This is a genomic window from Paenarthrobacter sp. PH39-S1, from assembly GCF_030063245.1.
Taxonomy (GTDB): Bacteria; Actinomycetota; Actinomycetes; order Actinomycetales; family Micrococcaceae; genus Arthrobacter_M.
Map to the genome: position 1 here is coordinate 1 of NZ_JASISR010000023.1, position 56875 is coordinate 56875.

51 protein-coding genes (1 of these 51 cut by a window edge) are annotated in these 56875 nt (G+C 65.6%); 14 read left to right on the forward strand and 37 right to left on the reverse strand.

Annotation, left to right across the window (positions count from 1 at the left end):
- Positions 1 to 559: 559 nt before the first annotated feature.
- The 6 genes from tyrS to QMG52_RS14850 form a co-directional block, all read right to left on the reverse strand.
- Complete coding sequence (gene tyrS, locus QMG52_RS14825; protein ID WP_283561175.1) at positions 560 to 1873, reverse strand: tyrosine--tRNA ligase; 1314 nt, start codon at positions 1871 to 1873, stop codon at positions 560 to 562.
- A gap of 79 nt (positions 1874 to 1952) precedes the next feature.
- Positions 1953 to 2180: a hypothetical protein gene (locus tag QMG52_RS14830; protein ID WP_502920541.1), complete on the reverse strand. Its 228-nt coding sequence runs from the start codon at positions 2178 to 2180 to the stop codon at positions 1953 to 1955.
- Positions 2181 to 2468: 288 nt separating this feature from the next.
- On the reverse strand, positions 2469 to 4709 hold the full coding sequence (locus QMG52_RS14835) for a HelD family protein (RefSeq protein WP_283561176.1): 2241 nt from the start codon (positions 4707 to 4709) through the stop codon (positions 2469 to 2471).
- Positions 4710 to 4859: 150 nt separating this feature from the next.
- Positions 4860 to 5366, reverse strand: coding sequence for an adenine phosphoribosyltransferase (locus QMG52_RS14840; RefSeq protein WP_434621259.1), 507 nt, complete (start codon positions 5364 to 5366; stop codon positions 4860 to 4862).
- 144 nt (positions 5367 to 5510) lie between these two features.
- Positions 5511 to 7016: an HNH endonuclease gene (locus tag QMG52_RS14845; RefSeq protein WP_283561177.1), complete on the reverse strand. Its 1506-nt coding sequence runs from the start codon at positions 7014 to 7016 to the stop codon at positions 5511 to 5513.
- Between the two features lie 345 nt (positions 7017 to 7361).
- The gene (locus tag QMG52_RS14850) at positions 7362 to 8009 is read right to left on the reverse strand and encodes a DNA-3-methyladenine glycosylase (protein WP_283561178.1); all 648 of its coding nucleotides are present in this window, start codon (positions 8007 to 8009) and stop codon (positions 7362 to 7364) included.
- Between the two features lie 131 nt (positions 8010 to 8140).
- Here QMG52_RS14850 and QMG52_RS14855 point away from each other — a divergent pair, with 131 nt between their 5' ends.
- The 3 genes from QMG52_RS14855 (at position 8141) to QMG52_RS14865 (ending at position 10713) form a co-directional block, all read left to right on the forward strand.
- Positions 8141 to 8416 (forward strand): putative quinol monooxygenase, encoded by a 276-nt coding sequence (locus QMG52_RS14855; RefSeq protein WP_283561179.1) that lies wholly within the window; start codon positions 8141 to 8143, stop codon positions 8414 to 8416.
- An 87-nt stretch (positions 8417 to 8503) separates the two neighbouring features.
- A complete protein-coding gene (locus QMG52_RS14860; RefSeq protein ID WP_283561181.1) occupies positions 8504 to 10219 on the forward strand; it encodes a DNA-3-methyladenine glycosylase 2 family protein in 1716 nt (571 codons plus the stop codon).
- The gene (locus QMG52_RS14865; RefSeq protein WP_283561182.1) at positions 10216 to 10713 is read left to right on the forward strand and encodes a methylated-DNA--[protein]-cysteine S-methyltransferase; all 498 of its coding nucleotides are present in this window, start codon (positions 10216 to 10218) and stop codon (positions 10711 to 10713) included. Before QMG52_RS14860 ends, QMG52_RS14865 begins: the two co-directional genes overlap by 4 nt.
- Positions 10714 to 10820: 107 nt before the next feature.
- Here QMG52_RS14865 and QMG52_RS14870 read toward each other — a convergent pair whose 3' ends face one another.
- The 9 genes from QMG52_RS14870 to argC form a co-directional block, all read right to left on the reverse strand.
- On the reverse strand, positions 10821 to 11609 hold the full coding sequence (locus QMG52_RS14870) for a maleylpyruvate isomerase family mycothiol-dependent enzyme (RefSeq protein WP_283561183.1): 789 nt from the start codon (positions 11607 to 11609) through the stop codon (positions 10821 to 10823).
- A gap of 88 nt (positions 11610 to 11697) precedes the next feature.
- Entirely contained in the window at positions 11698 to 13158 is a 1461-nt protein-coding gene (gene argH / locus QMG52_RS14875; RefSeq protein WP_283561184.1) for an argininosuccinate lyase, read from the reverse strand.
- A 2-nt stretch (positions 13159 to 13160) separates the two neighbouring features.
- The gene (locus QMG52_RS14880; protein ID WP_283561185.1) at positions 13161 to 14366 is read right to left on the reverse strand and encodes an argininosuccinate synthase; all 1206 of its coding nucleotides are present in this window, start codon (positions 14364 to 14366) and stop codon (positions 13161 to 13163) included.
- A 64-nt stretch (positions 14367 to 14430) separates the two neighbouring features.
- Positions 14431 to 14961, reverse strand: coding sequence for an arginine repressor (locus tag QMG52_RS14885; protein ID WP_283561186.1), 531 nt, complete (start codon positions 14959 to 14961; stop codon positions 14431 to 14433).
- A complete protein-coding gene (gene argF / locus QMG52_RS14890) occupies positions 14961 to 15962 on the reverse strand; it encodes an ornithine carbamoyltransferase (RefSeq protein WP_283561187.1) in 1002 nt (333 codons plus the stop codon). Before argF ends, QMG52_RS14885 begins: the two co-directional genes overlap by 1 nt.
- Complete coding sequence (locus QMG52_RS14895) at positions 15959 to 17284, reverse strand: acetylornithine transaminase (protein WP_502920544.1); 1326 nt, start codon at positions 17282 to 17284, stop codon at positions 15959 to 15961. Before QMG52_RS14895 ends, argF begins: the two co-directional genes overlap by 4 nt.
- A 47-nt stretch (positions 17285 to 17331) precedes the next feature.
- A complete protein-coding gene (argB, locus tag QMG52_RS14900) occupies positions 17332 to 18231 on the reverse strand; it encodes an acetylglutamate kinase (RefSeq protein ID WP_283561188.1) in 900 nt (299 codons plus the stop codon).
- Positions 18232 to 18319: 88 nt separating this feature from the next.
- A complete protein-coding gene (argJ, locus tag QMG52_RS14905) occupies positions 18320 to 19471 on the reverse strand; it encodes a bifunctional glutamate N-acetyltransferase/amino-acid acetyltransferase ArgJ (protein ID WP_283561189.1) in 1152 nt (383 codons plus the stop codon).
- On the reverse strand, positions 19468 to 20610 hold the full coding sequence (gene argC, locus QMG52_RS22360) for an N-acetyl-gamma-glutamyl-phosphate reductase (RefSeq protein ID WP_283561190.1): 1143 nt from the start codon (positions 20608 to 20610) through the stop codon (positions 19468 to 19470). The genes argJ and argC overlap by 4 nt, the downstream gene beginning before the upstream one ends.
- A gap of 206 nt (positions 20611 to 20816) precedes the next feature.
- On the opposite strand from argC, the gene QMG52_RS14915 reads away from it, so the two are divergent.
- Positions 20817 to 21791 (forward strand): quinone oxidoreductase family protein, encoded by a 975-nt coding sequence (locus QMG52_RS14915; protein ID WP_283561191.1) that lies wholly within the window; start codon positions 20817 to 20819, stop codon positions 21789 to 21791.
- 111 nt (positions 21792 to 21902) lie between these two features.
- Here the strand turns inward: QMG52_RS14915 and pheT are convergent, their stop codons facing one another.
- Both pheT and pheS read right to left on the reverse strand, forming a co-directional pair.
- On the reverse strand, positions 21903 to 24449 hold the full coding sequence (pheT, locus tag QMG52_RS14920; protein WP_283561192.1) for a phenylalanine--tRNA ligase subunit beta: 2547 nt from the start codon (positions 24447 to 24449) through the stop codon (positions 21903 to 21905).
- A 2-nt stretch (positions 24450 to 24451) separates the two neighbouring features.
- A complete protein-coding gene (gene pheS, locus QMG52_RS14925) occupies positions 24452 to 25597 on the reverse strand; it encodes a phenylalanine--tRNA ligase subunit alpha (RefSeq protein WP_283561193.1) in 1146 nt (381 codons plus the stop codon).
- Positions 25598 to 25818: 221 nt separating this feature from the next.
- On the opposite strand from pheS, the gene QMG52_RS14930 reads away from it, so the two are divergent.
- Together QMG52_RS14930 and QMG52_RS14935 are read left to right on the forward strand one after the other, a co-directional pair.
- On the forward strand, positions 25819 to 26286 hold the full coding sequence (locus QMG52_RS14930) for a hypothetical protein (RefSeq protein WP_283561194.1): 468 nt from the start codon (positions 25819 to 25821) through the stop codon (positions 26284 to 26286).
- Positions 26283 to 26972 carry an SIMPL domain-containing protein gene (locus QMG52_RS14935; RefSeq protein WP_283561195.1) on the forward strand — a complete coding sequence of 230 codons (690 nt, stop codon included), beginning with the start codon at positions 26283 to 26285 and terminating at the stop codon, positions 26970 to 26972. The genes QMG52_RS14930 and QMG52_RS14935 overlap by 4 nt, the downstream gene beginning before the upstream one ends.
- Here QMG52_RS14935 and QMG52_RS14940 read toward each other — a convergent pair.
- The 9 genes from QMG52_RS14940 to QMG52_RS14980 form a co-directional block, all read right to left on the reverse strand.
- Positions 26965 to 27957 (reverse strand): alpha/beta fold hydrolase, encoded by a 993-nt coding sequence (locus QMG52_RS14940; protein WP_283561196.1) that lies wholly within the window; start codon positions 27955 to 27957, stop codon positions 26965 to 26967. The genes QMG52_RS14935 and QMG52_RS14940 overlap by 8 nt on opposite strands.
- Before the next feature lie 74 nt (positions 27958 to 28031).
- Positions 28032 to 28799 carry an enoyl-CoA hydratase/isomerase family protein gene (locus QMG52_RS14945; protein WP_283561197.1) on the reverse strand — a complete coding sequence of 256 codons (768 nt, stop codon included), beginning with the start codon at positions 28797 to 28799 and terminating at the stop codon, positions 28032 to 28034.
- Positions 28796 to 29956, reverse strand: coding sequence for an acyl-CoA dehydrogenase family protein (locus QMG52_RS14950; RefSeq protein ID WP_283561198.1), 1161 nt, complete (start codon positions 29954 to 29956; stop codon positions 28796 to 28798). Before QMG52_RS14950 ends, QMG52_RS14945 begins: the two co-directional genes overlap by 4 nt.
- An 89-nt stretch (positions 29957 to 30045) precedes the next feature.
- Complete coding sequence (locus QMG52_RS14955) at positions 30046 to 32127, reverse strand: acetate--CoA ligase family protein (RefSeq protein ID WP_283561199.1); 2082 nt, start codon at positions 32125 to 32127, stop codon at positions 30046 to 30048.
- Positions 32127 to 32948 carry an SDR family oxidoreductase gene (locus QMG52_RS14960; RefSeq protein ID WP_283561200.1) on the reverse strand — a complete coding sequence of 274 codons (822 nt, stop codon included), beginning with the start codon at positions 32946 to 32948 and terminating at the stop codon, positions 32127 to 32129. Before QMG52_RS14960 ends, QMG52_RS14955 begins: the two co-directional genes overlap by 1 nt.
- A gap of 23 nt (positions 32949 to 32971) precedes the next feature.
- Entirely contained in the window at positions 32972 to 34816 is a 1845-nt protein-coding gene (locus QMG52_RS14965; RefSeq protein WP_283561201.1) for an ABC transporter ATP-binding protein, read from the reverse strand.
- A complete protein-coding gene (locus QMG52_RS14970; RefSeq protein ID WP_283561202.1) occupies positions 34813 to 35712 on the reverse strand; it encodes an ABC transporter permease in 900 nt (299 codons plus the stop codon). The genes QMG52_RS14965 and QMG52_RS14970 overlap by 4 nt, the downstream gene beginning before the upstream one ends.
- A complete protein-coding gene (locus QMG52_RS14975; RefSeq protein WP_349361732.1) occupies positions 35709 to 36755 on the reverse strand; it encodes an ABC transporter permease in 1047 nt (348 codons plus the stop codon). Before QMG52_RS14975 ends, QMG52_RS14970 begins: the two co-directional genes overlap by 4 nt.
- Positions 36752 to 38320: an ABC transporter substrate-binding protein gene (locus QMG52_RS14980; RefSeq protein ID WP_283561203.1), complete on the reverse strand. Its 1569-nt coding sequence runs from the start codon at positions 38318 to 38320 to the stop codon at positions 36752 to 36754. Before QMG52_RS14980 ends, QMG52_RS14975 begins: the two co-directional genes overlap by 4 nt.
- 393 nt (positions 38321 to 38713) lie before the next feature.
- Here QMG52_RS14980 and QMG52_RS14985 point away from each other — a divergent pair, with 393 nt between their 5' ends.
- Both QMG52_RS14985 and QMG52_RS14990 read left to right on the forward strand, forming a co-directional pair.
- The gene (locus QMG52_RS14985; RefSeq protein WP_283561204.1) at positions 38714 to 39331 is read left to right on the forward strand and encodes a TetR/AcrR family transcriptional regulator; all 618 of its coding nucleotides are present in this window, start codon (positions 38714 to 38716) and stop codon (positions 39329 to 39331) included.
- Between the two features lie 6 nt (positions 39332 to 39337).
- Positions 39338 to 39973, forward strand: coding sequence for an NUDIX hydrolase (locus tag QMG52_RS14990; protein WP_283561205.1), 636 nt, complete (start codon positions 39338 to 39340; stop codon positions 39971 to 39973).
- Between the two features lie 12 nt (positions 39974 to 39985).
- Here QMG52_RS14990 and QMG52_RS14995 read toward each other — a convergent pair whose 3' ends face one another.
- On the reverse strand, positions 39986 to 41494 hold the full coding sequence (locus tag QMG52_RS14995) for a long-chain-fatty-acid--CoA ligase (RefSeq protein ID WP_283561206.1): 1509 nt from the start codon (positions 41492 to 41494) through the stop codon (positions 39986 to 39988).
- A gap of 177 nt (positions 41495 to 41671) precedes the next feature.
- Here QMG52_RS14995 and QMG52_RS15000 point away from each other — a divergent pair, with 177 nt between their 5' ends.
- From QMG52_RS15000 to QMG52_RS15010, 3 genes are all read left to right on the forward strand, one after another.
- Positions 41672 to 42748 carry an Rv2578c family radical SAM protein gene (locus QMG52_RS15000; protein WP_283561207.1) on the forward strand — a complete coding sequence of 359 codons (1077 nt, stop codon included), beginning with the start codon at positions 41672 to 41674 and terminating at the stop codon, positions 42746 to 42748.
- Between the two features lie 206 nt (positions 42749 to 42954).
- Positions 42955 to 45096: a phosphate acetyltransferase gene (pta, locus tag QMG52_RS15005; RefSeq protein WP_283561208.1), complete on the forward strand. Its 2142-nt coding sequence runs from the start codon at positions 42955 to 42957 to the stop codon at positions 45094 to 45096.
- Between the two features lies 1 nt (position 45097).
- Entirely contained in the window at positions 45098 to 46336 is a 1239-nt protein-coding gene (locus QMG52_RS15010) for an acetate/propionate family kinase (RefSeq protein WP_283561209.1), read from the forward strand.
- A 182-nt stretch (positions 46337 to 46518) separates the two neighbouring features.
- On the opposite strand, the gene QMG52_RS15015 is transcribed toward QMG52_RS15010, so the two are convergent.
- Positions 46519 to 46728 (reverse strand): DUF5302 domain-containing protein, encoded by a 210-nt coding sequence (locus QMG52_RS15015; RefSeq protein WP_283561210.1) that lies wholly within the window; start codon positions 46726 to 46728, stop codon positions 46519 to 46521.
- A gap of 140 nt (positions 46729 to 46868) precedes the next feature.
- Positions 46869 to 47300 (reverse strand): (deoxy)nucleoside triphosphate pyrophosphohydrolase, encoded by a 432-nt coding sequence (locus QMG52_RS15020; RefSeq protein ID WP_283561211.1) that lies wholly within the window; start codon positions 47298 to 47300, stop codon positions 46869 to 46871.
- Positions 47301 to 47394: 94 nt separating this feature from the next.
- Here QMG52_RS15020 and QMG52_RS15025 point away from each other — a divergent pair, with 94 nt between their 5' ends.
- Positions 47395 to 48636, forward strand: a complete 1242-nt coding sequence (locus QMG52_RS15025) for an MFS transporter (RefSeq protein WP_283561212.1) — start codon at positions 47395 to 47397, stop codon at positions 48634 to 48636.
- Here the strand turns inward: QMG52_RS15025 and QMG52_RS15030 are convergent.
- Entirely contained in the window at positions 48594 to 49538 is a 945-nt protein-coding gene (locus tag QMG52_RS15030; RefSeq protein ID WP_283561213.1) for a cation diffusion facilitator family transporter, read from the reverse strand. The genes QMG52_RS15025 and QMG52_RS15030 overlap by 43 nt on opposite strands.
- Before the next feature lie 198 nt (positions 49539 to 49736).
- Here QMG52_RS15030 and QMG52_RS15035 point away from each other — a divergent pair, with 198 nt between their 5' ends.
- The gene (locus tag QMG52_RS15035) at positions 49737 to 50009 is read left to right on the forward strand and encodes a GlsB/YeaQ/YmgE family stress response membrane protein (protein WP_283561214.1); all 273 of its coding nucleotides are present in this window, start codon (positions 49737 to 49739) and stop codon (positions 50007 to 50009) included.
- A 124-nt stretch (positions 50010 to 50133) separates the two neighbouring features.
- Here the strand turns inward: QMG52_RS15035 and QMG52_RS15040 are convergent, their stop codons facing one another.
- The 4 genes from QMG52_RS15040 to infC form a co-directional block, all read right to left on the reverse strand.
- On the reverse strand, positions 50134 to 51051 hold the full coding sequence (locus QMG52_RS15040; RefSeq protein ID WP_283561216.1) for a TrmH family RNA methyltransferase: 918 nt from the start codon (positions 51049 to 51051) through the stop codon (positions 50134 to 50136).
- A gap of 56 nt (positions 51052 to 51107) precedes the next feature.
- Positions 51108 to 51491, reverse strand: coding sequence for a 50S ribosomal protein L20 (rplT, locus tag QMG52_RS15045; RefSeq protein WP_283561217.1), 384 nt, complete (start codon positions 51489 to 51491; stop codon positions 51108 to 51110).
- A gap of 101 nt (positions 51492 to 51592) precedes the next feature.
- Positions 51593 to 51787, reverse strand: coding sequence for a 50S ribosomal protein L35 (rpmI, locus tag QMG52_RS15050; protein ID WP_196396269.1), 195 nt, complete (start codon positions 51785 to 51787; stop codon positions 51593 to 51595).
- 104 nt (positions 51788 to 51891) lie between these two features.
- The gene (gene infC / locus QMG52_RS15055) at positions 51892 to 53067 is read right to left on the reverse strand and encodes a translation initiation factor IF-3 (RefSeq protein ID WP_502920542.1); all 1176 of its coding nucleotides are present in this window, start codon (positions 53065 to 53067) and stop codon (positions 51892 to 51894) included.
- Between the two features lie 397 nt (positions 53068 to 53464).
- On the opposite strand from infC, the gene QMG52_RS15060 reads away from it, so the two are divergent.
- Entirely contained in the window at positions 53465 to 53899 is a 435-nt protein-coding gene (locus tag QMG52_RS15060) for a DUF1844 domain-containing protein (RefSeq protein ID WP_283561218.1), read from the forward strand.
- Positions 53900 to 54011: 112 nt separating this feature from the next.
- Here the strand turns inward: QMG52_RS15060 and QMG52_RS15065 are convergent, their stop codons facing one another.
- The 3 genes from QMG52_RS15065 to priA form a co-directional block, all read right to left on the reverse strand.
- Positions 54012 to 55301 carry an MFS transporter gene (locus tag QMG52_RS15065; RefSeq protein WP_283561219.1) on the reverse strand — a complete coding sequence of 430 codons (1290 nt, stop codon included), beginning with the start codon at positions 55299 to 55301 and terminating at the stop codon, positions 54012 to 54014.
- Between the two features lie 186 nt (positions 55302 to 55487).
- Positions 55488 to 56375, reverse strand: coding sequence for an SseB family protein (locus tag QMG52_RS15070; protein ID WP_283561220.1), 888 nt, complete (start codon positions 56373 to 56375; stop codon positions 55488 to 55490).
- 5 nt (positions 56376 to 56380) lie between these two features.
- Positions 56381 to 56875: the 3' portion of a bifunctional 1-(5-phosphoribosyl)-5-((5-phosphoribosylamino)methylideneamino)imidazole-4-carboxamide isomerase/phosphoribosylanthranilate isomerase PriA gene (gene priA / locus QMG52_RS15075; RefSeq protein ID WP_283561221.1), read on the reverse strand. The gene runs 249 nt beyond the window's last position; 495 of the gene's 744 nt are visible here — the last part of the coding sequence; the start codon falls outside the window, past its right edge; it ends in the stop codon at positions 56381 to 56383.

Sequence of the window (56875 nt, forward strand, 5' to 3'; positions counted from 1 at the left end):
CTAAATTCGAAACCAGCCAAAAAAGCCACCCACCACCACAAACACGGCAGCAGGCAACAGTCTCAACCAATAAATAAATACCGGTATCAACAAAACTTGGCACACTATTGAGTTCTCAAACAACAGATACATACGAATACTTCAGGTTCCAAATTGATACAATCAATTTATAAGTAGAACCGTATTTCACCGCTGCAATATCTAAAGCGTATTTCATTGTCTTTTCCCTTGTCAAATCCGCTTATTCAATCGCATTCGACCCAGGCTTCTCAAACTCACGTCATGAATTGAAGCGCATCCGGCCTCTGCTCAGAGAGCACGCACGGAATCGCAACTAATTTTTTTGGGGGTTTGGTCTCCGCTCCAGCGAGTGAACCGGTCATCTTTCAAACGGTTGACTGCGCTCCTCAGCGGGCGACTTAGAAGACATTACACGCACTGTAGGGAACGCGCAAATCAGCCATGTCAGCGTCCCGGACCACCTGACCGTCGCCGGCGTCGCCGCAGCCGGCGTCGTCAGGGCGTCATCGTCGTCGTCAGGGCGTCATCGTCGTCGTCGTCAGGGCGTGCGGACCTGGACCATCGCCAGGTTCCGCTTCCCGCGCCGCAGCAGCAGGTAGCTGCCATGCAGCAGTTCCGTCTCGGCAATCACCGCGTCCGGGTCCGTGATTTTGGTGTTGTTCACGTAGGCGCCGCCTTCGGACACTATCCGCCGGGCCGCGGAATTGCTGGCGGACAGCCCCGAAGCCACCAGCAGATTAATGATGCCCAGCCCTTCCCCGTTCACGGAGCCGCGCGGCAGTTCTTTCGTGGCCGCCGCAAGGGTGGCCGCATCCAAGCCGGCAAGTTCCCCTTGCCCAAAGAGCGCGGCCGACGCCGCAATGACCTTTTCGGTCGCCTCGGTCCCATGCACCAAGGAGGTGACGTCGTAGGCCAGCTTCCGCTGGGCCTCCCGAAGGTGCGGGCGCTCGGCAACTGCGCCGGCGAGTTCATCGATCTCATTCCTGTCCAGGAAGGTAAAGACCTTCAGCCGCGCCACGACGTCGGCGTCGGCCGTGTTCAGCCAGAACTGGTACATCTCGTAGGGGCTGCACATACCGGCGTCGAGCCAGATGGCGTTGCCCTCACTCTTGCCGAACTTCGTGCCGTCGGAATTGGTGATCAGCGGTGTACCGATGGCGTGGGCGCCCTTGCCCTCCACCTTGCGGATCAGGTCCGTCCCGCTGGTCAGGTTGCCCCACTGGTCCGAGCCGCCCTGCTGCAGAACGCAACCGTAACTGCGGTAGAGCTCCAGGAAATCCAAGCCCTGCAGGATCTGGTAGCTGAATTCGGCGTAGCTGATGCCCTCGTCTGAGTTGAGCCGCGAGGCCACGATGTCTTTTTTGATCATGGTGCCCACGCGGTAGTACTTACCGATGTCGCGCAGGAAATCGATCGCGCTCAGCGGCGCCGTCCAGTCCAGGTTGTTCACCATTCTGGCGGGGTTATCTCCCTCGAAGCTGAGGAAGCGCTGCACCTGCGCTTGCAGGGAGCCGACCCATTCGGCCACCGTCTCCTTGGTGTTCATGGTCCGTTCCGCCGTCGGCCGCGGGTCCCCCACGAGTCCGGTGGACCCCCCCACCAGTCCCAGCGGCCTGTGTCCGGCCAGCTGCAGCCGACGCATGGTGAGCAGCTGCACCAAGTTGCCCAGATGGAGGCTGGGGGCGGTCGGGTCGAAGCCGCAGTAATACGTGATCGGATCGCCGGCGAGCAGCGTCTCCAGCTCTGCCTCGTCTGTGGAGACCTGAACCAGGCCGCGCCACTTGAGCTCCTGCCAAATGTTGGCAAAAGTGGGATCGTTGCGCTGGGCTGCGGTTGCTGTTTGTTCTGACACAGTTCAAAATTACCAGCACGACGGCGGATGCCGCGCCTATTGCCCGACGGCGGCGCGGAGGCGGTCGCCACTGACACCGCTATCGCCGGTTCCGGGACGGGGTGCCGAAGTAACGGCGCAGATGACGGGCGGTCAGAGTGTCTGCGTGAACCAGCAGGTCAGTTGGTGCGGTAAGACAATCCGGCCGCCATCGGTCCCGGGCACCGCGGCCGAGGTCGATATTGCAGTCAACGTGGGCCAGGACGGCCTGCTGATGCTCAATGGCCAGCTTGAGCCGCTGCCGCTCCGCGCCGGACAGAGTGGTCAATGGCTGGCCCAGGCTCAGGTAGCCGAGCCCGACGTCGGCCAGCCGGCTCAGGATCGCGTGCGCGGGCCGGATCCGGAAGACTCCCGGGCCTCGGTCCCCGGTCCTGCAGCCGGGCGCGGTGGTCGAGGCGCCGCCCGGTCAGCCGTTTGGGAATGTCCAAGGGAGACTTTCTTCAGATTGTTTCCCCGCGCACCGCGGACCTGAATGGCAGGGTGCCTGTCGGCCACGGGAGGCTGACGAGCGATCTGTTCGGACGGCACGTCAGAACTCCGGACAGACCGGCAGCAGTTAGCCCTCAATCCCGGCCGGAAGCTCCGACGACGTGATCAACCGCAGCCGCTGGGTGGGACGGGTCATCGAGACGTAAAGGTCGCCGACCCTGCCTGCATTGCCGGCAAGCAGCGCCGCGGGCTCAACGATCACGACGCCGTCGAACTCCAGCCCCTTGGCCTCATGCGGGTCCATCACCACGATGTCCTGCTCAATGGAACCGGCGCCGTGCCCGATCCGGCGCCCGTAGACGGCCCTGAGCGCCTCCGCTGTTGCTTTCACCTGGCTGCGCGGCGTGATGACGGCCAGCAGCCCGCCGTCGATCGCCGCCATTTCCGCCGGCAGCACCTCCACCAGCGTGTCCAGCACCTTACCGGCCGGGACACGGTCGATCACCGGATCCCAGAGCCCCTCCCGCACGGCCTTGGGTGCGGAGACCTGCTGGCCGGCCGCGTTGGCCATCCGCACAGCGGCTTCGGCGATCTGCAGCGGCGTCCGGTAGTTCACCGTGAGCTCCTCCAACTGCCAGCGGTCCCCCATAAACGGCGCGAGAGCCTGCTGCCAGGAACCGGCGCCGGAGGCGGAACTGGTCTGCGCGATGTCACCGACAATGGTGAAGGATTTGACCGGGCAGCGGCGCACCAACAGCCGCCACTGCATGGCCGACAGCTCCTGCGCCTCATCGACCACGATATGGCCGAACGCCCAGGTCCGGTCCGTCAGTGCCCGTTCCGCCGGAGTCAGCCGGCTGTCCTGGACCGCGTTATGGTCCGCCAGATCCTCCGCCGTGAGGATGCCGTCCACGCCCGAATCCGCCATGGCCTGGGTCATGTTGTCGATGGCACGCTCGGCATTGGCGATGTCCCGGCGCCGCTCGGCCTCCTTGGCCCACTGGTGACGACCGCCGGTGGCATCCTGCTCGCCGAGCAGCTCGGCTGCCTCATCCAGCAGGGGAACGTCCGCCTCGGTCCAGAGCGCGTCGGCCCCGCGCAGGAGCGCGTCACGCTCCTGGACGCTGAGCATCGGCGCCGCTGCGTCCAGGATGGCCGGCTTACTGAACAGCTCGGCCACCAGCTTCTGCGGCGTCATCGGCATCCAGGCCAGGTTCAGCGCGATGCGCACGTCCCGGGCCTGCCGGACATCCTCCGCGAGATATGCCCGGTCCGCGGTATTGCCGAACCCGGAGGATTCAATGTGCTCGGTCAGCTGTTCGGTCAGCTCGCGCAGCAGAATCCGCACGAAAGTCAGTCGGGCTTCGTTGTGCGGCTTCCCGGTGGCCCGGGCCTTGTCCCTGGCGCGCCGGACCTGTCGCTGCGTCAGCAGCAGCGTAGTACCTTCGACGTCGAGCTTGCGGTCTTCGGCTGGAATTCGCTGCCGGTTCGCCACGGCATTGCGGATCACCTCCGCCATCAGGATGCGGCCCTTGATCTCCGCGGCTTCGGGGTCTTCCACGGCGGTGGCCGCGATGCCGGGCATCAGCCGCCCGACACTGGCCATGACGACGCCCGTTTCGCCCAGGGACGGCAGGACGCGCTCGATGTATTTCATGAACGACGACGACGGTCCCACCAGCAGGACGCCAGCGGACTTGAGCCGGTCCCGGTGCGTGTAGAGCAAATAGGCGGCGCGGTGCAGCGCAACCGCTGTCTTCCCCGTGCCCGGGCCGCCCTGCACCACGAGGGCGCCGGAAAGCGGAGCGCGGATAATCCTGTCCTGCTCGACCTGGATAGTGCCGACTATGTCCGACATCCGCCCGGTCCGCTTGGAATTGAGCGCCGCCAGCAGCGCACCCTCCCCCTGCAGCGAGGCGCCCTCATGAAGCATTTCCTGATCCAACACATCGTCTTCGATGGCCTTGACATTGCGGCCGTTCAGGATCAGGTGCCGACGTCGGCGCACCCCCTGGCGCTCAAAGGCGGTGGCCTGGTAAAAGGTGCCGGCCTCGGGCGCCCGCCAGTCCACCATCAGTTGGCGGAGATCGTCGGTGGACAGGCCGATGCGGCCGATGTACCGCGTTTCCCCGGAGTCCAGATCCAGCCGGCCGAATGCGAGCTTGTCATCCACGGCATTCAGCTGCGCCAGGCGGTTCTCATAGAGCGAAGCAAAGGCGTCCCGCTCCGAGCGCATCTGGTGCGTTCCCATGGCCGTGGTACGCCGGACCTGCTCCAGCTGTTGTAGTTTCTCCTGTCGGAGCTCATCCAAGCGGGCGTAAAGCCCCGCTACGTACTCCCGCTCATGGGCGAGTTCAGCATCAAGCATTGCGGCGATCCCTTTCGCAAAAGGCAGACCGTCCATTCTACCGGTATTTCCCTGAACGCATATGAAGCACGTCATAGAACCGGTTGCCGGATCATATTGGACGTGACGCGGACGCTGAACAGCGGATAGCCGCTGCTGGCTGCGGCCTCCTTAGAGGCGCATCAGCGAGCGCACCCGGTGACCGGCCAACGCCGCGCGGCCGCGTAGTTCACCGAGTTCAAGCACGACGCCGAAACCGGCCACGTGCACGTTCGCCCGCTCAAAGAGCCGAGCCGCCGCGGAAAGGGTTCCGCCGGTGGCCAGCACGTCGTCCAGGATCAGCACCCGGCTGCCCGCAGGGACGTCCCCTTTATGGAGTTCCAATGCAGCGCGGCCGTACTCCAGGGAATAGTCCTCACGGTAGACCTCGCGAGGCAGCTTGCCGGCCTTGCGCACCGTGATCACGCCGGTCCCGGTGGCATAGGCGGCCGCGGCCGCGAGCAGGAACCCGCGGGCCTCAATCCCGGCGACGGCGTCGAACCGGCCGGCGAAGGGTTCAACCAGAGCGCCGACCACCGCATGCAGCGCCAGTCCGTCGGCGAAGACCGGGGTCAGATCCTTGAAGGAAATCCCCCGCTCCGGATAATCCGGAACCGTCTTGGTCAGCCGGGAGATGATCGCTTCCACGCTTTCGCGGGGTGGTGTCGAGCGCGGGGCGATGCCCGGAGTTGCTCGCGGGGCGGGGAAATCGGAAGCAGCAGAAGTCACGTCTCCACGGTACCCGCATCACCGGTAACCTCGGTCATGGGTGCCGCCGAGCGCTCAGTGCTGATCAGACGGGCGGTACGGTCCAGCACGTCGTACACGAAACATCCTTTTTCGCCGTTCCAACAGGAGACGCCCTAGCTCCGAACGATCCGTCCCGGGGAGCGCTGGGGCGGTGGAGGTGTAGATATTGCCGAGGGGTGTGCTGGTTTGCACGGTGTGCCGGGTGCCGCGAGGGGATCCGTGGGATGCGGCTCTCGGTTTTGTTTTCCTGGCTCCTGATGGTGGCTCGGGGCGGGGTGTGGAGGACCAGCCGGGCGTTTCTTTCCGAAGATTGCAGTGTTGACACAATCCCTGTCCGTTAAGTCCGCTGGTCTGACCTCCGCCCTCGCCTTTGTGTCTATCCCGGTACGGGATGACGTGATCTATGTGTCTGATGGGTGCATCGCACCAAGGGGTCCGGCAGGTCTGATCCCTGGCGATGATGAATCTTCGTAGTCCGGGTGGGAAGAGCCTGCCTTTGGAGTCCATCCCGACGGGTTGCCCGGTGCCGGGAGCGGTGTAGAGCCGGCGGATCCAGACCCGGAACGCCGGATCTCCCATCGCCGTGGCGATACCGGCACCAGTACCAGCACCAGCACCAGCGCTTGGCCCCGTCCCGGGGTTCGCCGTGGCGGCGTGTGCCCCGGTTTCCCCGTGCCGGATGAGGTTTCGGGCCCATTGTGCGGGGACCGTTCCATAGCCGGTGAGGTGGGCCGGTTCGCTGTCTCCTTGGAGCAGGGTGCGGTCAGTCATGACGAGCTGGATCTCCACCCCCGTGATTCCGCCGGGGGTGCCGGTGATGTGCTGGACGAGGGTGTCGGCCATGATTTGTCCCCTGCCGCGGTGGTCGCCGGCGGCGCGGAGGGAATCGGCTTCCCGGGACAGGGCGGCGTAGGCGGAGACGCCTTGGGCGACGGGGAGGAGGGCGGTGAGGTTGACCATGGTGTCCGGGGCCGGCCGGCAACTGACGTGCCGGTCTAGCTCGGCTTTCGCGTTCCGGGCCATGGCGGAGTGCGGATCAAGCCGGTACGCGACCCGTTTGGTTGCTGCGCTGATCTGTCCGTCACCCATGCCGTCCATCGCACCCGTGTCGGGGGCGAGTTCGGTGTCCACGGCACGGCGGTCATCGAGGCTGAGGAATGCGGTCTCCTGCACCATGAGTGTGGCCCGGTACTCGTTCAATTTTCCGGTGGCCAAGGCGGTGAGGGTGTGCGGCATCTCCGCCACGAGTACCTTCGCTATTCCCAGGAGCTGATTCCCCTTGTGCGGGGACTGGCGGCGGGCCAAGGCTATCTGGTCCCCGATATTCTTCCCCAGTTTCTCCGCAGCGATCCCGGCGTTTTCCTGGGCCCGGCGCTGGGAGGCATCAAACGCCGCCGCGTCCCGGGCCTGCGAGGCGCAGAGAGCTGATTTCAGTTCTTCTTTCGCCCGCAGCAGCCCGATCCGTTCCGCGTCATCAGAGTCCTCCGGATTGATTCCAGCCAAAGTGGTGATCCAGCCCCGGATCACCGCCTCATTCACCCGGAGGGCGTTATCATCCGTAGCGGCTGCGGTCGAGGCGGATGGGACCGGCGAAGCGTGATTCGTTTCGCTGCTTCTGTCACCTGTTCCACCATCATCGAACATGTGTTCTAGTCTAGCATGATAAACTAGAAAATAAATAATAAATTTTGAGTTGGAGGTGGCCTTTTGGCGGTGCTTGGTGACGTTGGTCGGGGTCACCGCGCGGCAGCGGGTGGCCACAGCCGGCCACTGAACACCGAAAAATGTGGCCGGCCTTGAACGAGCACCGTATGGTCGGAAGTCGTTGGTCGAGCTGGGAGACCGTGCAACTAGGAAGACCGTGCAACTAGGAAGACCGTGCAACTAGGAAACAGCGGGACGTTTTCGCACTACAGCGGGCTTGTAGCGGGAAACGGTCGGGTCTGCGGCAATCCAGTACCGCCACGGGTAACTGGCCGATCCCCCAGGTCCGCCCAATCCGACGCGTGGACCGGTGAGAATGTCATCCGGTGCCAGCGCCGAAGCCAGTTCCACGCTGAAATCCCCGCCCAGCGCCCAGGCCCCGTTGTGTTCCCTGCCCATGGCCAATGCCGTTGCCAGCCGGGCCGGGCCCTGCGCCAGCTCTTTGTCCCTGCGGGCAGCAGGTCGGCGGGCACGGGCAATGCCGATGCCTTCCACCACTTCCCCCGCCCGCAGCAGGCAACCCGAGGATGTGCCCGCCGGGGAGCAGACGAGGTTGGCGCAGTAATGCATGCCGTAGGTGAAATAGACGTAAAAGTGTCCGGCCGGGCCGAACATAGTGGTGTTGCGCGGCGTTTTCCCGCGGTAGCTGTGCGAGCCGGGATCCGGCGCGGCGGAGTCGGCGGGTCCCATGTACGCCTCCACCTCTGTCAGGCGCACAGCTACCGTGCCATCGGCGCTGCGATGCCGGACGACGGCGCCGAGCAGGCGGGGCGCGACAACGACGGAGGGCTGCTGGAGCAGTTCCAGCAGATCGGATTCGGCAGCCATGGCAAAACCGTAGCAGTCGCCTGCTCGACGGCACGATTCGAATCCGCCGGCCCATACCCGGGTAGGATGCCGACTATCCAAGGAAACATCAGCACAAGGGAGTCGCCACGCCATTTGGTTATATCGGCTCAATGAGGACCAAGCCCGGGCGCCGGAATGAAGTCGTCGGCATTCTGCTCAACGGCACCGACGGTTTACGCGCTGCAGGCTGCCAGGCATACGTCGTCGGGCTCTCCGATAGCGACGAGGACGTGATCTGGGTGAGCGAAGTGTGGGACACCAAGGAGCACCACCACAATTCCCTGCAGCTGGCCGCAGCCAAGGCAGCTATTGGCAGGGCCATGCCGATGCTGACCGGTGAATTCACGTCCCAAGGGATGACTGTGGCCGGCGGCGTGGGCCTGTAACCACAGGAAGGCGCCCCGCAAAAGACGCACCATCGCCATGTCTGATTTCCGCTAGCAGACCCCGCTAATGCCTGCGAACATGGAGTCATGGACTTTTCGCAACGGTACCGGGTGATTGAATCCAAGGACGCCCGCTTCGACGGGCAGTTCTTCACCGCGGTGCGCACCACCGGCATTTATTGCCGCCCGTCGTGCCCCGCCAGGACCCCGAAGCCCGCCAACGTTTCTTTCTTCCAAACGTCGGCCGCGGCCCACGACGCCGGGTACCGCGCCTGCAAACGGTGCCTGCCGGAAGCAGTTCCCGGTAGTCCGGATTGGAACGTCCGTTCCGACGTCGCGGCCCGCGCGATGCGGTTAATCGCCGACGGCGTCATGGACCGCGGCGGCGTGAGGGAACTTTCCGCCCGGCTTGGCTATTCCAGCCGCCAGCTCAACAGGATCGTGACCGCCGAGCTGGGTGCCGGTCCACTGGCTCTGGCACGGGCCAGCCGCGCTCAGACCGCCCGCACTCTTCTGACCGCTTCGGACATCACGTCAGCCGATATCGCATTCGCCGCGGGATTCAACAGCATCCGTCAGTTTAATGAAACCGTGGCCGAGGTATTTTCCATGACTCCAACCGCATTGCGCACACGAGGCCAACGCCGACATCAGCACTCGCATTCCGCGGTCTCGGCTGCCGGATCTCGGGCTGGCAGGACCTCGGATGCCGGATCTCGGGCTGGCAGGACCCTGGCTGCTGGGACGTTGGCTGCCAGCACCTTGGCCGGCGCCACCTCACCTTCCGGCCTAGGGGCAGCCGGGGATTCCGAAGTTGCCGGATCGGCACGGGGCACGCCGGCTGAGCTATCGTTGACGCTGCCTTTCCGGAAGCCCTTCGATCCGGGAATCTTCGCCTTCCTGGCTGCCCGCGCCGTGGCAGGTGTGGAGGAAGGGGACGCCAACCGGTACGCACGCGCCTTAGCTCTCCAGTGCGGGCACGGTTGTTTTGAGCTGCGCTGGACGGGAGCCGCACTGGAGCTCACCGCCCGGTTGGAGGATCTGCGTGACCTTCCGGCCCTGCTCAGCCGGGTGCGCCGGCTCTTCGACCTCGATGCGGACCCCGTCGGCATCGATGCCGTGCTGAGCGCGGACCCCGTCATGGCACGCCGTGTCACGCTGGTTCCCGGCATTCGTCTGCCGGGTGCTTTGGATGCCGGCGAAATTCTCATCCGGGCCATGATCGGCCAGCAGATCACCGTGGCGGCCGCGCGCACCGCGCTCAACCAACTGGCCGCCGTCGGACTTCCCAGCCGGACGCCGTCGGGCACGTTGGTACGGCATTTCCCGACGCCGGCGCTGATTGCCGAACACGGACCTGGAATTCTGCGTGGGCCGCGCAGACGGATCGAATCGGTCTGCGCCGTCGCCGGATTGCTCGCCAGCGGCGAGCTCGTTCTCGGCATCGAAGATGACCTTTCGGCGCTGACCGCGAAGCTGCTGCCGTTGCCGGGAATCGGTCCGTGGACGGTCGGATACGTTGCGATGCGGGTGCTCGGGGCGCCGGACGTTTTTCTGACCAGCGACGCGGCAGTCCGCAACGGCTTCGCCAGGCTCAACGAAAGACCCGAGGGCACTCACCGGTCTGAGGGGAGGGGCGCGGCCAGCTCCTGGACCGGCGCACTGTCCCTCACTCACTATGCCGCCCGGTTCAGTCCGTGGCGCTCCTACGCCACCATGCATCTGTGGCGCACCGCCGCCGCCAAAGCAGCGGCGGCCACCATAGCTCCACAAACCACATCCCATGAGAAAGCATCGCAATGATCGCCGAGACCCTGACCATGAATACGCCGGACGGACCCTTCACTGTCATTTCCGCCGACGGGGCCGTGCTGGCCTCCGGTTGGACCGCCGAGCTGGACGAGCTCACGGGCCAGATCCATCCGACGCTGCGCCCCGCCGGCTACACCGCCGTGCGGTCGCTCGGGTCCATCTCCGACGCCGTCGCCGCCTATTACGACGGACGGCCCGAGGACATCATGGATGTCACGGTGCTGCAGAAATCCGGGCCATTCCGGGCCCACGCCTGGGATGTGCTGCGCACGGTCTCCCCCGGGAAACCCGTCACGTATACCGAATACGCGCTGCTGGCGGGAAACCCAGCCGCGGTGCGGGCCGCGGCAAGCGCCTGCGCCTTCAATGCCGCGGCACTCTTTGTGCCGTGCCACCGGGTGGTCCGGACCGACGGGACGTTGGGCGGCTTCCGCTGGGGGCTGCAGATAAAGGGACGCCTGCTGGCCCGCGAAGCCGTGGCCTGATCGGCCGTCAGGCGGCGCGGCATCTACTGCGCCGGGTGACGTTGACCGCCCCCGCGGATCGATCGGTGGGCCGGATTGGAGGACAAAGTCGGTGACGTTGCGGGCGGCTATTTGGGCGCGACGCCGGACGGCCATGGGAGCAGTTCTGGGAGGTCGACGGCGTCTGCCGCGGCTTCGGCGCGCAGGCTGCCCAGACTCGGTGTCCGGCCGGCGAGCCACGCGGCGAGATCCGTCAACATCCCGCTGACCGACACGGAGCTTCCGCCGCTGTTTTTGTTTTCCAGCGTCAGCGCGGGCAGCCCGAGCGGCTGAAGTTTCAGCCGCAGGCCCGCAGGAACCCGGGGCTGGAGGAAGCCGAATAGGTGGCTGCAGAATTCGCCCGACCAGGTTTCCGGGCCCCGACCCACCTCCAAATCGGACAGGTGGATCACCAGCTCCCGCCAGAGAGCCAGCCCGCCGTCATAAACAACGCCGTTTCGGTAGGTGATCGGCAGCTGCCAGCCCGCCTCATCGAGACCGCGCAGATCCGTCAGGACCCGGTTCAGCGCGCCCTGCAGCGCGGCGAGGTGTTCCGCGGCCGTGTTGCCCGCAGCGACCTCGATCGAGCGTGTTCTGCCCTCAAACCCGCCGTCGTAGAATTCGATACTTTCACCTTGGGCGGCATATTCGCACTGGCGCGCCACGGCATTGGCGACCCCCCTCAAATGGGCCAGCACGTGGCCGCGGGTCCAGCCCGGGAGCGCGGAGGGAGCGCTGATCTCGTTCTCCGTCAGCGCGGTGGTTTTGGCCAGCAGGATCTCTGCAGCGGCGTCGAGATCGGCCAGCAATTCGTCAGTCGAAATTCTGGCGCTGGAAGGCCATCTCGTGAACGGTTCGGTGGAGGAAGGCTCAGTCATGGAGACAGCCTAGCGCAGACAACCCAGCGCCGGTCGGTGGGGTAACGGGGGCACCCGCCAGCAAACCGCAACCACCACCGCCAAACGTTCATCGGTGTAGGAAGGTACGCGCCTGAGCGAGCTGGAGCTGGAGGGCATCGAGCTGGGCAAGGACGGCCGACGGCGCCGTGCCGCCTTGCGCGCTGCGGCTGTTCAGCGACCCTTCCGTGCTCAGGACGGTGCGCACCTCGGGAGTGAGCTGCGCCGAAATCCCGGCGTACTCCCCGTCAGTCAGATCCCACAGCTCGACACCGCGGGCCTCCGCCAGTTTGACCGCCGACCCGGACAGCTCGTGAGCTTCCCGGAACGGCACGCCCTGGCGGACCAGCCATTCCGCGATGTCAGTGGCCAGGGCGAACCCCTGCGGAGCCAAGGACTGCATCCGCTCGGTGTTGAACACCAGGGTGGCGATCATGCCTGAGACGGCCGGCAGCAGCAGTTCGAGGGTATCCGCCGCGTCGAAGACCGGTTCCTTATCCTCCTGCAGGTCCCGGTTGTAGGCCAGCGGCAGGCCCTTGAGCGTGGCGAGCAGCCCGGTCAGATCACCGATCAGCCGGCCGGCCTTGCCCCGGGCCAGCTCGGCGACGTCCGGATTCTTCTTCTGCGGCATGATCGAGGAGCCGGTTGAATAGGAATCGTCGAGGGCGACGAAGGAGAATTCCTTGGTGGCCCAGAGGATGACCTCCTCGCTGATCCGGGACAAATCCACCCCGATCATGGCGGCAATCCAGGAGAATTCGGCGAAGACATCGCGGGAGGCGGTGCCGTCGATCGAATTCCAGGTGGCAGAATCAAAGCCCAGTTCCGCAGCCACGGCATTGGGATCCAGGCCCAACGATGAACCCGCCAGCGCACCTGATCCATAGGGCGACACTGCCGCGCGCTTGTCCCAGTCCTGCAGTCGCTGGACGTCACGCAGCAAGGCCCAGGCATGGGCCAGCAGGTGATGGCCCAGCAGCACCGGCTGGGCGTGCTGCAGGTGGGTGCGGCCGGGCATGGCCACGCCATGGTGCCCCTTCGCCTGGCCGACTAGGGCATCCACCACGGAAAGCACGCCTCCGGCGACGATCCGCGCATGGTCGCGCAGGTACATCCGGCCCAGCGTGGCAATCTGGTCATTGCGCGAGCGACCGGCACGGAGTTTGCCGCCCAGCTGGACCCCTGCGCGTGCAATCAGTCCGCGTTCCAGCGAACCGTGGACATCCTCGTCGGACTCCGCCGCCGTGTAGGCCCCCGATTCCACGTCCGCCCCCAGCTCGGACAGTGCGTCGAGCATGCCGGCCAGCTCGCCGCCGTCGAGCAGTCCGGCCTGGTGCAGCACGCGGGCGTGTGCCTTGGAGCCGGCAATGTCGTACAGTGCCAGCCGCCAGTCAAAGTGCGTGGACTTGCTCAGCGCCGCCAGGGCGTCCGCCGGTGCGCCGGCGAACCGGGCGCCCCAGAGCGCACCCGTGTTGGTCCCCGAGCGCTCCCCACCCCTGCTCTGTCCGGCCGACGGGTTCGGGTCAACCACCGCTACTGCCCGGCCACGCGCTGGTCGCGGGAGGACGCGACCTTGGAGGACATGCCCCAGAGCTCGATGAAGCCCTTGGCCTGGGACTGATCGAAGGTGTCCCCGGTGTCGTAGGTCGCGAGGTTGAAGTCGTACAGCGAGGTCCCGGAACGGCGTCCATCCACCACAGCCGCGCCGCCATGCAGGGTCATTCGGATGTCCCCGGTGACGTACCGCTGGGTGTCCTCGATGAAAGTGTCCAGGGAACGCTTCAGCGGGGAAAACCACTGGCCGTCATAGACAAGTTCGCTCCAGCGCTGGCCCACGGTGGCCTTGAAACGGGCCTGCTCGCGCTCAACGGTGATGTCCTCCAGGTGCTTGTGCGCGGTGATCAGCGCCATGGCGCCGGGGGCTTCGTAGATTTCGCGGCTCTTGATGCCCACCAGCCGGTCTTCGACGACGTCGATCCGGCCCACGCCCTGCGCACCGGCGCGGCGGTTCAGTTCCTGGATGACCGCCAGTGCGGAGAGCTTGACGCCGTCGACCGCCACGGGCACACCGCGCTCGAAGGAAATGATGACCTCGTCCGGTGCCGGCGGGAATTCCGGCGTGGCCGTGTAGTCATAAATATCCTTGGTGGGACCGTTCCAGATGTCTTCCAGGTAGCCGGTTTCCACGGCCCGGCCCCAGACGTTCTGATCGATCGAATACGGGTTCTTCTTGGTCGTCTCGATCGGCAGGCCCTTGTCCTCGGCGAACGCGATCGCCTTGTCACGGGTCAGGGCCAGGTCGCGGACCGGCGCGATGCATTTGAGGTCCGGGCCCAGGGTCTGGATACCCACCTCGAAGCGGACCTGGTCATTGCCCTTGCCCGTGCAGCCATGGGCCACGGTGGTGGCACCGAATTCACGGGCAGCCTTGACCAGGTGCTTGACGATGACGGGACGCGAAATGGCAGACACCAGCGGGTAGTGCCCCTGGTACAAACCGTTGGCCTTCAACGTCGGGACGCAGTAATCGTCGGCAAATTCCTCGCGTGCGTCGGCGACATAGGCCTCAACGGCACCACAGCCGAGGGCGCGCTGGCGGATGGTTTCCAGCGATTCACCGCCCTGCCCGACGTCAACGGCGACGGCGATCACCTCGGCACCGGTGGCTTCGCCGATCCAGCCGATGGCAACGGAAGTATCCAGGCCACCGGAGTAGGCCAAAACAATGCGGTCAGTCACTACATGCTCCTCAATTGGGTGTCATTCATCTTGAAACTACGTTAAAGGCTCCGGCGCTGGCGGGCTACCAGTTCGCCGATGGCTCGGCCGCGAACTGCAGGAAACGCCCGGCAACGTCGGCCCCGCCCTGCGGGTCACGGGTGATCAGCATTACCGTGTCGTCGCCGGCGATGCTGCCCAGTACGGTGGGCATCACCGAATGATCGATCGCCAGGGCCAGAAAATTCGCCGCCCCCGGTGGGGTCCGCAGCACCACAATGTTCGCCGACGCCTCGGCCGTGACGAGAAGTTCGGCGCACAGCCTGGTCAACCGAGCGTCCAGCAGCTCCTGCGAAACGGCCGAATGCGGGGTTCGGTCGCCGCCTTCCCGCGGCAGTGCATACACCAGGGTGCCGCCTTCTCCCCGGACCCGGACGGCCCCGAGCTCCACAAGATCCCGCGACAGCGTTGCCTGCCCCACGACGAGTCCGTCATCGGCCAGCAGCGCCGCGAGCTCCGCCTGTGACCGCACGGGTCGGCTCGTCAGCAGGGCAACGATGCGGCCCTGTCTGGCGGTTTTAGTGGCCGGCATCCCGGCGGCGGGGGCGGCGCTCATCAGGCCGGCGCCCCGCCGGCTGCGGCCTTCTCCGCCCCGGTGACCGGAGCGTCATTGTCCTGACGCGCGGACTGTTCCACGAGCCAGACCATCAGCGCCTTCTGCGCGTGCAGCCGGTTCTCGGCCTCGTCCCAGACCACGGACTGCGGCCCGTCGATGGCATTGGCGGAGATCTCGTAGCCGCGGTACGCGGGCAGGCAGTGCAGGACGACGGCGTCGGGCGCCGCCTTGGCGAGCGCGTCGTCGTCGAGCGCGTAGTCCTTGAACAGCTCCTGCCGCGCGGCTTTCTGGTCTTCCTGCCCCATCGAAACCCAAGTGTCCGTGGCCAGCACGTCGGCGCCGGCACAGGCCGCCGCGGCATCCGTGGTGACCAGCACCGAGCCGCCGGTCTCCGCGGCCCGGGCCTTGGCTGCCGCGACGACGGCGGAATCGGGCAGGTACCCTTCCGGGCCGGCAATGCGCACGTGCATGCCCGCGGTGACGCAAGCCAGCAGGTAGGAATTGGCCATGTTGTTGGCCGCATCCCCCAGGTAGGTTAGGGTCAGGCCGCGCAGTGCTCCTTTGTGCTCCTGGATCGTGAGCAGATCCGCCAGCAGCTGGCACGGATGGTACTCATCGGACAGCGCATTGATCACCGGCACCGAGGAATTGGCTGCCATTTCCTCCAGCCCGGACTGCGCATAAGTGCGCCAGACGATGCCGGCAACCATCCGTTCGAGGACCTTGGCGGTGTCGGCGATGGATTCCTTGTGTCCCAGCTGCGAATCCCCCGCGCCGATGATCAGCGGCACCCCGCCGAGATCCGCAATGCCGGTGGCGAAGGAAACCCGGGTGCGCGTGGAGGTCTTGTCAAAGATCACGGCGACGGTTTTGCGCCCCGCGCCCGAGCCGGCGAAGGTGCTGCGGGAATAGGGTTCCTTTTTCAGCGCGGCGGCCAGGGCCAGGACCTCGCCCTGTTCGGCCGGCGACAGATCCGTGTCGACGAGAAAATGGCGTGTCATGATGGTTCTCCCTTAGTGCTGATGCCGGTGCTGCTGATGCTGCGTGCCGCGGCGGCGAGAATGGCGGGCAGCGCGGTCAGGAACCGCCGGGCCTGGGAATCGGTCAGAATGAGCGGCGGCGCCAGCCGGATGGTCGCGGGGCGGGGCGCGTTGATGATGAAGCCGGCGTCCAGGGCCAACCGAACCACCTCCGCCGCCATCGGGCGGCCGAGATCGAAGCCAATCAGCAGGCCATGCGCCCGGACCTCGGTGACACCCTCGATGGCGGCCAGGCCAGCCGCGAGCGCAGCCCCCACCCGGCGGACATTGCCGAGCACATCACGGGACTCGATCACATGCAAGGTGGCGAGCGCGGCGGCGGTGGCGACGGGATTGCCGCCGAACGTGGTGCCATGTTGGCCGGCGGAAAGCAGCTCCGAGGGCCCGGTGCCGATGGTGATCAGCGCCCCAATCGGGAACCCCCCGCCCAGGCCCTTGGCCAGGGTGACGGCGTCCGGCAGTTCCACCGCGTCGGCGCACGGCCCGCCGTCATTCCCGGCAGCTCCCGGGATCCCCGCGAACCACTCACCGGTACGGCCGATGCCGGTCTGGACCTCATCCAGGATCAGCAGGGCTCCAGCGGCGCGGGTGAGTTCCCGCGCGGCCTGCAGATATTCGGCCGAGAGCGGGCGCACACCCGCCTCCCCCTGGATGGGTTCGAGGATGACCGCGGCCACGGTTTCGTCGACGGCGTCGCGTAGGGCGGCAATGTCGTTGAAGGGAATGTGCAGCACCCCGGCCGGCATCGGCTCAAAGGGTTCGCGGTATGCATGTTTGGCGGTCATGGCAAGTGCACCCATGGTCCGGCCGTGGAAGGCCCCTTCGAGGGCAATAATCACGCTCCGTGCGGGACCCCCCGGCTGACTATGGGTCTTTCCATGGGCGCGCGCCAGCTTGAAGGCCGCCTCGTTGGCCTCCGTCCCGGAGTTGGCAAAGAACACCTTGGACCCCTCCGGTGCACCGCAGATCCCGAGCAGCTTCTCGGCCAGGGCGATCTGCGTTGGGCTGGTGAAGAAGTTGGAGACGTGCCCCAGTGTGGCCAGCTGGCTGGCCACCACGGACGTCACGAACGGGTGGGCGTGACCGAGCGCATTGACGGCGATGCCGCCCAGCAGGTCCAGATATTCATTGCCGTCCACGTCCCAAACCACCGCCCCGTTGCCACGCACCAGGACCCGCTGAGGAGTGCCGAAGACGCCCATCAGGGAGTGCGAATACCGCGCGAGCCAGGCGTCCCCGCCGGCGCCTGTCCCGACTGGGCCTGCCATGCCGGGGCCTGCCATGCCGGGGCCCGCCGTGCCGGCATCGCATGTGGCGTGTGCATCGTCTGTCATGATGGTTCCCCTTCGTCCGGAAAAACCTGGGTGCCGTTACCGGCGGTTGTGATGAGCTCCAGCAGCATGGAATGCGCGCTCCTGCCGTCCACCACGGCGGCACGCTGCACGCCGCCGTCGACCGCCTTCAGGCAGGCGGTCATCTTCGGGATCATGCCCGATTCCAGACCGGGCAGCAAATTGCGCAGCTCGGTGGCGCCAATCGCGGAGATCAGCGACGATTTGTCCGGCCAGCGGGCGTAAAGGCCTTCCACATCGGTCAGAATCACCAGCCTGGAGGCCTGCAGCGCCACCGCCAGCGCGGCCGCGGCGGTATCAGCGTTGACGTTGAGCACCGATTCCGCATGCCCGAGCTCCGGTGCCACGGTGGAAATGACCGGGATCCGGCCGGCATCGAGCAGGTTCAGGATGGACCCCGGGTTCACACCCACCACCTCGCCCACCTGGCCCAGGTCGACGTGCTCGCCGTCGACCGTGGTCCCGGTGCGCTCGGCTTGCAGCAGCGCACCGTCCTCCCCGGACAATCCCACGGCATAGGGCCCGTGGGCGTTGATGAGCCCCACCAGCTCGCGCCCCACTTGTCCCGTGAGCACCATCCGGACCACGTCCATGGCCTCCGGCGTGGTGACCCGCAGCCCGCCCTTGAACTCCGATTCAATGCCCAGCCGGCCCAGCATCGCGTTGATCTGCGGGCCGCCGCCGTGCACCACCACCGGCTTGATGCCCACGTGGTGCAGGAAGACGATGTCCTCGGCGAACGCCCGGCGCAGCTCGTCGTTGATCATGGCGTTTCCGCCGTATTTAACGACGACGACGGTGCCGGCGAAGCGCTGGATCCAAGGCAGCGCTTCGATCAGTGTGGCGGCCTTATCCTGGGCTGCTGCGACCGATGTCATGAACGGATCCTTATGTTTCGGTGGGTCAAATTTCGGTGGCCGAACCGGATGCGGTCGCTACGGGTTGGACCGGTGGCTGCGGCGCGGGTCAGGAGGAGTAAGCGCTGTTTTCTTCAACATACTCATGCGTGAGGTCATTGGTCAGGATGGTGGCGGTGGCCTTTCCGGCCTGCAGATCGATTTCCACGTTCACTTCCCGCGGTGTCAGGTCCACCAGGTCCCGGGACTCCCCGATCATCCCGTTGCGGCAGACCTGCACGCCGTTGATCGCGACATTGAGCTGATCGGGTTCGAAGACCGCATCCGTGGTGCCGACGGCGGACAGTACGCGTCCCCAGTTCGGGTCGTTGCCGAAGATCGCGGTTTTGAACAGGTTGGAGCGTGCCACGGCACGCGCGGCGAGTTCGGCATCGTGCTCGGTGGCGGCGTTGATCGCCGTAATGGCAATGTCGTGGCTGGCACCCTCGGCGTCGCCGATCAGCGCACGGGCCAGCTGCCTGCACAGTCCGGTCAGCCCGGCGGTGAATTCGGCCAGCTCCGGATAAACCCCGGACGCGCCGGAGGCCAGCAGCAGCACCGTGTCATTGGTGGACATGCAGCCGTCCGAATCGGCGCGGTTGAAACTCACCCGGACCGCGTCGCGCAGGGCCGCGTCCAGCCCGTTCGGTTCGACGACGGCGTCGGTGCTGATCACCACCAGCATGGTCGCCAGCCCGGGGGCGAGCATGCCTGCGCCCTTGGCCATGCCGCCGATCGAATAGCCGGCCCCGGCAAAGACAGCCTCCTTGGCCACCGTGTCGGTGGTCATGATCGCCTCGGCCGCCGCCGGGCCGCCGTCGTCCTTCAATGCCGCCGAAGCGGCTTCGATGCCGGGCAGGAGCTTGTCCATCGGCAGCTGCTCGCCGATCAGACCCGTGGAACAGACCGCCACATCAGCGGCGGACAGACCCAGCAGGTCCGCCACTTTCTCCGCCGTTGTGTGCGTATTCTGGAAGCCCTGCGGGCCCGTGCAGGCATTGGCGCCGCCGGAATTGAGCAACACCGCATCCACCCGACCGTCGCCGAGCACCTGACGCGACCAGTGCACGGGGGCTGCGGCCACCCGGTTGGACGTGAAAACGGCGGCGGCGTGCTTTAGCGGCCCGTCGTTGACCACCAGGGCAAGATCGGACCTTCCGGAGACCTTCAGCCCGGCTGTCACACCGGCGGCCCGGAATCCTGCGGCGGTTGTCACGCTCATGGTGCTACTCCTTGGAAGGTCAGGCCTGTCGTTTCGTCCAGGCCGAGGGCAATGTTCATGGACTGCACCGCGCCGCCGGCGGTGCCCTTGGTCAGATTGTCGATGGCGCAGCAGACAATCACGCGGCCGGCATGCGCGTCGAAGGCAATCTGCAGCGCCACGTGGTTGGACCCCTGGACGGACTTGGTCGAGGGCCATTGACCGGGCGGCAGAACGTGGACAAACGGCTCGTCCTCGTAGGCATCCAGCCAGATCTGCCGCAGTTCCGCTTCGGCAGCGTTGCCTGCGCCGGCTATATATGCGGTGTCTTCTTCGGCACCGGTTTCTCCGATGCTGCCTTGACCGACGCTGCCTCGATCGACGCTGTCTTGACCGATGCTGGCGCGCATCCGCGGGACGACCTTGGCCGTGGCCGTGGCCAGGATCCCGCGGCTCATCGGCGCCAGCGTGGGTGTAAAGGACACGGTGACGGCAGTTCCAGCGGCGGCGGAGAGGCCCTGTTCGATCTCCGGCGTGTGCCGGTGTCCGCCGCCCACGCCGTAGGGGCTCATCGAGCCCATGACCTCGGAGCCGATGAGGTTGACCTTAGCGGTCTTGCCGGCACCCGAGGTTCCGGACGCCGAAACGATGACGACGTCGTCGGGCATCAGGGCGCCTGCCGCGAAACCGGGGGCCAGCGCCAGCAGCGCGCTGGTCGGGTAACAGCCCGGGACGGCGATCCGCCGGGCATTCCGCAGCCTTTCCCGGTGCCCGGGCAGCTCGGGCAGCCCGTACGGCCAGGTGCCGGCGTGGGCGGAGCCGTAAAACTTCTCCCAGGCCGCCGGATCCTCGAGCCGATGGTCGGCGCCGGCGTCAATCACCAGGGTGTCCGCAGGCAGCTGGCGGGCGATCTCCGCAGACGCACCATGCGGCAGGGCCAGGAACACCACATCGTGGCCGGCAAGGTTGTCGACAGTGGTCTCCTCCAGCAGCCGGTCCGCCAGAGAATGCAGGTGCGGCTGGAGTTCGCCCAGACGCGCCCCGGCGTTGCTGTGCGCTGTGATGGCGCCGATCGTCACCTCCGGATGGCCCGCCAACAGGCGCAGCACCTCTCCCCCGGCATAACCGCTGGCTCCCGACACCGCTACAGAGATCGTCATGGACCCAGCATACAGCAGATTTATTCATAGCCACCGATATTTATGCATATTTCGCGGCACCTCCTCCAACTGAGTCGCAGATATGGCACCCAAAAGGCGATTTGAGTGCCATAAATGCGACCCAGTTGGGACGGGAGGTTTGCGGCAGGTCCTAGCATGGAGATGAGACCCATCCGCATATCCAGCTGAGCAAATGGAGCCATCTCATGAGCGAGAACATGAAAGCGATTGTCGTCACGGAGACCGGTGGTCCCGATGTCCTGCGGGCAGCCGACGTCCCGATGCCGCTGGCCGGACCCGGTGAACTGCTGATCAAGGTGGCCGCCAGCGGGGTGAATTTCATCGAGACATACCAGCGCAGCGGCCACTACGCCATTGATCTGCCGTATACCCCAGGTTCTGAAGCTGCGGGCAGCATCGTCGCGGTAGGGGACGGCGTGGAGGACTTCGCCGTCGGGCAACGCGTCGCCACCGCGGAGGGCCGGTCAACCTATGCCGAGTTCACCGTCGTCGAAGCCGCGAAGGCGCTTCAGGTTCCCGATGGAGTGTCCGACGACGTAGCTGCCGCACTGCCGCTGCAGGGCATGACGGCGCATTACCTGATCAACTCCTCCTACCATGTGGAGCCAGGGCAGACGGTGCTGACCCATGCCGGTGCCGGCGGCGTCGGGCTGCTGCTCATTCAGCTGCTCAAGGACCGCGGCGCACGGGTGATCAGCACCGTCTCCACCGACGAAAAGGAAGCGCTGGCACGCGGGGCCGGGGCGGACGAGGTGTTGCGCTATGACGGCTTTCCCGAGCGGGTGCGCGCAATCACCGACGGAACCGGTGTTGATGTCGTTTACGACGGCGTCGGAAAGAATACGTTTGACGGCTCGCTTAGAGCGCTGCGGCTGCGCGGAACGCTGGTACTCTACGGAGCCGCGTCCGGTCCGGTGCCGCCGTTTGATCTGCAGCGGCTTAACGCGGGCGGCTCACTGAGCATCACCCGGCCGAAGCTGGGAGACTTCCTGCAGAATCCGCAGGAACGCCGCTGGCGGTCCGAGGAGGTTTTCACGGCCGCCGCCACCGGGAAACTGGAGGTGCGGATCGGTGCACGCTATCCGCTGGCCGAGGCAGCACAGGCACACACCGATCTGCAGGCCCGCAAAACCACCGGCAAAGTTCTGCTCGTGCCTTAGTCTCCGTCACCTTGCGCCCATCGATCCCGATGGGTGCAGCACTTCGCACCCAGGTCCCAGCATTAAAACATGGGCGCGAAGAGCTACACCGATAGGGAAAAGGGCGCGGCGCTAGCCCCTCAGGACTGCTCCGAACCGTTCGGCGGCAACTGCAACGGCCGCTTCCCGGGCCGCGGTGGCTTCGTCCGCTGTCAGCGTCCTGTCATCGGCCCGGAACCGCAGCCCGAAGGCCAAGGACTTCCGGTCCTCGCCGATCCCGGTTCCGCGGTAGTCATCGAACAGCGCTACATCTTCGAGCAGTTCCCCGGCCCCCTCGCGAAGTGCCGCCAGCACGTCTTCGGCCGGAATCCGGGCCGGAACCACGAGGGCAACATCCTGGGTGGCGATCGGAAAGGTGGAGATGTGCTTGGCCACAATGACGTCCGGCGCGGCCTCGAACAGCTGGTCGGCGTCCAGTTCCAGCGCCACCGAGCGGGCAGGCATATCCAGCTCCGCCAACAGCTTCGGATGGAGCTCACCGGCGTAACCGACAACATCCCCGCTGCGCAGTGTCAGCACCGCGGTGCGCCCGGGGTGGAACGCCTGGTGCAAACCCTGGCTGATCACCACCTCGACGCCGAGGACAGCGCCGATGAGGCGGACAAAATCCAGGGCGTCAGCATAGTCCCAGGCCCGCGCGGAGTGGCCCGCGGCCAGCGGGGAATCCTTGCCCGTCAGTACGGCGCCGATGTGCAGCGGCTGCTCCGGCACCCCATCATAGAGCGCGGCCAACACGTCCTCGGAAGGCAGCAGGCCCAGCGGCGGAATGCTTTCGGTGCCCTGCGTTCCGTCCGGGAGGAACACCAACCCGGCCTCAAACAGGGCCACGTCGCGGAAGCCGCGGGAATGGTTGCGCTTGGCCACCTCGATCAGCCCCGGCAGGATCGAGGTCCGCAGGTAGCCGTTTTCCTCGCTCAACGGGTTTGCCAGCTTGATGGCGGAACGCTCAGCCCCGGCGTCGGCCACACCGAACGTGTCGTTGTCTTCCTTGGAAATGAAAGGGTAGGCCAGGACTTCGGTCAGGCCGGCGTCGGCCAAAGCCTGCAGTGCACGACGGCGGAGCTGCTGTGGGCGCGAGAGGCCGCGGCCTGGCGGGGCCACCGGGAGCGTGGCGGGAATCTTGTCGTAGCCGACCAGCCGCGCTATTTCCTCGGTCAGATCTTCCGGCGTTTCCAGGTCGTGGCGCCAGCTAGGGGCGGTGACCCGGTAGCCGCCGTCGATCTTTTCCACCGTGCCGCCCACATCGGTGAGCGCCGTGACGATCTGGCCATCGGTGAAGTCGATGCCGATCAGGGCGGAGGCAAAGCCGGACGGCAGCGTGATAGTGACCGCCGCGGGCTCGGTGCCGACGTCGGTCACGGTGGTCTCCTCGGTGCCGCCGGCCAGTTCCACGAGCAGGTCGATGACACGCTGCGCGGCCTTGTCGGCCATCTGCCAGTCGACGCCGCGTTCGAAGCGCTTGGACGCCTCGGATGGCAGTTTGTGACGGCGGCGGGAGCGCGCGACGCTCACCTCGTCAAAGTGGGCGGCCTCGACCAGGACGTTGACGGTGGCGTCAGAACACTCGGTGGAGGCACCGCCCATGAGACCGGCGATGCCGATCGGGCCCGCACCGTCGGTAATGAGTAGGTCCTCCGGGTCGAGGGTGCGCACCTTGCCGTCGAGGGTCCGCAGGGTCTCCCCCGGGGCTGCGCGCCGAACCACGATGCCGTCGGCCAGTTTGTCGGCGTCGTAGCAATGGGTCGGTTGGCCTAGTTCAAACATCACATAGTTTGAAATGTCGACCGGCAGCGAGATGGACCGCATGCCTGCCAGGCGCAGACGGGCGGACATCCAGGCCGGTGTTGGCGCGGTCGGGTTAATTCCGTGGACCGTCCGTGCTACAAAACGGTCGCAGCCGGGCTTGCCGTAGATGGGGGCCGCATCCTCGAGCCGCACCGGATAACCGGCGCCGCTGGAACGTGTGACAGATATCCGTGCCGCCGGATCGAGGAAGGCGGTGCCGGTGGCGTGCGCGAATTCACGGGCCACGCCGCGGATGCTGAGCACATAGCCGCGGTCCGGCGTCACGTTGATTTCGGCGGCCTCGTCATGGAGGCCGAGCAGTTCGAGGGCGTCCGTGCCGATCTCGGGGTCCAGGCCCAGAGTGCCCAGCACCAGGATACCGTCGTGGTCCTCGCCGATGCCCAGCTCACGCACCGAGGCAATCATGCCGGCAGAGACGTGCCCATAGGTTGTCCGGGGCGCGATTCTGAAGTCTCCGGGCAGCACGGCGCCGGGGAGGGTGACCACCACCTTGTCCCCAACCTCGAAGTTGTGGGCGCCGCAGACGATGCCCTGCACGCCCGACGGATCAACGCCGTCGCCTGTCAGGGTCTGGGTCAGGCCTTCGGGGACAACGCGGACCTCGCACCAGTTGATGGTCTTGCCGTTGGTTTGCGGCTCCGCCTGGAGCGAGAGCACCTGGCCGACGACAATCGGGCCGCTGATATCATCGCCCGGGCGGTGCACACCCTCTTCCTCAAAACCGACTTTGACCAGTTCGGCCATCACATCTTCGGCAGTCGCGTCCGCCGGTACCTGCGCAAACCCGCGCAGCCAGGAAAGTGGGATTCTCATGCCTAGATCTCCATCCCGAAGTGCTCGCTGAAACGTACATCGCCCTCGATCATGTCCCGCATATCGCCGACCTCATTGCGGAACATCAGGGCACGTTCAATGCCCATGCCAAAGGCAAAACCTGAATAAGTCTGTGGATCAATACCGGCCGCGCGGAGCACGTTCGGATTGACCATCCCGCAGCCGCCCCATTCAATCCAACGCGGGCCGCCCTTGGCACCGGGATGCCAGATGTCCAGTTCCGCGGACGGTTCGGTGAACGGAAAGAAGTTTGGACGCAGCCGGACCTTCGCCTCATCGCCGAAGAGCTGGCGGGTGAAATGCTCCAGTGTGCCCACCAGATCCGCCATGGAAAGGTCCTTATCGATCGCCAGGCCCTCGAACTGGTGGAACACCGGGGTGTGCGTCGCATCGAGCTCGTCGGTGCGGAACACTTTACCCGGGCACAACACGTAAATGGGCAGCTCCCGTTCCAGCATGGACCGCACCTGCACCGGGGAGGTGTGTGTGCGCAGCACCAGATGAGCCTCCGGAGGCTCCACGAATAAGGTGTCCTGCATTTCGCGCGCCGGGTGGTCCGGCTTGAAGTTCAGCGCGTCAAAGTTGAACCACTCGCTCTCCAGCTCCGGCCCTTCCGCGATTTCCCAGCCCATGCCCACAAAGATGTCGCTCACGCGCTCCTGCAGCGTGGAAAGCGGGTGCCGTGCGCCGGCACGACGGCGGCGCGCAGCCGCGGTGACGTCGACGGTTTCCTCGACCAGGATCCGCGCGGCGTCTTCGGCCTCCAGCTCGGCGGTCCGGGCCGCGAGCGCCTTACTGACCTGGCCGCGCGACGCGCCCATCAGCTTGCCGGCCGCTGCCTTCTGCTCCTTGGCCAGCGAGCCGATGCCGCGGTTGGCCAGGCTCAGCGGGGACTTTTCCCCCGTGTGCGCCAGCCGCGCGGCCTTGAGCCCGTCCAGCGTGGCGGCGGCGGCGAAGGCGGCAACCGCCTGCCCGACGGCGGCAGTTATGGACGCTTCGTCGGTCGGGTCGGGTGCGGCCTGCGCGCCAAGGACCGCCTCCGGTACCGCCTCCGGGACCAATGCCGGTACCGTTTCGGGTACCGCGGCGTCTGCTGCTGGGGCGGATTTCTCGGTTTTGTCAGACATCTACTGTTGTTACCTAAGCTCGTCAGGACAGGGTGGCGGGTCGGTTTCCCGCCCCGCCCAGTCTAGTTGAACCCGGAGCGGAGCCTTGAACCGGGGCGGAGCCGAATCGCGGCCGGGAGCACCAGCTACGGACAGATCCGCGACCCGGCTACGATGTAACCATGATGGGTGGACTGTAACCATGATGGGTGGCCTGTAACCATAATGGGTGGACTGCAACCATGACCGGCTGGCAGCGGCTGCGGATGGCGGTGAACCTGCTTAACTTGTCTACGCCGCTGGGCATATTGCTGGCCCGGCTCACGCGGACACAGCTGCAGCCCGGACCCGACGGCTTGGTCTTCGCCACCGGTTACCGGCCCCTCTTGCCGACCGCGGGCGCGTTTACCGTCGGCAACGTGGTGTTCTATCGCGCTAACCGCTGCTTCATTGACGCCCAGCCTCGGCTGCTGGGACACGAGGCGCGGCACTGCACCCAATATGCCTGCTGCCTCGGTCTGCCCTTCCTCCCGCTTTACGGTCTCGGCGCCCTCTGGTCGCTCTGGCGCACTGGGGAGCCGGGCAGCCGCAACCCGTTTGAACGCCAGGCTGGGCTGGACGCCGGAGGCTACCAGCGCCACCCCACCATCGCCCGTTTCCGACCCACCATCGACCGTTTCCGCGGCACAGAAACCGAGGTAGTCCGATGATCCCGAACCAACAGCAGTCCCCGCCCGTACCTGCGGACGACGGCGCTCCACAGGTGACCGTGACCGGACGCGGGGCCTGCAGCCAGGTTCCCGACAAGCTGACAATCAGCATCGGCATCGAAACCCGGCGGGACACGGTGCCGGCTGCCTACGCCGGTGCGGCGACCGCTGTGCAGGCCATCCTGCGGCGGCTGCAGACGTTGGGCGTTGCGGCGGACGATACCACCAGCAGCGCCCTGAATGTCCGCGCCGAAACGAACTGGCAGGAGGGCGCAGGGAACGTTGTCAGCGGTTACCTGGTCAGCAGCTCCTTCGCGGTACGGCTCGACTACCGGACAAACGCCCGAGACCAAAGTGCCCAGGACGTCATCGTGGCCACGGTGGAAGCCGGCGGCAATGACGTGCGCCTGAACGGCCTGCAGCCATCCGTGTCCGATCCCGCGCAGGCCGCGGCGCGGGCGCGAGAACTGGCCTGGGCTGATGCCGCATCGAAGGCGGAACATTTTGCCGCCCTGGCCGGCCGCACCATCGGCCCCGTGCTCATCATCACCGAAGGTGAACCGGCCGCCGTCGGGCCGTCCCCTGTGCCCGTTATGGCGCGCGCACTGAACACGGAGGCAATTCCGCTGGAGGCTGGGGAGTCGACCGTCGAGGCAGCCGTCACGGTGAGCTGGGAACTTATCTGAGCGGCGGTGGTCCCGTCTGCGACCACGCTGCCAACCCAACCTCTCCGCCTGCTGCCAGCATGTCCGCGGCGTGTTCCGGTGCAGCCAACAGCGTTTTGCCGGACACGCTGACGACCACCCGGGCGCCGAGAAATGCCACATCGGCCAGGATCTGGTCCCAGTGCCGATACTGCACGTCATGTCCCTCATGCTGATAGATCCGATTCTTCACGACGTTGGGAAGCGCCGCCCGCCAGCGCTCCAGCTGGGCCAATGGAACTGCCGGATCCGCGCTGCCCCAGTAGGTAAAAACGGGCGCGTCCACGCGGCTCAGATCAGGCAGCGGCGTGTTCCCGCACAGCTCAAAGGCCTGGCTCAGACCTTGCGGAGACACATCCCTGCCCCGGGCGAAGACTCCTCGGGTTGCTTCTTCAATCACCGAGTCATCGAAACCTGGAACTCGGTGAACCGGGCTGTTCGCAGGAAAACGCCACCAATCCGCCGGATCCTCCGCGATCTTCTCTGCGTTGAAGGGTACCGCCCCGGCATCGCCATTCTCCGCGTAGGCACAGGCCAGATGGAGCGATCTCACCCGTTCCGGCCATTCGGCAGCAAACCAGGCAGCGTAGGGGCCGCCACCGGAAATGGCGACGACAGAGACCGGACCGATGTCCAGCGAATCCAACAGCGACCAGACGTCCGCCCCATATTCGACGAAGCCGACGGCGGGATCGAAGGGCGTTTGTCCGAGCCCGTTGCGCTCCACGGAAATGATCCGAATCCGCAGCTGCTCCCGGAATGACCGAGCGAACTCCATCAGCCGGAACGCCCGTACTGTAGTTCCCGCTCCGCCTAGAAAAAGCAAGGGCTGCCAGTCTGGCCGTCCCTCATCGATGAAATTGACGGTACGGCCGGAGCCAACGACGGTGCTGCGCACGGTCGGGCCAAGCGGATCAAAGCCCTGCTGCAGCACGGCGGGTGCGACCTCTTCCTGCAGAATCTCCATGCCGTTCCTCTCATTCGTACTCGTAAAAGCCGCGGCCGCTCCTGCGCCCCGACATTCGCTTTCCACCCTGCGCCTCAGCAGCACTCGCCGTCGACGCGGTTAAGCGCGGCATAGGCCAGTTGCTCTATGAGCAGCGATGATGCGGCGGAGGATTCGACGGCGGCGTCGATGGCGGCCTTGGTCCAGGCCAGGGCCATGGCGGGCTGCCCGGCCAGGAAGGCCGCGCGTTCCACCGCCACGGCAAGGGCCTCCCCGGCCGGGACAACCTCACGGACCAATCCGAGCCGGTGTGCCTCTGCGGCCGGGAACCGTTCACCGAAGAGAATGATTTCCCTCGTGATGGCCGGACCAACGGCACGGACCAGCCGGGTCAGGCCACCGGAGCTGGGCAGGATGCCCAGCCCCACCTCAGGCAGGCCGAACCGGGCCGATTCGTCGGCAATCCGGACGTCGCAGGCCAGCGCCAGCTCGAACCCGGCGCCCAGACAGTAGCCGGACACTGCGGCGACGGTGGCCTGCGGCAGCCGGGAGACGACGTCATACAGCGAGCCGCTGCCCCGGTAATAAGCCGCGATCCGCTCCGGCGTCATGTCCGGCAGCTCCGACGTATCGGCTCCGGCGGAGAAGGCCCGCGCGGAACCGGTGAACACGATGGCCCCGGCGGAGGCGACAGCCGGTGTCCGCAGCAGGTCCAACAGCGCCTGCTCCAAGGCGGTGGAGAGGGCATTCATTTTGGCCGGTCGGTTCAGCTGCAGGACCACCACTTTGCCGTGGTCCTGCACCTGGACCAGCGGCTCCGCCGGCTCCTCGCCGTACAGCCCGGTGGGGTGCGGCTGGGTCACTGCGGCACGGCTCCAGCGTACCTGAGCAGGCCCTCGGCTCCGCGCTTGTTGATTTCGTTGCCAATAATGATTGTCTGGATCTCCGAGGTGCCCTCCCAGATCCGGTCCACACGCAATTCCCGCCACAGCCGTTCGACCGGATTTTCCCGCATGTAGCCGCGTCCGCCGAAGATCTGCAGGGCATTGTCCACGCAGCGATTGGATGCTTCCGAGGCACCGAGCTTGATGACGGCGGCCTTTGCGTTGAGCAGCTTGCGGTCCATGCCCTGGTCCGCCTCCCATGCCACCTGGTACGTCAGCACCCGGTTGGTCATGATGTCCACGGTGTTCTTGGCCAGCATGTTCTGGATCAGCTGGAAATCGATGATCGGCTTGCCGAACTGTACGCGCTCCTTGGCCCACTCCGCGGCCAGCAGGGTGGCCCGCTCCGCGGCTCCGATGGTACGGGCCGCGATCATCAGGCGCTCCTCCACAAACCAGTCCCGGGTCAGCTCATAGCCTTGGCCTATCGCGCCGAGGATCTTGTCCGCACCAACGCGCACGTCCTCAAAGATGAATTCGGGGTGCTCATAGACGAAGGTGTGGGTGTAGCGGGGCACCCTCTTGACCGAGACGCCGGGCAGGTTCTTGTCGACCAGGAACATCGTCGGAGCACCGTCCACGCTGGCCAGCAGCAGAATGAAGTCAGCCACATCTCCGATGGTCACGAACAGCTTTTCCCCGTTGATCAGGTACGAATCCCCGTCCTTGACAGCGGTGGTTCGGATGTTCTGTGGATCCGAACCCGCCTCGGGTTCGGTAATCGCCACGGCGTCGCGCCGTTCACCGCGGATTTCCGGGATCAGGTATTCCTCGCGCTGCGCCGGGGTGCAGGCCTTCAAAGCGTTGGCCGGGCGCCACATGGTGTCCCAGAGCGCCCCGGTCAGCTTGCCGACCTCTTCGGAAACTATCGCGTGCTCCAGTACGTTCAGCCCGGCCCCGCCCCATTCCTCGGGCATGTTGATGGCGGCCAGTCCGTGATTGAGGATCAGCTGCTTGACCTTGGCGTGCTGGTCATCGGAGAGCCCGTTATTCATTTCGCAGTCGAGTTCATACTGCATCATTTCGTTGGTCCACGCGGCGGCGCGCTGCTTCAGCTCGATCTGGCGTGGGGTCATCTGGAAGTCCATGGGTCCGCTTTCTCTGAGGGTGGGTACTAATGGGAATAAATGGACGGCGTGCTGCCGGAGGGGGTGTCCGGGTGGAATCAGCCGAGGACGATGCGTGCGTCCAAGGCCAGGGCGCCGCCGGGCATCGCGGCAACGGGATTGCACTCGATTTCGGCGATCTCCGGGTGCGCGGCGGCCAGCTCCGAAAGCCGGGCGACGACGTCCGCCGCGGCGTCCAGATCCACCGGGGCCCGGCCGCGGGCGCCGGTCAGCAGGGCCGCCCCGCGCAGCGAAAGCAGCAGGTCCCGGGCCTGTGGCACTGATACCGGGCCGAGCGCGCACCGGACATCGCGCAGGATTTCCGCGAACACCCCTCCCAAGCCGACCAGCACGATCGGGCCGAAGCGTGGGTCGCGGCGGATGCCGACCAGCAGTTCGACGGCGCCGGACAGATCAGCCATTTGTTCAACGGAGCACGACGGCGGCGCGAGGCGTGCCGTGACGTCACGCCACGCGGTCAGGAGTCCGGGCTCGTCCGCTATATTGAGGATGACGCCGCCGCGGTCGGACTTGTGGTCATCACCCAAAGCCTTGAGCACCAGGGGGTAGCTCAATCCGGCCGCAGCGCCGAGCAACTCCTCCTCGGTGGACACCTCGGCGGCCGGAATAAAAGGAATTCCCGCGCCGGCGAGCAGTGCCCGCGACGGGTAGTAGCCGGTGTCCCGCACCGGTGTGGCTGCGGCCGGCAGCAGCGGAATCCCGGTAGCCGGCTCCGCCTGACGCCGTGCCAGGCGGCCCAGCACCCAAGCGGCTTCCTCAATGCCGCGGTAAACGGGAACCCCGCCTTCCCGCAGCGCGTCGGCACCGGCCGACTGCCAGTTCATCGTCTGCACCACCACGGTGCCGCCGCAGGCCGCCGTCGAAGCGGCCATGGCACGCGCGGCCTCGATCTCCCTGGCCGCAAGTTCCGGGCCGTAGCTGCCGTAGCCGCCAAAATAGCCGCTCATCAGGGTGGCATCCACAGCCGGGCTCGCCGTCAATTGCTCCAGCACGCGGGGGAAACACATGATGTCCTGCTCGCCGCCACCGGCAACATCCACCGGGTTGCTCACGGCCGCCGTTGCGGGCAGCTCGGCGGCCACCGCCGCCTGCAGCTCCGCGGGAAACTCGGCAACTTCCAGGCCCTGCGCCGCGGCGCAGTCACTGGCCACCGAGGCTTGACCGCCGCCGTCGGCGAACACGGCCGTCCGTCCGCCGCGGGGCACCCGGCTGCGCACCAGTGCCTGCAGCAGGTGGGCCATCTGCGCCGGAGATGAAACCTGTTCAATGCCTGCGGCCCGGCAGGCCGCGTCCACCACGATGCCGGAGGACACCATGGCGCCGGTGTGGGACTTGGCATTTCGGACCGAAGCATCGGTAGCACCGACCGTCAACAGCACGACGGGTTTGCCCGCCGCTGCGGCACGGGCCGCGGCGCGGGCGAAGCGCCGCCCGTCATGGAAATCCTCGCAGTAGACCGCTATCGCGGCCGTCCCCTCATGCCCGGCGTAGGCTTCGATCAGATCCGCGGCGTCCAGGTCCGCCTGATTTCCGAGGCTGGCGAAGCGTGAGACACCCAGGCCATGGTCCACCAGTAACGTGGCCAGTTCCAGCGCCATATTGCCGCTCTGCGAAATCACCCCGATGCTGCCCACCGGGAATTCATTGGAGGCCAGGGTCAGTCCGCTGCCATGGTCCAGCACGCCGAGGCAGTTGGGCCCCAGCATCCGGGCTCCGGCCGCCCGCACCTTCGCCGTAATCCGCTCCTCCAGCCGGCGGCCTTCCTCCCCGGCCTCACCGAGTCCCGCGCTGATGCCCACGATGGCACGGGCTCCGGCGGCGAGCGCGTCGTCAACGGCTTCCTCAAAGCCGGCAGCCGGGACGGCGATGACGGCCAGGTCAATCGGACTGCCGACTGAGACAGCGCTGCGCACCGCAGCTCTACCCAGGACGGTCGCCCGGGTGCGGTTTACCAGATGGACGGGTCTGTCGCCCTTCAGCGCCTGAACCGCAATCCAGTTGCCGTACTTGCGCGTGTCGTCACTGGCTCCGATGATGGCAACGGCGTTGGGCGAAAAGAGGGCAGCCAGACTGCCGGCGGCAGGGCCGGACCGGCTGGTTGCGTCCAGGGTAATCGTCATCAGAGCTCCTTTGCTGGGACGGGGCGCCCGGTCCCCCAGGCATCGGCCCCGCCGTCAATGGTTATGGTGGTACCGGTGATATAGCGTGCGGCGTCGGTGGACAGGAAGGTAATGACGTCCGCGACGTCCTCCGGCTGGCCAAGCCGGCCGAGCGGGACGCCTTGTTCCCACTCGCGCCGCGCCTCGGCGGCATATTGGTCAAGGCCTTCGCTGACGATGCTGCCCGGAGCCACTGCCACGGAGCGGATGCCGTAGCGGCTCCATTCCAGAGCCAGCCCGGACGCCAGATTTTCGACGGCGGCGCGGGCCGCGGTCGCGTGCACCATGCCGGGAATGCCCCGGCGCGGCGAGAAGGCCATAAAAACCACCAGACCGCTCCGGTTCGGAATCATGCTGCGCGTGGCCACCTCCCGGGTGACGTTCCAGACTGCCTCCACGGACAGCCGGTGGACGGCCCGCCAGCCGTTCACGCTGATCTCCTCGGCGGGGGCCTGGAATTGCCCGCCAGCGTTGTTGACCAGAATGTCGATCCGGCCGAACGCGGCCAGCGCCTGATCGACCAGCTCCGTCACCTGCTCCGGTTCCCGGATGTCGCCGGCCACTATCCGGGCCTCACCGCCCCCCTGGCGGACCAGCTCCGCAGTTTCCTTCAGCAGCGCCTCGCGCCGTCCCGCCAACACCACTTTGGCTCCGGTGCGTGCCATCGAAAGAGCCGTGGCCCGTCCGATTCCGGTACCGCCGCCGGTGAGCAGCGCGATCCTGCCCGCGAGCGCCTCGGGATGGAAGCTGGGCCGCAGCGCCGGTTCTGCTGCCGGTTTCACTGCCGGCATGCTGACCGCGCCGTTCACAGTGCCCGCACCCGGAGGCCGCGGCCGGAGGCATCGGTCTCGGCCTGCGGCTCCCCCGGCGCTGTAGACAGCCGTCCGGGAAGCTGGAAGTTCGGTGTAGCCCGCATCAGCGCGCGTGTGTAGTCATGCTGCGGATCTGCAAAGACCTGGGCGACGTCGCCGAATTCCACGATCCGCCCTTGTTCCAGCACGGCCACCTGTTGGGCAATGTTGCGCACCAGAGCGAGGTTGTGCGTAATGAACAGCAGTGTCAGACCCATGTCCGCCTGGAGCCTCCGCAGCAGGTCCACCAGTGAGGACTGCACCGAAACGTCCAGCGCCGAGGTGATCTCGTCACAGACGAGGACGTCCGGCTCGGTCGCCAGGGCCCTGGCAATGGCCACGCGCTGGCGTTCGCCGCCGCTGAGCTGGTCGGGGTAGCGCTGTGCGTGGTCCGGACGCAGCGACGCCCGTTCCAGGGCAGTGGCGACAATCTCGCGTGAATTCCTGACCCTGCCGCGCACGGCGGTCACCGGCTGCAGGATCAGTTCCTCCACGGTGCGTCGCGGATTAAGGGACTCGTACGGGTTCTGGAAGATGTACTGGATCCGGCGGCGTTCCTCCTTCGTCCGCTTAAAGCTGCTGGCCGCCAACGGCACACCGTCCAGCAGCAGCCCGCCGGTGAAATTGTGATGCAGGCCGGCGATGCAGCGGCTCAACGTGGTCTTGCCGGAACCGGATTCACCCAGGAGCGCCAGGCAATCCCCGGCATAGACGGACAAATCGATGTTCGCCAGCACTGTGTTGTCCCCGTAGCCTGCCTTCAGTCCGCTGATCTGCACGACAGGCCGCGCCGCGCCGTCCCGGCCTGAACGGGCACGGGAGTGCTGCGCGTGGATCGGCGGCAGAGCCTCATCCGCTTTGAAGCAGCGCACGCTGTGGCGCTCCCCCACGTCGGTGACGCCGGGCGGAGCCACCGTGCAGCCGTCATCGGCGAGCGGACATCTGGGCGCGAAGGCGCAGCCCGCCGGCCGGGCCAGGGGTGAGGGTGCGTTACCGGGAATGCCGACCATCGGCCGCTTGGCTTCCAGGTCCGGCACGGCCAGCAGCAGCCGTGCGGTGTAGGGATGCGCGGGGCTGGCCAGTACGTCCGCGGTGCTCCCGATCTCAACGATCCGGCCCGAATACATCACGGCTATCCGGTCCGCCAGCTCGGCAACCACGGCCATGTCATGGCTAATGTATACGGCGGCGCAGTCGTACGTCCTGCACATCGAGCGGACCGTTTCCAGCACATGCTCCTGGGTGCTGACGTCCAGTCCCGTGGTGGGCTCGTCCATCACTATCAGCGCCGGCCGGGCGGTGAAGGCCATCGCGATGGCTATGCGCTGCTGCTGACCGCCGGAGAGCTGGTGCGGATAGCGGGCCAGGAACGCATCGTCGTCCGGAAGCGCCACTTCCCGCAGCACCTCCCGCACCCGGGCCAGCCCAGCCGCGGAGCTTCCGGCCAGGCATTCGGTGAGCTGGGTGCGGATGCGCAGCGCCGGGTTGAGGGCGGACGCCGGCGACTGCGGAATGTAGGCAACAGTGCGCCCGCGCAGTTCGCGCACCTGGCGCCAGTTCAGGCCCGCCAGGTCCTTCTCCCCCACGCTGACGGAGCCGCCGTTGACCCTGGTCCCCTCCTTGCAGTAATTCAGCAGCGCCAGCCCCAGGGTGGTCTTTCCGGAGCCTGACTCGCCAACGACGCCGAGGATCTCACCGGGACGGACCTCCACGGACAGCTCATCGATGATGGCCGCCATCGACGGGACGCCGATGATTTTCAGGTCCTCCACCGTCAGGGTGGGTGTGCTGGTGCTCATTCTTTGACTCCTTGGTCGCTGCCGATGGCGGCTTTCGCCAGGCCGTCCGTCACCAGGTTGGTGCCGACGGTCAGCAGGGCGATGGCGATGACGGGCAGCGCCACCGACCACGGCGAGATGGTCAGCGCTATACGGTTTTCATTGATCATCAGGCCCCAGTCCGGCGTGGGCGGCTGCAGGCCCAGACCCAGGAAGCTCAGCCCGGCCACCAGTCCGATCGAGTAGGTCAGCCGCAGGCCGAATTCCACCGCCAGGGTGCTGCTGATGTTGGGCACAATCTCCTTGACCATGATCCGCCAGCGCGGGATGCCCACTGATTCCGCGGCCTTGACGAAATCGCGTTCGACGACGGACAGTGCCGCCCCGCGCACGACCCTTGCCACGCGCGGCAGGTGGCCGAGTCCGACCATGAGCACCAGCAGCCACAGCTGCGGGCCGATGATGGACAGGAAGAGCAGGGCAAGCACGATCTGTGGAAACGCCAGGGCCACATCGCCGGTGCGCATCAGTGCTTCGTCCAGCCAGCCGCGGCGGTACGCCGCGAGCACACCCACCAGGGCGCCGAGCCCGACGCCCAGGGATGTGGCCACCACGGCCAGAATCATCAATGTCTGGCCGCCGGCCAGGAACCGGGACAGCACATCCCGGCCAAGGTTGTCGGTCCCGAAAGGCCCTCCGGTGCCGGCCGGGGAGAATGGTGCGGCAACGAACTCGGTGGGTGAATGTGGCGCCATGTAGGGTCCCAGGAACGCCAGCGCGAGGACGAGGATGGTCAGGGCCAGGCCGATGACCGTGCGCCTGGACTTCAGGGACCGACGCAACAGCCCCGGTTTGCGTTGGACCTTGGCCGCGGCACCGGTTTTGGTGATGGCCTCAGTGGGGGTGCCGTTGCTCATTGGGCCGTCCTTACTTTCGGGTTGGCAGCCAGCGTCACGACGTCGGCGAGGAGATTGACGACGACGTAGAAGAGGGCGATGGCCATAACCAGGATCTGGACCACCGGCAGGTCCCGGTTGGTTACGGCGTCGATCAGCTGGAAGCCGATACCCGGGAAACGGAAGAGATATTCCACGATCACCACGCCGCCGATCAGCCACGCCAGCTGCAGGGCAACAACTTGGGCGACCGGGCCGATGGCGTTGGGGATAGCGTGTCGCCAGATCACGGTCCGCTCCGGCAGGCCCTTCAGCCGTGCCTGCTGAACGTACTGGCTCTCCAGGACCTCCAGCGTGGTGGCGCGCATGATCCGGATGATGTAGGGGGATACGGCGAGGACCAGGGTCAGCACCGGCAGCACCAGCTGCGCTGGGTTGCTCCAGACCTGCTCTCCTGGAATGAGGACGAAGACCGCCGGGAAAAGGTGCAGGAAGCCAGTGGCCAGCAGCAGTACCAGCAGCACTCCGACCACGAATTCCGGCAGGGAGGCCAGGACCAGGGTGACAACGCCGGTTACATGGTCCACCACGGTGTCCTTCTTCAGCGCGCTCCAGGTTCCGATGACGATGGCCAGCGGAATGGCGATGACGGCAGAGCCAAGCATCAGCACGCCTGAATTGAGGAGCATCGGCGCTATAACCTGGACCACCGGCTTGCCGCCCGCCAGCGAATTGCCCAGATCGAAGGTGACCAGGTGTCCCAGCCAGCTGATGTACTGCTCGGGAAGGGAGCCGCCGAGGTGGAGTTGTGCCCGCAGTGCGGCCAGCCGCTCCGGGGTCGCCTCCCGGCCCAGGATGGCCTGGGCCGCGTCCCCCGGAAGTGCCTGTGTGGCGAGGAAGACGACAAGGGAAACGACCCACAGAGTGAACAGGCCGAACATGGACCGCCGCAGCAGCAGCCGTCGCATCCCCCCGGTTCGTTTCCGGTTTTCCGTTGTTGGCCGGCCGGACGAAGCTGTCTCGGCCGTCGTTTTGGTCTGGGCCACCATTTTTGAAAGCGTCACTTATTCAACCAGACGTTGCGGAAGGTGAAGGACGTCAGCGGAATGCCGCTCTTGTCCGGGGTGAACCGGCTGACGGTCGAGGAATAGGCGTCGACGCTGTTCGGGAAGCCCCAGATGATGTAGCCGCCGCGGTCGAACTCAATCTGCTCGGCTTTCTGGATGATCCCGCAGCGGGTGGCCTGGTCCGTCGTGGCGTTGGCCTGGTTGACCAGGTCGGTCCACTGCTTATCATCCCAGTGTGTCTCGTTGTAGGGGGAGGTGCTGAAGCCGGAGGCTGCGGTCTGGGGCAGGTAGTCCCGGGTAAACCAGAAGTCCTGGGAGAAAGTCCACTTCAGGTACTGGTCGCCGTAAAATTCGCCGGGATCGACCTTTTTGACGTTGATGGTTACACCGGCCGCCTTGGCCTGCTGGGCGAAGACCTGTGCCGCCTCGACAAGTCCGGCAGCGGCGGCGGAAGTCACCAGATCGACGCTGAGGTTGGATTTACCGGCCTCGGCCAGCAGCTCTTTAGCCTTGGCGATGTCCTGATTGCGCTGCGGCACGTCCTGGGGGAAGCACGCGTCGAAGGGTGCGTACATGTCGTTGCCGACGGTGCCGTGGCCGCCCAGGACCTGCTCGACCATCTGCTGGCGGTCTACGATGAGCCGGAACGCCTCGCGGACCTTCGGATCATTGAAGGGCGCCTGGTCCACGCGCATCGTGAAGGGCAGCCAGGAACCGGTGGCCGATTCCAGCACCTTTAGCTGCGGGTTGGCCTTGACGACGTTGACTTGGCCCAGCGGCAGCTGGTCAATGGCGTCCACCTGGCCACCAAGCAGGGCGTTGACCCGGGCCGTGTCGTCGGGGAAGTCGATGATGGTGACCTTGTCCAGATAGGGCTGCCCAGCACGCCAGTAATGCGGGTTCTTCACGAACGTGCTCTGCTGGCCCGGCGTAAAACTTTCGGTCATGAACGGGCCGGAACTGACCGGATTCTTCGGGTCGTATCCGACCGGAACGATGCCGGCGTTGTATTGCGTCACAATGTCGGGAAAGGTCGCGAACGCGGTGGCGAAGGGAAAGACGATGGTCTGCGGGTCGGGTGCCTTCATGGCGTCCCGCTCCAGCCCGGACAGGGCCGTTGCGCCCGCCATGGGATTCTTGGGATCCGTGATGCGCTGGAAGGTGAAGATGACGTCGTCGGCCGTAATCGGCTTCCCGTTACTGAATTTCAGGCCATCGCGCAGGTGGACGGTCCAGGTCTTCGCATCGGCCGACGGCGTGATCTTGTCGGCCAGCGACATCTGGATTTTGTGGTCGACGTCGTAACTGGCGAGTGTGTCATACAGCTGAATGGCCCGTGCCTCGTCCGGGTGCGTAACAGGCGAGTGCGCATCCAGGCTGTCCTTCGCCGATCCTCCGACTATCCCCACTCGAAGGGTGCCCCCGGCCCTCGGGCTGGATGCTGCACCGGCATCCGCAGCGGGGGTGCCAGCCGAGGAACAGCCGGCAAGCCCCATCAGCGAGGCCGCCAGAGCCATGGCGGTTAGTGTTCGAAGACTCCTGGGACGACGGTGGACGGTCATTGGCTGCGCCTCCTGCGGCGGTGAAGGAAGAATTCCGGAAACTAAAGCGTCTGACTGACGCGTCGGTCATGACCCTAGCTTTGTGCCTGACGTCACACCCTGTCAAGCACGAAACGCTGGTTGTCCAGAAATTCACCCAGTCAAGCGGGACTGGGGAGTCATGATTGGTGTCAGATGAAACAACGACCATAAGCAGCACGCGGATAGCACACGGGAAAAATCCTTTAAGGTCTGACTGATGCGTCAATCAGACGAGAACGCTATAGTTTAGGAACCCGGTTTTGCTCTTCGCGCTCACCGAACCTCCGTGATCGCAGAAGATGAACACCGGAGACGAACGCTGAAGATGAAGACTGACGATGAAGACTGACGATGAACACCGAAGGAACCGCGATGAACGAAGCCCCTGAATCCCGTGGAAGTCAGGACCGGCGCACGGCCATCCTGGAAGCCGCGTGGCAGCTGATAGCCGAACGCGGGTATCATCACGTCCGGGTCCAGGACGTTGCACGGATATGCGGCACCAGCACGGGTACCATCCACTATTACTTTCCGGGCAAGGATGATGTGCTGCGCGAAGCGTTGCGCTATTGCGTTGACCAGGCCTTCGAACGGCAAGGGAGCATCCTCCGCCAGATAGACAACGCCCGTAAGCGCCTGCTCGCCCTGATCGAAATGCAGCTTCCATCGGGCGTGCAGATCCGCAACGAATGGTCGATCTGGCTTCAATTCTGGTCTGAAACATGCCTGAACCTTGACCTGAGACCGGTGCACAACGACTTTTATGCTCGCTGGATGGATGCCGTTGTCAGCATCGTCCGGCGGGGTCAACGCCAGGGCATTTTCCGCGACGTGGATCCGGTGGTTTTCGCCCGGCTGCTGACCTCCGCCACGGACGGGGCCGCCATCAAAATCCTTACCGGAGCCCCGGGCATGAGCGTCGATGTCATGCGGAACATGCTGGTGTCCATCGTGGACAAAGAACTGGCACTGACTCCGAGCCCCGTCTGAACGGCCGTGATCACTGACAAGCCGGCAGAGAGCGCTTTCGAAGAGCTCCGCGCCTCGCTCCGCGCCAGGCTCAGCGGTTGGACCCGTAATGCGGTCACGAATCAGCCGGATGTTCCCCGGGCAGCCGTCACCATCGCCATCTACGAGATCTCCGGCGCACCGCATTTTCTGATGATTAAACGCGTACCGCGTGGCTCGAACGCGGGCCAGTGGGCGCTGCCCGGCGGACGGATGGACCCGGGAGAGGACATCGTCGAAACGGGTCTGCGCGAACTGGCCGAGGAAACCGGATTGAATGCTGCGGCGGGCCACGTGGTCGGCCTGCTGGATGATTTCTACGCCAGCCGGGGCATTGTCATCACTCCCGTCGTTGTCGTGCTGGAGGGTCCTCAGCGGCCGCGCCGGAGCCCTGCGGAGGTGGCCTCGCTGCACCCCCTGCCGTTGGCCGCCCTGACCGCCCCGGGCGTGCCACGTTGGAAATCTGTCCGAGGCAGCGGCAGCCTGCTGCAGCTGCCGCTGCGGCACGACATGGTGGTACACGCTCCCACCGGCGCCATACTCTGGCAATTCGCTGAAGTGGCCCTGCGCGGCAGGCCGCTGCGGGTGCAGAACCTCACCGAACCGGGCTTCACCTCGCGGTGATCCGCCGCGGGCTCAGGCCTTGATTTCGCGTTTGAGGATCTTGCCGGTCGGGCCCTTCGGCAGGGCATCCACAATGAGGACTTTCCGCGGGTATTTGTAGGCCGCGATCCTGTCCTTAACGAAATCTTGGATCTGAGCCGCCAGGCGTTCCGGATCCTCGGCCCCCTCTGCGTTCTCCTTCAGAGCGACGACGGCGATGATCTCCTCACCGTGGACGTCATCGGGGCGCCCGACGACGGCGGCCTCCGCCACCGCGGGATGTTCGTACAGCACCTCCTCGACCTCACGGGGGTAGACGTTGTACCCGCCGCGCAAGATCATGTCCTTCTTCCGGTCCACGATGTAGAACACCTTGTCCTCGTCCATCCGGGCCAGATCTCCGGTGCGGAACCAACCGTCCGGGATGGCGGCCGCGGTGGCCTCCGGGTTGTTCCAATAGCCCTTCATGACGTAAGCGCCGGCGACGGCGAGTTCTCCCACGGTCCCGGCATCGACGTCGTGTCCGTCCTCGTCGACCACCCGCAGCTGGGCTCCGCGGACCGCCGTGCCGATCGAACCGGGCTTCCGGATCCCGTCCAGCTGGTTGAAGCACACCACCGGCGACGTCTCGGAAAGGCCGTAGCCCTCCAGCAACGTGGCGGCGAAGGTCCGCTCAAATTCGTGCAGCACCTCCAACGGAAGCGCGGATCCGCCGGACGCTGCCACGCGCAGGCTGGAGACGTCAAACCTGTCCCGGTTGCCCTCGGCTGCGCGGGCGCGCAGCAACGCGATGTACATGGTGGGAACGCCCTCGAAGATGGTGACCTTGTCCCGTTGGATGATTTCCAGGGCCTTGACCGGATCGAATTTTGGCAGGATGGTCACCATGCAGCCGGTCATGACCGCTGAGTTCAGTGCGCAGGTCTGGCCGAAGACGTGGAAGAACGGCAGGCCGCCGAATATCACGTCGTTGATCTGCGCGCCGAACAGGCCGGTGGAACATTCGGCGTTGCTGCGCAGGTTCTCGTGCGTGAGCTCGGCTCCCTTTGGCCGGCCCGTGGTGCCGGAGGTGTAAAGGATGACGGCGGTGTCATCAGGTGCCGCTGCGGCCGTTTCATCCACGGATTCGACCGCTCCCAGAAGGCCCATCAGGTCGGCATTGATCAAAATCACGTCCGCCCCGGCAGCCTCCGCCCCGGGGCCCACCTCACCGAGGACGCCGTCCCAGGCGAAGGCGATCTTGGCTCCGGAATCGGTCAGATGGTACTGAACCTCCCTGGACTTCAGCAGCGGATTCAGCGGGACCACGATGGCGCCGAACCGCAAAATGCCGTAGTAGATCGAGGGCATCAGCGGCAGGTTCGGGCTGATCAACGCAACTCTGTCGCCCGGTGCCAGACCGCGGTCCTGAAGCAGGCCGGCTACCTTCCTGCTCAACGCGTCCATCGCCGCATAGCTGATCTCGACGTCGTCCATCTTGACCGCAATACCGGCTGGATTGGACTGTGCGGACTTGGTCAAAATGGTGGCCAGATTGGACATCGCGGGCTCCTTTGCTCGACGGGGCGACGGCGACGCCGGGTAGGAACCGCGTCGCTGCATGTTCTCACGCTAACCTAGCTGTCCAGCCCCCGGGAGGGCAGCACCCCCGCGGCGCTCCGGGCACAGAGCAGCGGGACGACCCTTGCACTTGGGTCGAAAGTATGTTCGACTAGAGGCATGCGTTGGGAAACCCAGGAGTTGGCACCGGAAAAGACAGCGGCCGTCCCGGCATTGCTGCCGTTGGCGGGCCTGGTCCGGACCGTATCCACTCCGGATTTTGCCGGCATTACCTTCCACGAAGTGGTATCCAAATCCGTGCTCAACAAAGTTGCCGCCGGCTCCAAAATGCCGTTCAGCTGGACAGTGAACCCCTACCGTGGATGCTCGCACGCGTGTGTGTATTGTTTCGCGCGGAAAAGCCATACCTATCTTGACTTTGATGCGGGTATGGATTTTGACAGTCAAGTGGTCGTGAAAATCAACGCCGGTGAGATATTGCGCAAGGAACTGGCAAAATCCACCTGGTGCCGCCAGCATGTAGCGCTGGGCACCAACACGGATCCATATCAGCGCGCCGAGGGCAGGTACAAACTCATGCCCGAAATCATCAACGCACTGACCGATTCCGGGACGCCGTTTTCCATCCTCACCAAGGGCACCTTGCTGGGACGCGACATCCCTTTGCTCAAGGCTGCGGGGCAGCAGGTCTCTATCGGGATGGGGATCTCGCTGGCCCTCACGGATGAGGCATTGGCACACACGCTGGAGCCTGGCACGCCGTCCCCGCGGGCACGGCTGGCCCTGATCAGCAGACTGCGCGAGGCCGGGCTGCCATGCGGCGTGATGGCGATGCCGATCATCCCGTGGCTTACCGATTCAGATCAGGCCCTGGACGCGCTGTTCGGCGCACTGGCCACGGCGGGCGCCACGGGGGTCAGCGCCGGGGCGTTGTATCTGCGCCCCGGAACACGGGAGTGGTTCATGCAGTGGCTGGCCAGGGAACACCCTGCGCTGGTGGGACGGTACCGCCGGCTCTATTCAACCGGCCCCTACGCACAGAAAGACTATCGGCAGTGGCTGGCGGGCAGGATCAACTATTTCAAGGCCCGTCACGGCTTTACCGGTACAGATGGTTTCATCCACGACGCCCGGACCGAGGAGTCACGCTATCCGGCCGGCAGTCTACCGGAAGATAAGACTGTGCGGTTCGGGCGGAAGGATTCCCCGGCAGCAGCGGAGCCCACGCTGTTCTGAAGCATGCCGGTTTGTTCTAACGGCCGGCGCCATTCTCAAAGCGCCGCACTTCCCAGGGGGCCGTCCACCGGGGGCCGTCCACCGGGGGCCGTCCACCGGGGGCCGTCCACCTATCCACAGACGGCAGGGCCGCGCTACCGGTAGCGTAGGAACCGGCAGCCCATCGTGCTGAGCAGCCGTGTGAAGTGAGCGATGCAGGAGAACCTATGAGCCATGGAATCTACGTCAGCGCCACATCCCCGGGATCGGGAAAGTCTCTGATCACGCTGGGGCTGGCGGATATGCTGCACCGGCACGCGGACAGAATCGGGTTTTTCCGGCCAATTGTGCAGGTCGCCGACCCGGATCAGGATCCGATGGTTTCGCTGATGCGCCGCAGTTTCAGGCTCGACGCGTCTCGGTGCCGCGGAGGGCTGACCGACACCCAGGCCCGGGGGCTGTTGGTGGCTGGAAAGCGCGAGGAGATCGACTCTGCCTGCGTTGCGATCTATTCCGAATTGGCCCGGCACTGCGATGTCATTATCGTCGAGGGCACGGATCTGATCGGACAGGACGCCGCCGTCGAGTTTGACTTGAATGCCCGGCTTGCGAACAACCTAGGCTGCCTGGTTGTAGCCGTGGTGAGCGCCCGTGATCTGGCACCGGCGCAGGCTGCCGATGCCGTCGATGTGGCCCGGCGGGAGCTCGACGCCGCGGGGTGTTCGCTGCTGGCCATGATGGTCAACCGGGCGGACGGCAGTGCCCTTTCGGACATCATCTCCGCCGTCCGCCCGGGAAAATCACACCGCCCGGTCTATGCAATCCCGGAACTGGAGGAACTCTCCCGACCTACCGTCGCCGCCGTCGTGAGCACGCTTGCGGCTATCCAGGTTGCCGGGACCGACAATCTGGAACGCGACGTCAACGGCATTAAGGTCGCTGCGATGAGCGTGGCTAATTTTCTGCATGTCCTGCTCGACGGCGACCTGGTGATCACCCCGGGTGACCGGGCGGACATCATCGTCGCCACGCTGGCATCCGCGCTCTCCCCCGGGCTGGCCGTTCCCTCGGCCCTTGTCCTCACCGGCGGGCTGGCACCGGACGAACACATCCGGCCGTTGCTGGCACAGGCTCCGTTTCCGGTTTTCACGGTTCCGGACGACACCTATCGGACGGCTCAACGGGTCGGCAGGGTCCGCGGCGAGATCGCCACCGGGGAACGGCGGAAGGCGGCCGCTGCGCTGGGCGCGTGGGCTAAGGCGGTGGATGAGTCCGAACTGCTGGAGCGGCTCTCCTTGCCGCGTCCGGCGCGGATGACGCCGCTGCGGTTCCTGCACGACCTAATCGAGAGGGCCCGTTCCCAGCGGCGGCATATTGTGCTGCCCGAAGGCTCGGACGTGCGCGTGCTGCACGCGGCCGAGATCCTGCGCCGCCGCGATGTCTGCGACCTGACGCTGCTGGGGCCGGCGGCACAGATCCGCGAACTCGCCGTATCCCGGGGAATCGATCTGACCGGCATAACGATCGTTGACCCCGCGCACAGCCCGCTGCGGGAACAGTTCGCCGTTGAATACGCGCGGCTCAGGGCGCACAAAAACGTGGAGCTGGCTGCGGCGCGGGACACTATGCTGGATGGCTCATACTTTGGCACCATGATGGTGCAGCTTGGCAAGGCCGACGGCATGGTCTCCGGCGCTGCGCACACCACGGCCAACACGATCCGCCCAGCCTTGGAGTTCGTCAAGACCCGTGCGGGGGTGCGGATCGTCTCTTCTGTCTTCCTGATGCTGTTGCCGGACCGGGTGCTGGTCTACGGCGACTGCGCGGTGAACCCGGAGCCGAACGAGGAGCAGCTGGCGGACATCGCCATTGCCTCGGCCGGCACGGCGGCGCAGTTCGGCGTGCAGCCCCGGATCGCGATGCTCTCCTACTCAACCGGCGAATCCGGCGCCGGGGGCGCAGTCGAAAGCGTCCGCCGCGCCACGGAGCTCGTCCGCGGCCGTCGCCCGGACCTCCCGGTGGAGGGACCTATCCAGTACGACGCCGCCGTCAACGTTTCCATCGCGGCTTCAAAAATGCCGGGCTCGACGGTGGCCGGGCAGGCGACGGTGTTCATCTTCCCTGACCTGAACACGGGAAACAATACGTACAAGGCGGTGCAGCAATCCGCCGGCGCCGTCGCCGTCGGGCCCATTCTGCAGGGGCTGAACAAGCCCGTCAATGACCTGTCCCGCGGCTGCACCGTGGAAGACATCGTCAATACCGTCGCCATTACCGTCGTTCAGGCACACACCGCCCAGGACACGGCGCACACCCGCGCTGAGCCGGCCCACACCGTTCAGGAACCCACCCAAAGACAGGCGGGCTGACATGCTCATCCTGGTCCTGAATTCCGGCTCATCCTCGATCAAATACCAGATCCGTGAGGTCCCCGACCCCGGTGCCCGGCCACGCGGGGGGATGGTGGACGGCGCGGGGGTCGATGCTGATCAGGCAGTCCCGGGCGGCATACCGTCCGTCGACGGCGGCGCCAGAATCGTGGCCGAGGGCCTGATCGACCGGATTGGCGACTCCACCCCGGGCCCCGATGCGGTCAAGGACCATGCCGAGGCATTGGACCGGATCGGCGCGGCGGTCTCCGAGGTGCTCGGCGGCAACAAGCTCGACGCCGTCGGGCACCGCGTGGTGCACGGCGGCGAACGCTTCAGCGGACCGGTGCTGATCAACAACGAGATCACCCGCTCCATTGAGCGATTGAATCCGCTCGCCCCGCTGCATAACCCCGCCAATGTGCTCGGAATCCGTGCCATTACCGGGATTTGGCCACAGCTGCCGCAGGTGGCCGTCTTTGACACTGCTTTCCACCGCACCCTGCCCGAGCATGCCTGGCGGTACGCCGTGCCGGATGAGCTGTACAGCCGCTACGGCATCCGACGCTACGGTTTTCACGGCACCTCACTGGGCTACGTGTCGGTCCGGGCGGCCAGGCTGCTTAACATTGCCCCGGAGGACTTCAACGCGGTCATCGCCCATCTCGGAAACGGCGCCTCGGTCACCGCGGTCCGGGGCGGCACCAGCATCGATACGTCCATGGGCTTCACACCGCTGGCGGGGCTGGTGATGGGCACGCGGTCCGGGGACATCGATCCGTCGGTCCTGATCTTCCTGCTGCGCCAAGGCATGGACGCGGACGGGCTCGACGAACTACTGAACAGGAATTCCGGGCTGACGGGACTGGCGGGAAACAATGACATGCGTTCCGTGGTGGAGGCGGCCGACGGCGGCGCGGAGGCTGCGCGGACAGCGCTGGCTGTGGCGTCCTACCGGCTCGCCAAATACGTCGGCGGCTACCATGTGGCCGTCGGTGGGGCCCGTGCGATCGTCTTTACCGCCGGGATCGGGGAAAATTCCTGGCAGTTCCGGCAGCTGGTGGTGGACCGGCTGCAGGTGCTCGGCATCCGTCTGGACGCAGATGCCAACCGTGCCCGCAGCAGTGAGCCACGGATCATCAGCACAGCCGATTCCGCGGTTGCGGTGCTTGTCGTCCCGACGGATGAGGAGCGGGCGATCGCGGAGGCGACTGCGGCCGTCGTCGCCGGCCTTCGCTAAAGCCGGACCAATAGGTCCGCTGCGGACGTAATGATCAGGTTCAGGCCGGCCAATCTCGCGTCGAGCCGCTCCAGCCGCTCGAAAGTTTGTACTGCGTGAACTGTCAGCCGTCCTGTTCGAACGCATGCATGTTCTCCCTCGGGCCGAACGTCCCGATCCGGGTACCGTCCGGCTCCCGGCGGCTATCCGCTCTTGCGGCGGAACTCACGCTTCTGCGAGGCGGATCCATGCTCGTGGCTTATCCTGGCACCGGTGGAGGCCTCGACTGTGGCATGGTGCTGGCTGTTTTTGCGGTCCAGCGCCTCGCGGAACTTCTTCTTCATGTCATCGCTGGCACCGGCCTTCGCGTCAGCGGCAGGCTCGTCCTCGTTGTGCTCGCCAGATGTTGTCATCTAATCCTCCTGGGTGTCTGCGGTGAAGCTCCAGTCTGGCACAGTTCTCCGCCGCCCGGGGCGGAATGTGCGCAGGACCGGATACGGGCCGGCCCGCCTATAGAAAGGGGATCAAAACGGTCAATCTGGAACCGGCATGGCTAGGGCCCGACGACGACGGCCAGCAGGGCGCACACGATCGCCAGATCCGCCGGAATCCATGCCAGCTCCAACAGCCCGGCATTCTGATCCAAGGGCACCCACCGCAGTTCGTCATGATCCTCCAACGGTTTCGGCGTGCCCGAACTCAGCTCGGCGAGCCAGACTCGCATCGCCGCCTGTTCACTCAGCGGCCAGCCGGTCGCCGTCGGGCCCGTGAGCTCCGGACCCAGCCGCACCGCAACACCGAGCTCTTCACGAAGCTCGCGGTGCAGGGCATCCTCGTGCCCCTCCCCCGGCTCCACCTTGCCGCCGGGGAATTCCCACATTCCGGCGTAGGCCGGCGGGGCCGTGCGCCGGGCCGCCAGCAGCAGCCGCGGGTTCCGCAGCGAATCCACGATCGCGCCGCCGACGATCTGCCTCAGTAAAGTCACGGCCACCAGTTTAGGGCCAATTAGGATGGAAGCGCACAGCGCGGTCCTCGATCCCAGTAGACCAGCGCTCCCACCCCGAACTATCGAGAGACGAATGACGACGACCTCGACTCAACTGTCCCCCCGCCAGATCACGCTGGCCATCTTTTCCCTCGCCGTCGGCGGATTCGGCATCGGTACCACCGAGTTCGCGATGATGGGGCTGCTGCCCAATATTGCCGACGGTGTACGCGTCGGCATTCCCGAGGCTGGTCATCTGATCTCCAGCTACGCGCTCGGCGTGGTGGTCGGCGCGCCGCTGCTGGCCGCCGTCGGCGCCCGTCTGCAGCGCCGGAAGCTGGTGCTGGGGCTGATGGTGCTTTTCACCCTGGGCAACCTTTCGTCTTTCTTTGCCCCGGACTACGGGACCCTGCTGGTCAGCCGCTTCGTTGCCGGGCTGCCGCACGGCGCGTATTTTGGGGTGGCAGCGGTGATCGCCGCCTCATTGGTGGCACCGACAAAACGCGGACACGCGATCTCAATGGTCCTGCTCGGGCTCTCGGTTGCCAACGTCGTGGGGGTTCCGCTGGCCACGCTCATCGGGCAACAGTTCGGCTGGCGGCTGATGTTCGTGCTGGTGGCCCTGATCGGCCTTACTACGTTGGCCTGCGTCCTCCGCTTTGTACCGGCGCAGAAGACCGTGAAGGGTGCGAGTATCCGCACCGAGCTGGGCGCGCTTAAACGGCTTCAGGTCTGGCTGGCGCTGCTGATCGGCATCGTTGGCTTTGGCGGCTTCTTCGCCGTGTATTCCTACATCGCGCCGACCATGACCGAGGTCGCTGGTTTCCCGGCTGATTTCCTGCCCGTTGTGGTGGCCCTGTACGGCCTCGGAATGGTGACGGGCAACATCATCGGCGGGAGGATTGCGGACAGGTCGGTGATGGGCAGCATTTATGCCGTCATGGTGTTCATCGCCCTGATGCTGCTGGTCTTCAGCCTGACCGTCCACATTCCGTGGGCCGCGCTGGTGATGATCTACGTCGTCGGCGCGGCAGGCTCCATGCTGGTGCCCGCACTGCAGACCCGGTTGCTGGATGTCTCACCCGATGCACCGTCGCTGGCGTCCTCGCTGAACCATGCAGCGCTGAACGTGGCAAATGCGCTGGGCGCGTTCCTCGGCGGTGTGGTCATCACCTGGGGCTGGGGTTATACCGCCCCGGCGCTGGTGGGAGCGTACCTGGCGGCTGTCGGCGTCGGCATCGCCCTGGTCAGCGGGCTGGTGGACCGCCGGCGGCAGCAGGCATGGCGAGCACCTCAGCTACCGGAAACGACCGGGGCTGCCTTGGCTGCCGAATAGATATCCGGCTCCAGATAGATAATTTTGGCGATTGGGACGGCCGCACGGATTCGCTGTTCCGCCGCGTCGATGGCGGCCGCGATTCCCGCAGCCGAATCGGCAGCCGAAACGGCGATCTTTGCGCCCACCAGCAGTTCCTCCGGACCAAGGTGCATGGTCTTCAGATGAATAATGCGGCTCACCCCGGGGCCCACCAGGGCGGCCTCGATCGCCCGCACATCCGCCACGGTGGCCGATTCGCCCAGCAGCAGCGACTTGGTCTCGATGGCCAGCACGACGGCGACGGCCACCAAAAGGAGGCCGATCAGCGCCGTTCCTGCCGCATCCCACCGCCCGTCACCGGTCACCAGCGTCATGGATACGCCAAAAAGGGCAAAAACGAGACCAACCAGTGCCGCCGAGTCTTCCAGCAAGACGACAGGCAGTTCGGGGGCCTTTGCCGTGCGGATAAACTGCACCCAGCTTTTCCCGCCCCGCGTACCGTTGGATTCCTTTACGGCGGTGCGGAACGAAAACCCCTCCAGGATAATAGAACCAACCAGTACCACCAGCGGGACCCAGGCCCAATTAGCATCGATTCCGTGCGGATCGTGAAATTTCTCATAGGCCTCAAAGAGGGCAAACAGACCGCCCACACTGAAAAGCACAATGGAGACTATAAACGCGTAAATATACCGCTCCCGGCCGTACCCGAAGGGGTGTTCCGGACTGGCCTGCCGCTGGGCCCTCTTACCTCCCAGCAACAGCAACAGTTGATTTCCGGAGTCGGCCAGTGAGTGAATCGATTCGGCCAACATTGACGACGACGCCGTCAGCAGAAAGGCGACGAACTTAAGTATCGCGATCGATATATTCGCTGCGAACGCGGCAACGATTGCCTGGCTTCCTCCACTGCTGGACACAATGCCACTCCTTTGAATTGCTACCCAATAAACGCGCGCCCGCGGGGACTAATCCCACCAAGACTAATATTCCCGGGAAAACACTACCGGTCGCATGGGGAAACGCCCAACACGCCCAAAGGAAAGTGATCAGTCTGCTTTGTGTCCAGCCCCCCGGGTGCTAGTCTCTCAGATGTAAGTTCATCAGAAGGAGGAGTCATGGGTTTCATTAGTTGGATTATCCTGGGTCTCATCGTTGGTGCCATTGTCAAGGCTGTCATGCCGGGGCGTGTCGGCGGCGGCTGGGGCACGAGTCTGATTCTGGGCGTCGTCGGAGCCATCGTCGGCGGCTGGATCTCCAGTCTGGTCTTTGGCGGTGACTCCATGAACGGTTTGTTCCATATCGGTACATGGATCTTCGCCATTATCGGCGGTCTTGTCGTCGCTGGCGTTTACGGTGCCATCACTGGCCGGAACAAAAGCAACGCCTGAATTTACAGCTGGCAATTCAGCCAGTGACAACGGGAAGGGCCGGCGCCCTGGTGCCGGCCCTTCCTGTTGCCTGCCCTTCCTGTTGCCTGCCGGTGTATGCCAAGCGCGCCGTGATCGTTGCGGCCTACTGTTCCCCGCCCCGACGCTGGGCCCGTGCGCTGGCGTACAGGCACACGGTCGCAGCGGTCGCGAGGTTCAGGCTCTCGGCTGACCCATAGACCGGCACGGCCACGCGATGATCGGCCTGCATCAGCTCGTCGTCGGAAAGTCCCTGCGCTTCGTTGCCGAACAGCCACACGGTGGGCGTCTCAAGCTCACACTCCGACTCCGGGACCTCCTGATCGAAGCCACGTGCGGCACTTTCATCCTGAAGATCATCGAGGTTCAAGTGACCGTAGCCGTCAGCGGCCAGAACCATCATCCCGGCCGCCTTGCATTTTCCCACCACGTCGCCGACGCCGGCGCCGGTGACCACCGGCAGATGAAACAACGATCCCACGGTGGAGCGGACCGCCTTGGGGTTGTAGATGTCTACGCTCGAGGCCGTGAAAACGACGGCGTCGGCGCCAGCGGCGTCCGCCGCACGCAGCAGAGTTCCAGCGTTGCCGGGGTCACGCACCTGGCACAGCACCGCAATCAGACGCGGTTTCCCCGCAATCACCTGCTCCAGGGGCACATCCACAAAGTTGCAGACGGCCAGAATCCCCTGTGGCGTCACCGTCTCGGTCATGGCTTCCAGCACCAGTTCGCTGGCCACGCGCACATGCAACCGGCAGGCCGGGTCCTCGGCGAGTTCCAGCAAATCTGCGTTCTTCTTGAGGCATTCGAGGCTGGCATACACGTCGGTTACCAGTTCGCTTCCACCCGCTGCCAGCGCGTCCCGGTGCGCCCTGAGCGCTTCACGGACGGCCTGAGGCCCTTCGGCAAGGAACTGTCCGCGCTTAAAACGAACCGGGCGTCCAGCCAGCTTGGCAACGTCCCGTACCCGATCTGCTCGGGGATTGGTCATTGCATCTGCTGGTGGACGCCCGGATTCAGTCATTCTAGGACTGTAGCAGTCTTCCTTGAGGCCTAAAAAGTCCTGACGTTCTCTTGCTGCTACCGGGCAGCCGGTGCTGAGGTGTCGGCCGGGAGCGCCGCCTTGGCCAGCTGGACCAGGCCCGCGAACGCCGCGGCGTCGTTGACGGCCAGGTCGGCCAGCATGCGGCGGTCAACCTCGATCTCGGCGGCCTTCAGGCCTTGGATCAGGCGGTTGTAGGTGAGGCCGTTGGCGCGGGATGCAGCGTTGATGCGCTGGATCCAGAGCCGACGGAAGTCACCCTTGCGCTTGCGGCGGTCACCGTAGCTGTACACAAATGAGTGCAGCAGCTGCTCTTTGGCCTTGCGGTACAGGCGTGAACGCTGTCCGCGGTAACCTTTGGCGCGCTCAAGAATAACCCGACGCTTCTTATGGGCGTTGACCGCCCGCTTCACACGTGCCACGTGCGTACTCCTTAAAGTTCTTCATCCCAAGCCAAACGTGCCTGAGAAGGCTTATTGCGATACCGCCGTCCCGTGTGGACAGGCAGCCGATTGACTATGGGTCAGATACCCAGCATCTTGCGGATGTTGCGGGCATCTGCCGGGGCAACAATCCGGTCGCCGGCCAGGCGGCGCTTGAGCGATGACGGCTTGTGCTCCAGGTAGTGACGGCGGTTGGCCTGCTGGCGCTTGAGCTTACCGCTTCCGGTGAGCTTGAAACGCTTTTTGGCCCCGCTATGGGTCTTCATTTTCGGCATGGAAACCGATCTCCTTACGTATCCACCGGCGCTGCCTGTGGTTCTCTTTGCAGCAACCGGTCAGGTCACTGGGGGGTAATTCACGGCCGGACGGGGCAGCTGCCCTACTCGGCTGAGTCTGATGTTTCCTTACTTTCCTTACCGGCCGTGGACGCAGCGGAACCGGTCCGGGCGGCGGGCTTGATACCGGTTGCCGGGCGCGATGCGGGCTTCGCGGCAGGTTTGATCGGCGCGGGCTTCGCGACCGGCTTCGGCATCGGAACCGGCTTGGGCGCCGGGACCGGCTTGGGCGCCGGGACCGGCTTCGCCGACACCGGCTTGGCGGCTTCCGCCGGCTTGGCGGCCACCGTCGTCGGCCGTGCCGCCGCTGTAGTCCCTCCCGACGTTGTGGGCCGTGCCGACGTTGTGGGCCGTGCTGCCGCCAGTCGGGAAGCCGCTGCGGGCCTCGTCGCTGGTGCTGCAGCCGGAGCCGCGGCAGCGGACGCCGTCACCGGCTGCACAGCCGACGCGGGCGGTGTTACCGGCTTTTCCTCGGCGGCCGAGGCCGCCACCGGCGCCGGGACTTCCTGCGGGGCGGTGTCCGCTGTTGCTGCGGCCCCAGTCGCCACACCCGGCCCTTCTGCGGGCACGGCCGGAGTCCGGTCTTCGTTCAGGTGCAGTCCATCGGGCAGCAGATCCGCAAGGCTCTGCGTCATCGGTACATGGCTGTCCCGGTCCACATCAACACGTTCCTGGCCGGAAGCAACCGCCTCGTTGTGCGCCTTCGAATCGGCACGCTGCGCGGCACGGCGTGCCTCGGCCTTGGCCTCGGCCTTGTTCTTCAACGGGCCGATCACCATCACCATGTTGCGGCCGTCAATGCGGGGGCTGGATTCAATCGCGCCGACCTCGCCGACGTCTTCAGCGAAACGCTGGAGCAAACGGATACCCATCTCCGGGCGCTGCTGCTCGCGGCCGCGGAACTGGATCATGGCCTTGACCTTGTCGCCGGCTCCCAGGAACCGCAGTGCGTGCCCGGTTTTGGTTTCGTAGTCATGCTTATCGATCTTGAGGCGGAAACGGATTTCCTTCAGAACAGTATTGGTCTGGTTTTTCCGCGCTTCACGGGCCTTGACGGCGGCCTCGTATTTGTACTTGCCGAAGTCCATCAGTTTGCACACCGGAGGCTTCGCCGCCGGTGCTACCTCAACAAGATCCAGGTCCGACTCAGCCGCAAGGCGCAGCGCGTCTTCAATGCGAACGATGCCGACCTGTTCACCTGCCGGTCCTACCAACCGCACCTCGGGGACGCGGATTCGATCGTTGATTCGTGGCTCGCTAATGTGTCACTCCTGTTGTTTTCGAAAATCGTGCGAACACCAGAAATAGGAGAAGGCCCCCGACTGCTGGCGCAATCAGAGGCCTCATGGTCGGCGGCCGCAGATCCCCCGAAGGGATATCCACCGTCAGCCCCTTGTCAGGAGCGCCTGGCCGACCTGTACCCGGTAACTCCGGGGTTGCCCAAACGCTGGGGAAACCTGTACCGGGTCGACGGGTGGGAAAGAACTCCGCTTGCTGGCTGAATGCACGTTCCCTGTCCGGACCTGCACCGGGGGGCTGCGGAACAACCGTCGGTGCATCCGGTCTGGACGCCAAGAAAATAGCGACATTCAGTCGGTCTGTGACAAGCTTACCAGCATGAGTACGCCAGAGAACAATTCACCCGTAGAGCAGACCCGCCACAGTTTTGGCCAGGCACCGGAAGCGGCCGGGGCAGCCCGGCAGGCGCCCGAAGGGGAAGGTGCCGGCACGCAGTTGCGCGATATTGCCGAAGTTCCTGCCGTTGAGGTGATTACGACGGCGGCAGTGCACCTGATGAGCGCGGCCGCGGTGAAATGCGGGCTGGCGGATGGTGCCAACGCCGACGATCTCAAGGACCTGGATGAGGCCCGCAAGCTCATTACCGCTCTGGCCGGCTTCATTACCGCCGCCGCCCCGGAGATCGGCAGCCAGCACGCTGGTCCATTGCGTGACGGGCTGCGCTCCCTGCAGCTGGCCTTCCGCGAGGCATCCGAGTTTCCCGACGCACCGGGCAAGGGTCCCGGCGAGAAGTTCACCGGCGCGGTCAACTGACACCCCGCGGTGAGTGTCGAGATCTGCCCCTGAAGACGCCGTTGGGATCGGCCGGTCTCCCAACTCACCTCGTGGGAGATGCCGCAGGGGCAAGTGATCAACAATGGTGCCGCTATGTGAGGGCCGGCCTGCTGAGGGAGCGTCGTCTGAACGCCTGGGCCACTAGCCCTGCCAGGGCCAGTGCCGCGGCCAGGATGCCCACCGTAGTGAACCCTCCCCAGGGGCCAACGATGTCGATCATCATACCGCCGAACGGGGCGCCGATTGCGCTTCCCAGTGTCAGCGATGAACCGTACCAGCCCATCGCCTCGCCGCGGCGCTGTTCCGCCACAAGTTCTGCGATCCGCTCCGCGCTGGAGGTAAGCACCGGCGCGCACAGCAGGCCGGGGGCAATGGACAGCAGCGCCAGGCTCCAGGCATCGGTGGCGAAGCCCATCGGGATTGTCAGCAAAGCCATGGCCGCCAGCATCCAGAGCGGGTTGACCGGCCGGCTCAGCGCGCCGTAGATCAGACCGCCGACCACCGAAGCCGCGCACCAGAACACCAACACGATGCCCATGGATCCGATCTGATCCGAATTGCGCAGTACCGCCACGATCCCCACATCCGTTCCGGAGAGCACCAGTCCCGCGCCCAGGGAGGCGCCGAGGACCGCGATCACGGCGACGTTCAGCCAGACCAGGCTCCCCCTGGTGCGTCCCCAGAGCCTGCCCAGCACGTTTGCGCCGGCGAAGGACTGGCTGCCGGCGGCCTCGGCAGGAGACAACTCTTCCATCGAGGCCAATTCGTCATTGACATCCTGCTGATAGCTGCCGCGCTGCCCGGTACGCGTGGGTGGATTGAACCACATCAGGAACAGACCCGCCACTGCAGAGGCCGCGCCGATAAGGATCAGGCCGGCCACCGAATGCAGGGTGGTCGAGAGCAGAACACCGAGTGCCGGGCCCACCATGAATGTCAGTTCCGCCCCGACCGAATCCAGCGCATAGGCCGTGCGCCGCTGCGCCGGCGCCACCATGACACCCAGCGCTTGTCGGACCACGGAGAAGATCGGCACCGAAAACAGGCCACCGATGACGGCGGCCACCAACAGCAATTCATAGCCGAGGAAGGGCGCCACCGACCACACCACGACTTCCGAGATGACGGAGGGAACCAACGCCCGGCGCAGACCCACCAGATCCACGCGCCGTCCGCGCCAGGGAGCGCCCAGCGCGATGCCGATGGTGACCGCCGCGGCCACGCCGCCGGCGGCGCCATAGCCGAGGTTCAAAGTTTCCACCACGTGCAGTGTCACCAGCACCCCCGCGGCGGCGTGCGGAATACGCGCCAGCATGGCGACCAGCAGGAGCCGGCGCACAGGCGCTATGGAAAGCAGTTCCCGGTAGCCGGCAAAGTTCACTGACGTGTTCCTTCTCGTCGTTCCTGCACGTTGAGCGCCGCTTCAACACCGTGCCGCTTCAACACCGTGCCGCTTCAACACCGTGCCGCTTCAACACCGTGCCGCTTCAACACCGTGCCGCTTCAACACCGTGCCGCTTCAACACCGTGCCGCTTCAACACCGTGCCGCTTCAACACCGTGCCGCTTCAACGCGCCGGTCTGTCCGTTGACGCGGCGGCCTGCAGGCGGACCTCCACCGAATCAACAGACTCCGCGAAGTATTCATTTCGCGACCATAACAGCTCTAGTTCCCCGATCAGAGCGTTCAGCGCATCCTGATCAAGGCCGGGTGCCAGAGTCAATTGAACCCGTAATTCCGGCCCCGCGCCACCACCGGGAGAGGTGTTCCCCTCATGGTCGGCGGAAACGATCCCAGCGCCGGGTTCCGCCCGGATTCCCAAAAGGGCCGGATGCCCCAGCGCCGCCATGGATCCGGCCAGAGCGCTGGCTATCTGCGGGTCGGCGTAGCTGGGCAGCCAGCGCTGCTGACGGGCCAGCGCCCACACTGCAGGGCGCCGCAGCACGAACGTCTGCGGCGCCGCCGGATCCACCACCATCAGCTGCGCTTCTTCGGCCACGGCGGAGAGCGCCGCCCGCGGGGCATACACGGCGACGGGCCGCGCCTGAGGGTTCCAGCGGGTCAAGTTCTCGGTGGAGGTGAACACCGGCAGCGCCCGACGCCCGTCCGGCGCCGTCAGTGTCACCAGTGCCATATCGGACTCCTTGTCCGAGGCCAAGCCATTCGACGCAACGTGGGCCCGTGCCACCTGAGCCAGGATGGGCACGAAGACCCGGGCCGAAGCCAGGCTGTGGACGACTGCGGCTTCATCCCCCGTCCTGGCGCCCAGCGCAGCCAGTGCCGCCGCGTAGCCCGCGTCGGTGGCGCCGTCGTCGTCCTCAAAATTGTGATACTTCCGCTCCGCACCCAGCGTCCGCCCCAGCCACGGCTGGTCGGCCGAATCGGCGGCACCGCCGGCTGCCGCCAACGCCGCGGCAATGTGCCCCGGAAGCGAGCGCTGCACCGGCTCAGACATTGCGGCTAGCGCCGGCCGGCGATATCCAGGGCCTGGGGAAGCGTAAAGGCTCCGGCGTACAGCGCCTTGCCCACGATTGCCCCCTCGAGCCCCAGCGGAACCAGCGTGCGCAGTTCCTGCAGATCCGCCAGACTGGAAATGCCGCCGGATGCCACCACCGGCTTTCCAGTGCGCGCAAGAACCTCGCGGAGCAGGTCTACGTTCGGACCCCGCAGAGTTCCGTCCTTAGTCACATCGGTGACGACATACCGGGCACATCCTGCATCCTCCAGGCGGGCCAGCACCTCCCAAAGGTCCCCGCCCTCCTTCGTCCAGCCGCGAGCTGCGAGCGTCGTGCCACGAACGTCAAGGCCGACGGCGATCTTGTCACCGAAACGTTCAATGGCCCGGGCCGTCCACAACGGGTCCTCCAGCGCTGCGGTGCCCAGATTCACCCGGGCCGCACCCAGCTCGAGGGCGCCCTCCAGCGACGCATCGTCGCGGATACCGCCGGAAAGCTC

What these genes read in the sequence shown, in the direction of transcription:
- QMG52_RS14835 (WP_283561176.1), bottom strand. Translation starts at nt 4,709, where the DNA reads ATGCTTGATGCTGAACTCGCCCATGAGCGGGAGTACGTAGCGGGGCTT.
- QMG52_RS14850 (WP_283561178.1), bottom strand. Translation starts at nt 8,009, where the DNA reads ATGGCTGCCGAATCCGATCTGCTGGAACTGCTCCAGCAGCCCTCCGTC.
- QMG52_RS14855 (WP_283561179.1), top strand. Translation starts at nt 8,141, where the DNA reads ATGAGGACCAAGCCCGGGCGCCGGAATGAAGTCGTCGGCATTCTGCTC.
- QMG52_RS14860 (WP_283561181.1), top strand. Translation starts at nt 8,504, where the DNA reads ATGGACTTTTCGCAACGGTACCGGGTGATTGAATCCAAGGACGCCCGC.
- QMG52_RS14865 (WP_283561182.1), top strand. Translation starts at nt 10,216, where the DNA reads ATGATCGCCGAGACCCTGACCATGAATACGCCGGACGGACCCTTCACT.
- QMG52_RS14870 (WP_283561183.1), bottom strand. Translation starts at nt 11,609, where the DNA reads ATGACTGAGCCTTCCTCCACCGAACCGTTCACGAGATGGCCTTCCAGC.
- QMG52_RS14885 (WP_283561186.1), bottom strand. Translation starts at nt 14,961, where the DNA reads ATGAGCGCCGCCCCCGCCGCCGGGATGCCGGCCACTAAAACCGCCAGA.
- argF (WP_283561187.1), bottom strand. Translation starts at nt 15,962, where the DNA reads ATGACACGCCATTTTCTCGTCGACACGGATCTGTCGCCGGCCGAACAG.
- QMG52_RS14895 (WP_502920544.1), bottom strand. Translation starts at nt 17,284, where the DNA reads ATGGCAGGCCCCGGCATGGCAGGCCCAGTCGGGACAGGCGCCGGCGGG.
- argB (WP_283561188.1), bottom strand. Translation starts at nt 18,231, where the DNA reads ATGACATCGGTCGCAGCAGCCCAGGATAAGGCCGCCACACTGATCGAA.
- argJ (WP_283561189.1), bottom strand. Translation starts at nt 19,471, where the DNA reads ATGAGCGTGACAACCGCCGCAGGATTCCGGGCCGCCGGTGTGACAGCC.
- argC (WP_283561190.1), bottom strand. Translation starts at nt 20,610, where the DNA reads ATGACGATCTCTGTAGCGGTGTCGGGAGCCAGCGGTTATGCCGGGGGA.
- QMG52_RS14915 (WP_283561191.1), top strand. Translation starts at nt 20,817, where the DNA reads ATGAGCGAGAACATGAAAGCGATTGTCGTCACGGAGACCGGTGGTCCC.
- pheT (WP_283561192.1), bottom strand. Translation starts at nt 24,449, where the DNA reads ATGAGAATCCCACTTTCCTGGCTGCGCGGGTTTGCGCAGGTACCGGCG.
- pheS (WP_283561193.1), bottom strand. Translation starts at nt 25,597, where the DNA reads ATGTCTGACAAAACCGAGAAATCCGCCCCAGCAGCAGACGCCGCGGTA.
- QMG52_RS14930 (WP_283561194.1), top strand. Translation starts at nt 25,819, where the DNA reads ATGACCGGCTGGCAGCGGCTGCGGATGGCGGTGAACCTGCTTAACTTG.
- QMG52_RS14935 (WP_283561195.1), top strand. Translation starts at nt 26,283, where the DNA reads ATGATCCCGAACCAACAGCAGTCCCCGCCCGTACCTGCGGACGACGGC.
- QMG52_RS14940 (WP_283561196.1), bottom strand. Translation starts at nt 27,957, where the DNA reads ATGGAGATTCTGCAGGAAGAGGTCGCACCCGCCGTGCTGCAGCAGGGC.
- QMG52_RS14950 (WP_283561198.1), bottom strand. Translation starts at nt 29,956, where the DNA reads ATGACCCCACGCCAGATCGAGCTGAAGCAGCGCGCCGCCGCGTGGACC.
- QMG52_RS14955 (WP_283561199.1), bottom strand. Translation starts at nt 32,127, where the DNA reads ATGACGATTACCCTGGACGCAACCAGCCGGTCCGGCCCTGCCGCCGGC.
- QMG52_RS14965 (WP_283561201.1), bottom strand. Translation starts at nt 34,816, where the DNA reads ATGAGCACCAGCACACCCACCCTGACGGTGGAGGACCTGAAAATCATC.
- QMG52_RS14970 (WP_283561202.1), bottom strand. Translation starts at nt 35,712, where the DNA reads ATGAGCAACGGCACCCCCACTGAGGCCATCACCAAAACCGGTGCCGCG.
- QMG52_RS14980 (WP_283561203.1), bottom strand. Translation starts at nt 38,320, where the DNA reads ATGACCGTCCACCGTCGTCCCAGGAGTCTTCGAACACTAACCGCCATG.
- QMG52_RS14985 (WP_283561204.1), top strand. Translation starts at nt 38,714, where the DNA reads ATGAACGAAGCCCCTGAATCCCGTGGAAGTCAGGACCGGCGCACGGCC.
- QMG52_RS14995 (WP_283561206.1), bottom strand. Translation starts at nt 41,494, where the DNA reads ATGTCCAATCTGGCCACCATTTTGACCAAGTCCGCACAGTCCAATCCA.
- QMG52_RS15000 (WP_283561207.1), top strand. Translation starts at nt 41,672, where the DNA reads ATGCGTTGGGAAACCCAGGAGTTGGCACCGGAAAAGACAGCGGCCGTC.
- pta (WP_283561208.1), top strand. Translation starts at nt 42,955, where the DNA reads ATGAGCCATGGAATCTACGTCAGCGCCACATCCCCGGGATCGGGAAAG.
- QMG52_RS15010 (WP_283561209.1), top strand. Translation starts at nt 45,098, where the DNA reads ATGCTCATCCTGGTCCTGAATTCCGGCTCATCCTCGATCAAATACCAG.
- QMG52_RS15015 (WP_283561210.1), bottom strand. Translation starts at nt 46,728, where the DNA reads ATGACAACATCTGGCGAGCACAACGAGGACGAGCCTGCCGCTGACGCG.
- QMG52_RS15025 (WP_283561212.1), top strand. Translation starts at nt 47,395, where the DNA reads ATGACGACGACCTCGACTCAACTGTCCCCCCGCCAGATCACGCTGGCC.
- QMG52_RS15035 (WP_283561214.1), top strand. Translation starts at nt 49,737, where the DNA reads ATGGGTTTCATTAGTTGGATTATCCTGGGTCTCATCGTTGGTGCCATT.
- QMG52_RS15040 (WP_283561216.1), bottom strand. Translation starts at nt 51,051, where the DNA reads ATGACTGAATCCGGGCGTCCACCAGCAGATGCAATGACCAATCCCCGA.
- rpmI (WP_196396269.1), bottom strand. Translation starts at nt 51,787, where the DNA reads ATGCCGAAAATGAAGACCCATAGCGGGGCCAAAAAGCGTTTCAAGCTC.
- QMG52_RS15060 (WP_283561218.1), top strand. Translation starts at nt 53,465, where the DNA reads ATGAGTACGCCAGAGAACAATTCACCCGTAGAGCAGACCCGCCACAGT.
- QMG52_RS15070 (WP_283561220.1), bottom strand. Translation starts at nt 56,375, where the DNA reads ATGTCTGAGCCGGTGCAGCGCTCGCTTCCGGGGCACATTGCCGCGGCG.